This is a genomic window from Vibrio sp. SG41-7 (genome assembly GCF_014164465.1).
Classification (GTDB): Bacteria; Pseudomonadota; Gammaproteobacteria; order Enterobacterales; family Vibrionaceae; genus Vibrio; species Vibrio splendidus.
Window position 1 is genome coordinate 55,938 of the sequence record NZ_JACJFF010000005.1, and the last position, 50,715, is coordinate 106,652.

A 50,715-nucleotide genomic window follows, 5' to 3' on the forward strand; every position below is an offset into this window, starting at 1 on the left:
GCCCGCTTTCACGTCGCCGCCAACGGTACCCGTAATGACCACTTTGCCATCCGCTTCGTCCGCGTTCACGGTGTTGTCCGCTGTGATTGGGTCGATCGTAATGCTCGCTTCGATATCGGTATCGACATCGTAGTCGCCGTCGGTCGCGTCCGCCGTCGCCGTCGCTTCGTTACCCGCGTCGTCTGAGGTCGTCACGCTCGCTTCTACGCGCGTATCTTCATCATCAACCAGGTCGCTGCCGTCAACTTCGATGCTGTACACCAAGTCGCCTTCGTCGTTTGCGAACACATCGCCTGTGTAGGTTTCGCCATTCACCGTTAAGGTCACGGTGTCGCCCGCTTTCACGTCGCCGCCAACGGTACCCGTAATGACCACTTTGCCATCCGCTTCGTCCGCGTTCACGGTGTTGTCCGCTGTGATTGGGTCGATCGTAATGCTCGCTTCGATATCGGTATCGATTGTTATCTCAAGCTCGGTCGACGTCGCGCTGTTGCCCGCACCATCCGTCACTTTCACGCTCAAGTTATAAGTGCCATCCAACAAGTCGGCATTTGGCGTGAACTGCCACGTGCTGCCCACTTTCTCCAGCGTGCCATCAAGGGCTACGCCGTCTTTCACGACCACGATGTCCTCTTGCGCGACATCGCTGTCAATGTCGCCTAGCGTGAACGTCGGCGTCGTATCGTTGGTCAGGTTGTCTGTGTCGCTGTTGCCAGTATCGCTGCCGTCAACCAGATCGATGGTTGGTTTGCTCAACTCGATGTCTACAGCCGGAGTAACGCCAACAATGACTGTTAAAGTATCGGCACCACCTTGACCGTCTGAGACTATAACCGTGAAGCTGTCGCTGCCGTTGTAATCGTCATTTGGCGTGTAAGTCCAATTACCGTTTTCATCGACAGTGACTGTGCCATTAGACGGATCGTTGCCTTTTGAGAAGCTTAACGAGTCGCCATCGTCGTCTGATGCAGATAAAGAACCGCTGACTGGCGTATCTTCATCGGTCGTTACCGTAACGCTATCGCCTAGAGGATCGCCGTTACCGTCGACTAATGTTGGTGCGTCGTTAACTGGAGTAACACCGATATTAACGGTTATTGTGTCCGTGCCACCTTGGCCGTCGGAGACAACAACCGTAAAACTGTCATCGCCGTTGTAGTTTTCATTAGGTGTGAAAGTCCAATCGCCGTTTTCGTCTACTACAACAGTTCCGTTTGAGGGATCAGTGGCTTTGGTGAAAGACAGAGAGTCACCGTCTTCATCTGAAGCAGATAATGTTCCGCTTACTGGGGTATCTTCATTTGTTGAAAAAAAGACAGTGTCACCGATAGGTGAGTTATTGTTATCAATAAAAGTGGGGTCGGTATTAGGTTGGTCAATCGAGCGGAAAGCATCTAGAAGACTCAAGCTTTGAGTACGAGACATTCCCAGCGCTTCAAAACCCGTAGTAACGAACTCTGTACCAGGAATAGTTTCTTCACCATCACGTTCAATAGTTCCGCTAGAAGCCAAACTTGAACCGTTTTGACCAGCTGCCGTTGCGAACTCTTCACCTAGCTCGGTCGGGTCTTGACCTTCTTCTAATGCGGCAAAGATATTCGCAATATCTTGGTCGAGCTCAATTTCGCCTTCTTCTGATGAGAAGCGTTTTGCCGATACCTGAGGTTCATTGGACCCGTTCTGAGATTCAAGAACGACATCCCCTGCTTGTAGTGGTTGGCCTTCTTCTAAGACTTTAATCGTACCATCTACCGAGATAACAATGCGCTGGCCAAGTGCTAATGCACCACCCAAATTCAATGTTGTCATGTCCATATAAACCCCTAAAAAGCATTTCTTGTCATTAACGTCAAAATAGTGACATTATATTTATAATATTAGTTAAAATATAACACTTAAAGTCATATAATTCCTAGTTATGAATCTAGTATTTAACAACTTGAGTGACAAGCTAATGACGGTGATCACATCGCATAACAATCTTAGTGCTCACACCAGTAATATAAGCTATTGTTTTTGCGGAAAATAATAGCTTAAAAAACGTAAGATTGACGTGTATAAAAACACCATAAAACGCACGCTGATCGGTTAACATTCTGACAACTATTTGCGAGCGCCAGCTTAGCGATCGTAATTTTTTTGGCGGTTCATCTAAATTTCATATATAACAGCATGAATTCAAGACTTAGATGCGAGCTAATTTTAGGGAGATGCACATTGAATAGGCTTCAAAAGACAACATTAGTGTTAGCTATAAGTATGAGCTTACCGACGACAGCACAAACCCTAGAGCAAGCCGTTGCGTTCACTTTAGAAAGTAATCCTGAAATCAAAAGTGCTTATAATGAATATGTCAGTAAGCGATATCTTAATGATGCTTCTGGTGGTGCCTATCGTCCAAGTATAGACTTGGATGGAGGTATTGGTTACGAGCATACCGATCTAGCAACTAACTCAAGCACGACCGATCTGACTCGGAAAGAAGCGACAATTACGCTAACTCAGCTTATCTGGGATGGGGCTAATACATCGAATGATATTGACCGTACCGCGGCTGATGCGGAATCAGTGCGTTATCAATTGATATCTAATGCCCAAGATATCGCATTAGAAGTGACCAAGGTTTATCTCGATGCGGTAAAAGCTTATGAAGTGCTTTCACTCTCTGAAAACAACCTCGCAACCCACAAAAAAATATACAGCGATATTCGCAAGCGTGTTGAATCAGGTATTGGCTCAACAGCAGATATGTCACAGGTAGAAGCACGTATTGCTAAAGCGCACGGTAATTTACTTGCGGCGCAAAACAACCTTTTTGACACTCATACGCAATTCAAAAGGCTTGTGGGTCAATCTCCGCTAGGGTTAACCTTCCCTCGCGCAGATGCAGGCGCTATCCCTTACACGGTTGACGGCGCATTAGCAAAAGCGTTTAATCAGCACCCAGTAATTAAGATTGCACAAGCCGATGTAGACTCTGCGAAATTTCAATACAAGCAATCTAAGAGCACCAACTACCCAACGGTTTCTTTTGAAGCCGCTCAAACCTGGCGCGATGATGCCGGAGGCACTCCCGGCAACAGCGACGAGTTTTCTGCGATGGTTCGTTTAAGATACAACCTTTACAACGGCGGTTCAGACCAAGACCGTGCAGAAAGTGCCGCTTATCAACTAAACAAAGCTAAAGACCTTCGTGAAAGTACGTTCCGAAACGTAGAAGAAAGTTTACGCCTTTCTTGGAGTGCCCTTGATTTAACCGTTCAACAAAAAGAGTTCTTGTCAGATCACGTAGACTCGGCATCAGACACCGTTATCTCTTATGAGAAACAATACCGTATCGGTAAACGTACCCTTCTCGATTTGCTTAACACCGAGAACGAACTATTCGAAGCCCGTAAGGGCTATCTGGATGCCAAGTACGACGAACAATACGCGAAGTACCGAGTAATGAATGCAACAGGAAACCTGTTAACTGGGTTACGCGTCGAAACCCCTCAAGAATGGAATGAAAAGGTAGAATACTAATGAAGCTGATAAAGACTGTATTTCCGCTTTGTCTCATGATTGTCTCTGCCAACGTTTTAGCTGAAACAAGCAATGAAGAATTTGAATATCGAGCTCTTCCAAATATCACGCAAATTTATGATCTCGAAGATGATGATAATGACGGCGTAATTAACGCGCGAGATTTATGTCCCGATACGCAAATTGGTGCAGAGATCAATAACGACGGTTGTGGTTCATACTTTGAATCGTCAGAAAAGAAAGAGCTCCACATACTCTTTGCTAATAACTCTACGGAAATTAACCCTGTTTTCCTAGGGCAGATACGCCAGATGGCTGCGTTTTTGAAGCGTTACGAGGGTACATCGATTGAGTTACAAGGTTATGCCAGCAAAGTGGGCAATGCCAAACACAATTTAAAACTGTCAAAAGAACGAGCATCCAACGTAAGGCGTGCCCTTATCAGTAATGGTATTCAACCATCTCGAGTCAACATCGTGGGTCATGGCGATTCTGAATTCAGCAGCGACAACAGCCAAATTAATCACGCACTGAACAGAAAAGTTGTCGCTTCTGTTGCTGGGTTTAAAGGTAATATCAAAGAAGAGTGGCACATCTTCACCAAAATAAAAAAGTAGGCTCTATCCTGCGTTTACCATACTGAAACGTGATCTCAAGTTAACGTTTCAGTATGGTGATAATTCCTTGAATAGCATGTACCTAAGCCGTCTATAATGTTAATCTTGCGTCGTTATCAACATAGAGAATTAATCCATGAGCAAACTAACAGCTGATACTCAAGCAAATCTAGAACTTTTCGTTTCTGAAACACAAGAAACTAAACTGGTATGGGGCCTTCGCAATGAAGAAGGTTGGCTAGCATGTGACTCAAGTGAATTCGAAAGCAGCGAAGTGATGCCTTTTTGGTCTTCAAAAGAAGATGCCCAGACTCACAACGTTGAAGAGTGGGCTGACTTCGAAGTATTAGAAATTCCACTAGATATCTTTGTAGAAGATTGGTTACTGACTCTAGCTGAAGACGGCGTTCTTGTTGGTATTAACTGGAATGCAACATTAGAAGGCAAAGAACTTGAGCCTTCTGACCTAGCGAAATTATACATCTAATTTCCGATATCGGTCGTGCGAACAGTACGACCGATACACGTCTGATAAATATCAACAAATTAGAGACTTACCTCGCATAACCTCCTACCCATACCATTCAAAAATTGAAGCAACATCAAACTAACAATAGAATATCGTTCTTTATCTGATAGATAGTTTCTTGTGACTCACTCTGTTTTTATTGCCCTTCTACTGTTCATTAGCTTTTATTCTCATGGCCAAGTATCAACACAAGATCGTCACCAAGACTCTCCTTTCAACTCATCTAATTTAGATTCAAACACGACTCCAAATGCTGATTGGAATGCACTCTATCTCTCGACTCTAACTCATTCCCCATCGCGTGCGTTAAACATGCTGCAAACCCGTTACATTGGCTCAACCGTCTATGGAGATAAGCTTTACCTTTCATCTCTGTTATATCAATACATGAGCCACCGAGATCAACCGTTCTATGGAATCGCTTCAAACGACAGTGAGTACCAAGCGATTGAAGAAGCGTTTATTTCTGCATTGATGAAAGACGGCCAAGGCCAATATGAAGAAGCGCAACAAGGCTTTTTGACCCTATTAGCGAAAATGCAATCGCGCAGTGATTTAACTGGAAGAGCGCTACTAAAATACCAACTATGTCGATCTTTGAACGAGCAAGCTAAATATCATCAAGCGAACTATTACTGTTCTGCGCTTCAATCAGATTTACATAACATCGCTGACCCTGTGTTACCAAAGTTTGGTACTTATCGAGTCATCGCTAACAATCACCATTTCCGCAGTGACTATCAAGCCGCGCTAGATACCTACCTATCACTGATAAACGTGTTCCCACAAGGACATGACATTTCGGGGATCTATAATGATGTGGGTAACTTGCTTAAAGAATTAAAGCAATATGAAAAATCGGCAGAGTACCTCAAAGAAGCACTCACATTAAGAGAAAGTGCTTCTGATTTGATGAAAGCACAAGTGCATCATAGCCTTGCAGATCTCTACCTTAACCAAGAGCAAAGTGACTTAGCAATTAACCATTTTCAAACAGCAAGAACACTGCTGAGCTCATCGTCACATAGCTACGGTATCGCACTAACAAGTCTTGGCTTAGGAAAAGCTTATACTCAAATTAGAGACTATGATTTGGCAAGAGGTTACTTAGTCAACTCTCTTTCAGCTTCGAGCGAACTGAGTAATGATGTCATTCGTATTAACGCTTACCTAGCGATCAGCGATATGTTCGAAGAGCAAAAGCTGACAACCGAAGCGCTCAATTATGCTCAGCAAGCTCTAGAAGTATCCGAGCAAGTCACAAGACACAAGTACATCGCTCAGTCACTCCTTCAGCTTTCCGACCTTCATCAAGCGCTCAGAAATTACCAACAAGCTTTCTATTTCTACCAGCGATACTCATCTATACAAATTGAAACACGCGATATCGATAACAGGTTGGCTTTTGAAGCACTAGACCTGACCCACGCTAAATATGAGCAAGAATTGGAAAATTCTTTCCTGATAAATCAGACAAAGCTCGACCGCGTTCAAATTGAAAAAATGGAACATCAAAGATGGTTGTACAACGTCATTGTTATTCTATTGCTGTGCGCCGCAAGCTTTACGGTATTAGCAAACAAAACGATTCGCGCAAAAGCTTCCATCGATGCTATGACGAAAGCGTATGGCCGGACCGAGATCATACGAAGAATCAAAAGAGTCAGACGCTGTAAAGGAACGGACAAGCAACATGTCCTCGTTCTGCTCGATCTGGATAGATTCAAGAAGATCAATGATGAACATGGACACCCTACCGGTGATAGAGCGCTCGTCCATATTAGTCAGCAAATACGAAAACACTTAATGAATGACGAATTGTTTGGTCGCTTAGGAGGCGAAGAATTTCTCATCATGCTAACCAATACCAAGCCTGTAGACGTGCGAGAGCGCGTCGAAGAGCTACATTACGCCATATCAAGCACCGTCTTCTTAACAGAAAGCAAAAAGCCACTTAATGTAACCGCGAGTTTTGCTTATCTAGCAACCTCAAACGCATTAAGTGACTTTGATGACTTGTACTCTGTGCTTGACCAAGCACTGTATCAAGCAAAGAGCAACGGCCGATACTGCATCATTGATGCTTACAACGAACCAATTGATTGACCTGAGGTTATTTATTCTCAGTCTGTTTGCGAACCAACTCAGCCATAATACCTTCACGATCACCTAGGTAATCGTTAAGGCCAACTTTACGCAGTTCACACGCTGGGCAATCGCCACAACCATCACCGATGATGCCATTGTAACAAGTCAGTGTTTTATTGCGAACAAGCTCAAGTGCTGAGTACTGGTCGGCCAATGCCCATGTTTCAGCTTTGTTGAGCCACATTAACGGTGTTTTAATATCAAGCGGCTTGTCCATACCTTGTACAAGCGCAGAGTTCATCGCTTTCACAAAGTCATTACGACAATCAGGGTAGCATGAGAAATCAGTTTCACACACGCCCGTGATTACGGTATTTGCACCGATTTGGTAAGCGTAAATACCCGCCAAAGTTAAGAACAGAATATTACGACCAGGAACAAAAGAGTTTGGTAGTCCATTCTCTTGTAGCTCATGAGACACAGGAATATCGTCACGAGTCAGAGAGCTGATAGCCAGTTCATTCAACAGAGTCACATCCATCACTTTGTGCGCTTTCACACCAAGCTCTTTCGACAACGACTCCGCAACTTCAATCTCGAGTCTATGGCGCTGACCATAGTCAAACGTAATCGCATGAACTTCATCATACTCTTTTAAAGCTTGAACAAGACACGTTGTTGAGTCTTGACCACCACTGAATACTACGACTGCTTTTTTCATCTTAAATCCTTACGAGAATCTTCTACTAGCGACTTATCTAGGCCAGTAAACAAATGCAACCTATGCGATGCTCAAATATTTGTGAGTTTGAATAGATAAACGCCAGTTACGTTCAATACAGGTATCAATACACAGTTGCGTTGCACGTTCTTTTTGGCTAATAGGTTGAAGTGCAATGACTGTATTTTCAGGAACATCGGCTCTAGCAATAAGAGCATCTAGTTGCTCGATATCTTTACCTGTACCAACAGGGTGCTTGATTTCATTCGCACGAACGAGTGCGCTATCAAGGATATCCAATTTGGCTTTCATTGCGACTTTTGGTGACACCGTAACCCAAGTATCCAGTGTGGCTTTTACTTCTGATGTTCCGCTGGTCTCAATCTGACAGCGACAACCGTGCTGCTCAAATGCTTCAGTAAGAGGGACAAGATCATAGATGCACGGCTCACCACCAGTAATCACAATGTGCTTCGCGGTGTAACCTTGCTTGATATATTCATTCACGATTCCTTGCGCATCAATTGCAGACCAAGTCGGTGAATCCTCTGTCTTAACCATAATATCACCAAGGCTCGTTTCATCTTCCGGCAACGCTTCCCAAGTCTGTTTGGTATCACACCAAGAACAGCCTACAGGGCAAATTTGCAGTCGAACAAAAACAGCAGGAACGCCGGTAAATACGCCCTCGCCCTGGATGGTTTCAAACATTTCATTAATCTTGTACAACTTACCCTCAGCTCAATCATTTGATGAAATTAATCAACCGCAGACCTTAAAGCACTTGCCCCTTTTGGTCAAACAAATGAGTACTGATAAATGAGTTGATCAAAGCCCTAGCCTGAACTTTCAAGTTCCCTTATCCTTTCGCCCATTAGATTTCGTTAGCTTTTAATTTTTTAGTAAGGAACAACATGTACAAACTGATTGCTCTTGATATGGATGGCACACTGCTCAACAGTGATAAAGTAATTTCTCAAGAGAACAAAGACGCGATTGCCAAAGCACGCGCTGCAGGTGTGAAAGTGGTTCTGGCTTCTGGTCGTCCTTTAGAAGGCATGCAGAGTAAGTTAGACGAGCTTTCAATCAACGGCGAAGATGACTTTGTGCTCTTCTACAACGGCTCTATGGTTCAAAACGTCTCTACAAAAGAACTCATTCATAGTGAGATCAGCAATGGTAAAGCCGCGAAAGAGATCGCAGCCCTCGCTGTACAGCTTGGTGGTTATGTTCATGCATTCAGCAAGATTCATGGCTTAATCACACCTGAGAACAATGAGTACACTGGTATTGAAGCGCGTATTAACGGCTTAGAGATTACCGAGTTCGACTTTTCTCAACTAGAAGATGACCACGAAATCATCAAAACTATGATTGTCGCAGAACCAAGCAAGCTGACTGAAATCATCGGCAAGTTGCCACAAGAGCTTAAGACTCAATTTACTATCGTGCAAAGTGCACCATTCTTCTTAGAGTTCCTAAACCCAAATTCAAACAAGGGTGTCGGTATTGAGGCGATAGCTAAGCACTTGGGTATTACAGCAGAAGAAGTAATCTGCATGGGTGACGCTGAAAACGATCATCATATGCTTGAATACGCTGGCCTTGGCATTGCAATGGAAAACGCAATGGAAGAAACCAAGAAACTGGCGGATCACATCACAGCGAGCAACGACGACCATGGTGTAGCGGTCGCTATTGAGAAATTTATCTTCAACTCATAAACGCTCAGCAGCTATAGTGAGAATTACTTTTTGCTTGTTGCACAAATGACAAAGGCTGTGCACTGCACAGCCTTTTTTGATTTTATATTAGTCGGTTCGCCTACTCTCTTTTCCATGGCAGACGAAACGCCACTACACCAAATAGAATCAAGATTGGGAAACGTAAGGTCTCAACGATAAATGAAGCGATGCCACTGAATGAGACGAAACTTCCTGCCCAGCTAATCAGCAGATTTCCCGCTAACAACATCGCCATCACTCCAAATACAATCTTGAATGAGAACTGGCCGACCAAAGGCTTCGAATCCGTTAACGTTACTAAGCATGCAATCGTCATCAAAATTGCCACCCAGAAAGAGAATGTTGGCAGTGGCCATATCACCGTGAGAACAATCGACAGTAAGCACAATGCCCACCAGACACCTTTAGAGCTTAATAAGGCACTAATATCAACATCAGGTTTCGCATCTAATCTCACGATGTGCCAAGTCGTTAACGCGCCCAATACGCCTCCCATTAAGACATCACTAAAGAGCGCACTGCCTGAATAAGACGTAAATAGCATAATCCACAGTAGGCCCGCGAGCACTATCAAAATCGATTTTTGCTCCAAGAGGCGCTTTAGTTTCCAAAAGACTAACAAGGTTAAACTCACCCACAAGCTAGCCAATAAACTTGGAAAGCTATAGCCACTGCTCATCACTAGCTTCAATGTTGGCAAGTAAGCATGCGGACGTGGAAAACCAAACCCTTGGTGGGCGATTAAAGTGAGCAATGTCACCGAGATCAAAGTGAAGCCAAACTTCAACGCGAAGTTACGGCCAAAATGCCAAGCAATTAGCGGCAATATCACGATGAAAACCCATGGCTTCGCTAACGAGTCAGTTAAAAGTACAGTATTCGCAAACACGCTTGGCATCTTATCGAACGCGTTTTGAAGCGACACAATCCAATTTAATTCAACTTGATGGACTTTCGGTGCCGCGCCCACCAGCTCTGTCACATACGTCACAGGTTGATCTGTCGCGGATAAAAAGAATTCGTTAATCTCAGACCATTGCTCTGGGTAACGGTATTGATTGGCTTGCAACTCCGTAGGTGGCAATAACATCGCGCGACTGACTTCCACACCGTAATGAGGAGCAAACCAGATTGGTAGCTCAAAGCCACCTAACTCATTTCGAGCTTTGTAACTGATCACTTCAGAGTCAGAGACACAATCATACACAACGGCACTGTCGGTATATCCCAACACATCACCGACCGTCACGGACAAACCCGCCTCTTCCCAAGTTTCTCGTTGCGCCGCGACCGATGGCGGCTCTCCAGAAACCACAGTACCTCCCGGTAGAGACAATTGACCTGTGATCAACTCATCAACCAACACGATTTGGTTATCAGCACGTACTACACACAAAGCGCCCGCAATATGATCGGGCAAAGTGTTGCTCGCCCAAGCGGAAGTAGTACTCAAAAGAGACAATATGAAAACTAATAAATATCGAATAACCAACGAGTTTACCTAAAAATAAGAGAAAAAGTTAAAGACTGCTCTAGTGTAATCAAACACGCACAAAATCGCTGTCTACGTTTTGTGCAAAGCCTTCCTCATCCATTGAATGTGAGGTGTGAACCCCATTTTTTGGTAGAAGTCCTTGGCAGGTGAATTAAAGTCCCAAACCTCTACAAAGACTTGTTCAACCCCATAATCATCAAAAGTCGCTTCAACTTTGCTAAACAACTTTTCAGCAATCGATTCTTTTCGATATTCCGGCAACACAAAAAGCTCATCGACACTCCCCATCGGCACCGGTTTACTCACCGTTGAGATAAGCTCACAAAAATGTCCGGAGATAAAGCCAACAATGAGCTCACCTTTTAATGCCACATAAACCAAGCATTCAGGATCATCCAAGTAACGTGCAATGCTTTTTTCCTGCTCAATCTCTTCTGCCGTTTTAAAGTGCTCTGGGCTAGCAAGGTGGTGGTGATGGTGGAGATCGAACATTAACTCATTAAGTTGTTCCAAATCCGTGTGCTTTGCAGCCCTTAAGGTGACATTCATGACTATTGCGCTTCTCAAACCAAATTAATATCTAAACTGAGTCTAGTTTACTTGCCGTGAGTATCTATACAAGTTATTGAATTAATTCATTGTTTGAAGTGCGTATTTTAGATACAAAAACGGCCACATTATGTGGCCATTCTGTTTGAATGATTTTCAATTAAATGAATATCTAGGCTTTAGCTTTAGTTGTAGCTTCAGCTTTATGCGCCGTTGTCCTCTTTCTCTTCTTTGAGATCAGCAAGCTGTTGTTCTAGTTCAATAAGCTTAATTTCAGCCTCTACTTCAGCAACTCGCTTTTCTGCATCGGTTCGATTGTCTTGCGCCAGACCATCAGCAGTGACTTGGGTTCGTTGTGCGTTTCTTGCATCGTCCGTATCTTTCATTGAACCAGCAACACCACCGGTCACACCACCCAATGCAGCACCCTTCGCGGCTAAGCTCGCATCTCCAGTTAGAGCGCCTGCTGTCGCTCCTAATAAAGCCCCCCCCACAGCACCACGATTACGTGCAGCATTCTCATTTTCGTTATCCATTGCTGGTGATGCGCAACCAGAAAGAGTCACAATCAGTGTCGCTAAAAGAAAAGGTTTAGTGAATTTCATAGGAGTCTCGCTTAGTTCTTCGTTTGGAGTAGAGCCATCTTAAGCAGAACCGTTAATGAGATAAATAAAGCCACGTTTAGACGATACATCAAGTTCAGTTATGTATCATTCAACCATCGCATAAGTGCTTATTGATATATATCTTTGAGCTCGCCTTAGCCTGACAAACAAAAAAGGCGACCAATTAGGTCGCCTCATCGCTCTTTCTCTATAATTATTCTCTTTCAGATGTCGCTCTTAGCCTTTGGACCAAAAGTTTTGCATATTTTCTGCACTAGGTGGTGGCCTAACACCGCAATCTCGATAATGATTTTTATCGCCGATCCCCAGTATCTTGCCATTTTCGTCATCAATCATTGCGGCAACTTTAACACCGTCTCCCACATGACGAGTCAACACAACAATTTCACCAGCTCTTTCAGATCTTACCGCGCCTAAGATTTGATATTCGTAGCGACCTTTCCTTGAATTAACGATCATCTTCGAGTTAATCGGGTCGGCTTCATACCCCACGCCCATATCAAAAACCGCTTGATAGAGATCGACGCCAGTCTTGGACACACATTTAAATATCTTGGGATGACTCAATGGCTCTAACAACGCTCTACTCGCTTCATCCTTTGAATTACTGGCACTAGCAGCACCACTGACCAGTAAAGCAATCAACAAAAAGTAAGCTCGCATAAAAAGACCTCAATATGTGGGATTCATAATGAGGTCATAGTAAACGCAATGGATAAGCGGATGAATAAAGTAGAGTTTAGGTAAACTATCACGCTGGGTTATGCATTAATCAACAAGCCAAAGATGATATTACCTAAACTGCGACGTCTATTTACCGAGCTTTTCAGCAATTTCAGTTAAGCTGGTAGGGTCGTCAATCGTCGAAGGCACCACATATTGTTCACCTTCTGCGATCTGTCGTATGGTTCTGCGCAAAATCTTACCGGAGCGCGTCTTAGGTAATCTCTCAACAACCAAGGCTTGCTTAAAACACGCGACCGCGCCAATCTCATTGCGAACCTTGCCAACCAACTCCGCTTGTAACTCAATGCCATCAACTTTTACGCCATCTTTTAACACAACTAGACCTAATGGAAGTTGTCCTTTTAAGTCATCGTGAATACCGACTACCGCGCATTCTGCAATGGCTGGGTGACCACCCACGATTTCTTCCATTTCTCCCGTCGACAGACGGTGTCCCGCTACGTTTATCACATCGTCGATACGGCCCATGATAAATAGATAGCCATCTTCATCAAGATAGCCACCGTCACCAGAAACATAATAGCCCGGGAACTGACTCAAATAGCCGGATTCAAACCGATCATGATTGCGCCATACCGTGGGTAAACAACCAGGCGGCAATGGTCGTTTAAGTGCCACAAACCCTTGTTGATTCGTTTGTGCGATTTCACCCAACTCATTGAGGATCTCCACTTGGTAACCCGGAACAGGTTTAGTGGAAGAACCCGCTTTCACTGGCAAAGATTCCAACCCTGTTGGATTGGCAGAAATAGCCCAACCCGTTTCGGTTTGCCACCAGTGGTCGATAACCGGCTTATTGGTATGAGATTCAACCCAATCCAATGTTGGCGGGTCTAAACGCTCGCCAGCCATGAAAATCGACTTGAGTGATGATAGGTCATACTTAGTCAGTAATTCGCCTTCGGGATCTTCTTTCTTAATGGCTCTAAATGCGGTTGGAGCAGAAAACAATACATCGACTTTGTATTCTTCACACACACGCCAGAATACGCCGGGATCTGGCGTTCTAACTGGCTTGCCTTCAAACAAGATGGTTGTGCAACCATGAATCAATGGCGCATACACAATATAGGAATGCCCCACTACCCAGCCGACATCAGAAGCCGCCCAAAACACACCATCTTGCGGCATATCGTAGATAGTGCTCATCGAGTATTTCATGGCGACCGCGTGACCACCATTGTCACGAACCACACCTTTTGGCTTACCCGTCGTCCCTGATGTATACAAGATATATAGTGGGTCAGTCGCTAGAACAGGCACGCATACGTGAGGCAAAGCATCGTTAACCGCTTGTTGCCAAAGTACATCGCGTTCATTGCTCAACTCGGCTAGAGACTGCTCTCTTTGGAATACCACTACTTTCTCGGGCTTCCAACGGCTGTCCATGATCGCGCGATCGACCATAGGCTTATATGGCAGGACTTTATTTATCTCGACACCGCAGGATGCAGTAATCAACACCTTCGGTTCAGCATCTTCGATACGAACGGCAAGCTCATGAGGAGCAAAACCACCAAACACCACCGAATGCACCGCGCCTAGTCGAGCACAAGCCAGCATTGCCATTGCCGCTTCAGGAATCATTGGCATGTAGATCACCACACGATCGCCTTTGGTAACGCCTTGCGTGGCTAACATACCTGCGACTTTAGCCACTTGTTCACGCAATTGATTGTAAGTGTACGAGGATTGAGTTCCTGTAACTGGAGAATCGTAAATCAGCGCGGTATTGTCACCTCGTCCATTTTCACAATGGTAATCAAGCGCGAGCCAGCAGGTGTTCATCACCCCATCAGGAAACCAACGTTCAATACCGTTATCGTCAGTTTGTAATATCGTTTTTGGTGGTTCAAACCAATCTATCGCTTGTGCTTGCGTTTCCCAGAACGAATTGGGGTCTTCCCTAGCCCATTGATACTCGGTTATGTAATCTGTTTTTCTGTTCATTCGATTCGTAGCAGACATAGTGCCTCCTCCATGATTTATCCATTATTCCAAGCGCCTAGCTTTTGGCAGTAGCACTTGATTGCACTCTTTTCTCAGCGTTGTGTTCGTGAACATTTAACCGTTCACGACAGTCGCTTTACTTGGGAAAAGGCACACGAATGGCACCTTCCATGATCACTCGGGCACTACGACTCATAATCGCCCTTTCAATTTTCCACCCACTTTCCGTCTGAATAGCTTTAGCACCCACTTTTAAGGTTCCTGACGGGTGGCCAAAGGTCACAAAATCTCGGGAACCCTCACCGGCTGCCAAGTTCACTAACGTACCTGACACACTCGCCGCTGAAGCAATGGCGACCGCTGCCGTACCCATCATGGCGTGATGCAGTTGTCCCATAGACAAAGCACGCACCAGAAGGTCAGTATCTTCGACAGCAACCGATTTACCACTGGAGGCTTGGTACGCTTGAGGATTAGCAACAAACGCGACTTTAGGTGTATGTTGACGTGATTCAGCTTGTTCTAAAGAATCAATAAGACCCATCGCTACTGCACCATGTGCTCGTATGGATTCAAACAGAGCCAAGGCTTTGGTATCACTATTGATATCTGATTGAAGTTCAGTGCCTTGGTAACCAACCGATTCAGCATCAACAAAAATGGTGGGTATCCCAGCATTAATGTATGTCGCTTTGATGCAACCCAGATCGGGAACATCTAAAAAATCGACAACATTCCCTGTTGGGAACATAGAGCCACTCGCATCGGCGGGGTCTAGAAAATCTACTTGGATCTCAGCGGCGGGGAAAGTCACACCGTCGAGTTCAAAATCACCTAACTCTTGAACTTCGCGACCAGCGATAGGTACATGAACAATAATGGTTTTCTCTATGTTCACTTGCCATACTCGCACCTCGACCACGCCGTTTTCTGGAATACGATTCGAATCGACTAGGCCACTATGAATTGCAAATGGGCCTACGGCAGCAGACAGATTGCCGCAGTTACCGCTCCAATCAACGAACTGCTTGTCTATTGCTACTTGGCCGAATAGGTAATCAACATCGTGATCGGCTTTACTGCTTTTCGAAACAATAACGGTTTTACTGGTACTGGATGTTGCACCGCCCATGCCGTCGGTTTGTTTGCCATAAGGATCCGGGCTGCCAATCACGCGCAGAAGTAATGCGTCTCGAGCTTCTCCGGCAACTTGCGCAGCTTCAGGTAAGTCACTTAAGTTGAAGAAAACGCCTTTGCTTGTTCCGCCCCGCATGTAGGTGGCAGGTACTTTTATCTGTTTAGTGTTCATCACAAGCTCCTACTGGGCGAGAAAGTCTTTGGCGAAACGTTGCAACACGCCACCAGCGCTATACACGTTCACTTCGTCTGCCGTGTCTAGTCGGCAGGTTACTGGCACATCAAGCTTTTCACCGTTTTTACGAGTGATCACTAAAGCCAAATCAGAACCTGCTTGGATGTCACCATAAACGTCGTAAAGCTCGGTACCGTCCAATTCTAAGGTGTTTCGATTGGTCCCCGCTTTGAATTGCAAAGGCAGCACGCCCATGCCAACCAAGTTGGTTCTGTGAATTCGTTCAAACCCTTCTGCCACAATTACTTCAACACCCGCTAAGCGCACACCTTTGGCTGCCCAGTCACGTGATGAACCTTGGCCATAATCGGCCCCCGCCACGACAATCAAAGGCTGTTTACGGTTCATGTAGGTTTCTATCGCTTCCCACATTCGCGTAACTTGACCTTCGGGTTCAACTTTTGCCAATGAACCTTGCACGACTTCTCCAACGTCCTTCACCATTTCGTTATACAGCTTAGGGTTGGCGAATGTTGCTCGTTGCGCGGTTAAGTGATCACCTCGATGGGTCGCATAAGAGTTAAAGTCCTCTTCCGGCACTTCCATTTTGGTGAGGTATTCCCCCGCCGCGCTCGAAGCGAGAATCGCATTTGAAGGGGATAAGTGATCTGTGGTGATGTTGTCCCCCAGAATAGCTAAAGGTCTCATCCCTGAAAGGCTTCGTTCCCCCGCAAGAGCCCCTTCCCAATAAGGTGGTCTTCGGATATAGGTACTTTGAGGTCGCCAGTCATAAAGCGGTTCAGTCGTCACCTGTTCCTCGTCTGGCTGGAACATTTTCACGTAGATTTGTTGGAATTGCTGAGGCTTAACGTGCTCACCGACAACGGCATCGATCTCGGCATCACTCGGCCATAAATCACTTAAGTAGATTGGCTTACCATTGTTGTCGGTGCCTAAGCTGTCTTTCTCGATATCAAAGCGAATCGTGCCAGCCAAGGCGTAAGCAACCACCAATGGCGGTGAGGCTAAAAACGCTTGTTTGGCATAAGGATGGATTCGACCATCAAAGTTTCGATTCCCCGATAACACAGCGGTAGAGTACAGGTCGCGGTCGATGATCTCTTGTTGGATTGTAGGATCCAACGCCCCACTCATTCCGTTACATGTCGTACACGCATAGCCGACGATACCGAAGCCTAATTGTTCAAGTTCAGGAAGCAAACCTGCCGACTCGAGATAGAGCTTGGCAACTTTAGAACCTGGAGCAAATGACGTTTTCACCCACGGCTTACGAACTAATCCAAGCTGATTGGCTTTCTTAGCTACCAGTGCGGCGGCGACTACGTTTCTTGGGTTGCTGGTGTTGGTACAAGAGGTAATTGCTGCGATGATCACCGCACCATCAGGCATTTGTTCGTCGCTGTACTGCTTAGCATGCTGCTCTTTCCAAGATGCTTGACTGATGCCTTGTTCCGCCAGCTCTCTGGTTGGCAAACGACGATGGGGATTGGATGGCCCTGCAAGATTGCGCTCTACCTTCGATAAATCAAACTCTAATACACGTTCGTATTGAGCAGAGTCTAGATCGTCAGCCCATAGCCCGGTTTGCTTGGCGTAGCGTTCAACTAATTCAACCTGCTCAGGCTCTCGACCGGTGAGCTTCAGGTATTGAATAGTCTGCTCATCGATATAGAACATACCCGCTGTCGCACCATATTCTGGCGTCATGTTAGATATCGTTGCGCGGTCACCAATAGTCAGAGCACGAGCCCCTTCACCGAAGAATTCCAAATAGCTTGAGACCACTCTCTGATTACGAAGAAACTCAGTAATCGCAAGCACAATATCCGTTGCGGTTATCCCTTCTTGTCGTTGACCCGTCAGTTTAACGCCGACAATATCAGGCAAACGCATCATTGACGGACGACCGAGCATCACAGTCTCAGCTTCCAAGCCGCCCACACCAATCGCAATAACGCCCAGAGCATCAACGTGCGGTGTATGGCTATCGGTACCAACACAGGTATCAGGGAAAGCGATACCTTCTTTGGATTGAATAACCGGAGACATTTTCTCCAAGTTAATCTGGTGCATGATCCCGTTCCCCGCAGGAATCACACTCACATTTTTAAACGCGGTTTTACACCATTCGATAAAGTGAAAACGGTCTTCGTTTCTGCGCTCTTCAATCGCGCGGTTTTTATCAAACGCTTGATTATCAAAGCCTGCGTGTTCCACTGCCAGAGAGTGATCAACAATCAGTTGGGTTTCAACAACGGGGTTCACCTTGGCAGGGTCTCCGCCTTGGTCGGCAATCGCGTCTCTTAATCCAGCCAAATCTACTAGGGCTGTTTGACCAAGAATGTCATGACATACAACGCGCGCAGGATACCAAGGAAAATCTAAGTCGCTCTTGCGTTCAATGATCTGTTTTAAGCTGTCTTCAAGGGTTTCAGGATCACAGCGTCTTACTAATTGCTCTGCCAATACTCTCGACGTATAAGGCAAGGTTTTATAACTGCCTGGAGATAGCGCTTCTACCGCTTCGCAAGCATCGAAATACTCTAAATGGGTTCCGGGTAAAAGTTTCCGGTACTGATTTTTATCAAGGTACTGAGCTTGTTCAAGTTTTACATCAGACATACATCCACCATTATCTGTTAAATTCTATTCGTTGGTTCTCGAGGCCTTATCACATGAAGAGAAAAGTCACCTCGAGATATAAGTCGGCTCGATATAGAGAACTAACGTAAATGGATTGGTAGCCAGTCTTGATGCTCTGGCCCGGTGTAGTCTGCACTTGGACGAATAATTCGATTGTTTTCTCTTTGCTCGAATACGTGTGCCGTCCAACCCGTAAGGCGGCTCATCACGAAGATAGGAGTAAACAATTTGGTTGGGATGTCCATGAAGTGATAAGCCGATGCATGGAAGAAGTCAGCATTACAGAACAAGCCTTTCTCGCGCTTCATTACCGCTTCAACACGTTCTGAAACGGCGTAAAGCTGTTGATCTCCCACCTCTTGAGCTAGCTCTTTTGACCAACGCTTGATTAGAGCATTTCGCGGGTCGCTTTCACGATAAATGGCATGACCGAAGCCCATGATTTTGTCTTTGTTAGCAAGCATCTGCATGATGTTAGTTTCTGCTTCATCAGCGGTTTGCCAATCTTGGATCATTTCCATCGCCGCTTCATTCGCACCGCCATGTAAAGGACCTCTCAACGTACCAATCGCTGCGGTGACACAAGAGTGTATATCTGACAGTGTGGATGCACACACACGAGCGGCAAAGGTTGAAGCATTAAACTCATGTTCCGCGTAAAGGGTTAGCGAGCAGTGCATCACCTTCTTATGAAGTTCACTAGGTGTTTTATCCGTTAGCATTTTCAAGAAGTAGCCACCCAGACAGGCTTCACTTTGATCTTCAGTATCAATTCGCACGCCATCATGGCTAAAGCGGTACCAATAACAAATAATGGCAGGGAAAAGCGCGAGCATTCGTTCAGTCGCGGGCAGTTGCTCAGAAAAATCAGACTCTTGCTCTAGATTACCTAGCATTGAACAGCCCGTTCTCATCACATCCATTGGATGAGCGTCTGCTGGGATAAGCTCTAGTGCTGCTTTCAAAGGTTGAGGCAAGCCGCGCAGACCAACCAACAATATTTTGTAATCATCGAGCTCTTTTTCAGTGGGTAAGTGACCTCTTAGTAGCAGATGCGCCACTTCTTCGAACTGAGCATGATTAGCAAGGTCGGTTATATCATAGCCACGGTAGGTCAAACCCGTTCCTGACTGGCCTACCGTACATAGCGCCGTAGTTCCCGCACTTTGGCCACGTAGACCAGCACCACCGATTGCAGGTGCACTTGCTGTTTTTGCGCTTTGTTGTGGGTTTTCTATTGAAGCCTTATCGACAGCTGCTTTATCACTCAAAGATACAGACATGGTGAACTCCTTTTCTGTGTTAGCCGCCTGCACTCTTTGGTGCTGCCTGTTTATGTGTCCGGTGATCTTTATCATCGGTACTGGATATGGCGACTAACCATTTCACGTTATTGGATTAAGTTGATTTTTGATTAATTGAAACTGGGTTATCCTTCGCTTGAAAACAACTGATCAAGCTTGTTCTCGTAGTCGTGGTAATTAAGGTGTTCGTAAAGCTCTTTACGGGTTTGCATTGAATCCAACAAAGCTTCTTGATTGCCTTCAACTAACAAGTGCTTGTAAACATTCTCCGCCGCTTTGTTCATCGCGCGGAATGCACTCAGTGGATAAAGCACCATATCGACACTTGATTGGGCCAACTCGTTACAGTTATAGAGCGGTGTTTGGCCAAACTCAGTGATGTTGGCCAAAATAGGCACGTGTTTACCCGTTGCTGATTTCAGCGCTGCCGAGAACTTCACGTATTGATCGAGTTGATTCATCGCCTCAGGGAAAATCATGTCAGCGCCCGCTTCAACACACGCAATCGCTCGTTCAATCGCACTGTCTATTCCTTCAACCGCCAATGCATCCGTACGAGCCATAATCACAAAGCTTTCGTCGGTTCTAGCATCAGTTGCAGCCTTAACTCTATCGACCATCTCTTGCTGACTTACAATCGCTTTATTTGGTCGATGACCACAGCGTTTCTGAGCGACTTGGTCTTCCATGTGGACTGCTGCTGCGCCTGCCTTCTCCATAGCGCGAATCGTACGTGCAATATTGAATGCGCCACCAAATCCCGTATCGATATCTACCAGCAATGGCAGATCACACGCGTTGGTAATACGTTCAACATCCACCAACACATCGTTCAATGTCGTAATACCTAAATCAGGCAAACCATAAGACGCATTGGCGATGCCTCCACCCGACAAATAGATCGCCTGATGCCCCAAGTTCTTTGCCATCATCGCGCAATACGGATTCACCGTACCCACGATCTGCAATGGGTCGTTGTCTTGCACAGCTTGTCGGAACTTTGCTCCTGCTGATAACTTCATAATGACGCTCCCTGTTAATTGTTTATTTCTAGCTAATCTTTAAGATTTACAGCTTTTGGTTATCGCCAGCACTGATCCGCTGACAGATTCCAATGGTCGCTTAATCAAGATCTTTGGATTGAATTTGTTGTTCTATAAGCAATCGACTACCCGAGATGTGTCGTCGCATTAGCATTTCTGCTAGCTCTTCATCGCGATTACGAATCGCTTGTAGGATGTATTTGTGTTCATCGAGCGCCTCTTTTGGTCGAGACTGAGCCCTAGGCGATTGATAGCGGTACATGCGTAATAGGTGATAAAGCTCATCACACAGCAGCGAAATGAGTTTGCTGTTACGACTCGCTTTGATAATGCGGTAATGGAAATCGAAATCCCCATGTTGATGAAAGTAAGAAGAACCTTCGACTTCATCGATGTGCTTTGAGTGTGTCGACAATAATCCTTCAAGCCCGATAAGCTCTTCTTGTGTGATATGTCGCGCTGCTAGGCGAGCCGCCATGCCTTCCAATGCCTCTCGCACCGCGTAAAGCTCTAGCAGTTTGTCTGCAGAAAAAGTAATAACTCGAGCGCCGACATGAGGAATTCGCTCAATAAGCCCTAGCCCTTCCACACGCATTATAGCTTCACGTAATGGACCTCGACTTACCTCGAAGCGTTTAGCCAGTTCAGGCTCCGAGATCTTACTGCCCGGTGCTAATTCACCGTTAACAATCGCCTCAACGAGGTACTCAGTCAGATTTTCCGACTTGGTGTTTTCTTTGTCGCTCACACGTGTTTTCGTGTTTGCACTTAAGGTGAGATCTTTTATCGCAGTATTCATATTCACGCTGCTCACTTCTGATTGCCGACCCTAACTGTCAACAATTTCATAACATGAACATAAAATACACGATCGAATTGTCGACAATCAAGTAGATTGTCGACAATTTAGACTAAGGTAGTATTTTTTATAGACGAGAAAGTTTGTTAGAAAACACGAAAATAATGACTTAACCAACTGTTAATAAATGAATTAACCTAGGATAGGCTCAACAAACCCTTACTTACCCTACAATTATTAGAAACCGATGTGTCGACAACTTGCCATCCACCTTTTAGAGATAGTATTCATTTCTACTCATCAGCGATTTAAACCCAAAAAAAAGAGAAGCAATGATCGCCTCTCTTTATTATTCACAAGGTTAACACTCTCAAAATAAGTTAATCACGAGACATCAACATGGTGCTTGCCAATAACGACATTCCTATTAGCACAACCCCTAAGTTACCAATCTCACCAGCAAGTCCTAGTCCCCCACCAATTAAACAGTAATACAACAATCCTAGAACCGCCCCTGCCGTGCCTGCTTGCTGTTTATAATTGACCAACGCCGTACTGAATATATTAGGACTTGCCATACCAAACCCTACAACCACAGCAGCCATTCCTAGTAGAAACCAAAGGCTGTCTTGGTAAAAGTACACCTGAACAGCCCCAATAAAGCTGATTAACACCGCGATCTGAATGAGTCGTTGGGAACCCCATTCTTTTACTAGCAATCGTTTATTCATCGAGCTTCCTAAAACAGATGCTGTTGCTAATATCACGCCACTGTAACCAAATTCAATGGAACTTAAGCCAAACTGGCTGAACATAAATGGCGCTAAGGAATAATAGCTAAACATCATGACATTAAAGCAAGCCACAAGAATCGCACTTTTCCAAATATCCCTATCTTTTAGCATTACCGTGAAAATACCAATAAAGCTGACTGTTTTAGTGTCAGCAGGTTTCGTTTCGGGTAAAGAAAAGGCCGATACGATCAGCAATATAAAAGCCATGACAAGCAGTAAACTGAACACCACTAAGTGTCCAAAATATTCAGCAATCAATCCTCCTGACATTAAACCAACAACAGGGCTAATTGATACTGCAACAATTGCTAGCGAAAACACTTTCCCTAGCTCTTTGCCTTCATAGCTATCTCGCAATATTGTTTGACCAATAACTGAGCCTACCGCCGCCCCAAAAGCTGAAACAACCCGCGCAATCATGACCATATCAAATTGAGCTGCCGTGATGGCTAACAGGCAACCAACGCCATAAGTAAACAAACCACACAACATCGCTTTTCTGCGGCCAATAAGATCAGAAACTCGCCCCCAAAAAACAACACCCACAGCAAAAGCAATAAAGTAAATCGACAAGGTTTGACTTGCACTTGCCATTGACACACCAAAATAATCAACTAAGTGCGGCAATACTGGGCTGTATATAGTTTCAACAATTTGGGGGAACATCAGCAGAATGATGATCAGTCCCATATGGGGTTTTTTATTCATATTATTCTCTTCTAAAACTGGAATAGAGAAGTATATGGATTTCATTTGTGTTCAAATATCAACAGTAGAACAACAAACATCAAAATAAGGACAAATCATGTTGATCGATGACAACACACCTTTTTATGTTGATGGAATGCCCTATCCCTTTGTCGGCATTGCCGCCCAAGTCGGCAGGCACGATTCTTGTATGCATACACACAACCGTGCACAATTGTTATTTGCACCACACGGTTGCATCAGTATTACCCTCGACGGAATGCATTGTGTGTTGCCGCCCACCAAAGTAGCCTGGATACCCGCGGGAATTGAGCATTGTGCAACCATGACCAATGTCGTTGCCTACCGCTCGCTTTATTTTGATCCTCTTCACATTAAAAACTTGCCTGAAGAGTTAAGTATTCTTAACGTCACACCACTACTAAAGGAATTGATCGAACGAATGGCTTTTTGGGATTGGGATAAACCTAGTGAAGAGCAACAAAACACTTTGGCGTTGTGTTGCGAGGAACTTTCTTACGCAGAAAAGAATGAGCTAACGCTGCCTTTACCCAAAGATAAACGATTAGCGTTGTGGTTAGAAAAAGTAAAACTAGGAACACAGTTACCTCAACCACTCAATGAAATGGCCAAGCATATTGGAGCAAGCAGCAAGACCGTTAGCCGATTATTCATCAAAGAAACGGGGATGCCTTACCAAGCTTGGCGTCAACAATGGAGGCTGTTAAGTGCCATTGAGCAATTGTCAGAAAAAAAGAGTGTCTCTGTTGTTGCCCACGAATTAGAGTTCTCCAGTGACAATGCGTTTATTCATTTCTTTAAGCAACACACCGGAGAAACCCCCACTCACTACATGAAGTGAGGTCAACAGCCATTCATGCTTTCTGGCAAAGTTAAGCAGCGACGCTTTCAACTACATATTTTGATAGGTCTACATGATCGATCTGTTCCGGTTTTAAATACGTTTCGGCATAACGGATATGTGTCCCGCTAGTTAGAAACAACCTAAACAGTTCTATATCGAGATGCTCGTCCAACGCCATTTTGTACATGATGTCGACAGCAACACTGATTGGCTTCGCTTTCTTGTACGGCCTATCCGCAGCAGTTAGCGCCTCAAAAATATCCGATATCACGAGAATACGTTCTGGAATTGAAAGATCATCGCCAGTTAACCTCCTTGGATACCCAGTGCCTTTGAGTGTTTCATGGTGCGTCGAAGCATAGCGAGGAACACGGCTTAGTTCTTTCGGGAATGGCAGGTTCTCAAGCATCTTAATCGTGCCAAGCATATGCTCATTTATCTTGAATCGGTCTTCAGCAGTTAACGTGCCACGTGCAATGCTCAGATTGTAGACTTCGCCTAAGTTGTATAGGTGCTCCGGCACATCCATTTTGATTTGATATTTCGGGTCGAACTCTAACGGCCTATCTCTTTTCACTATATGTTCAGGCTTATCACTTAACAGCTGCTCTGTCGCTGGCAAGCTTGAACTCGATTCTCGATTCAAGGCTTCTATCGGCGATAGACCAAGTTGGTCATCAAAATTACGCATCCAAGTCGTCTCAGCGATCGAACGAATACGAGCAACTTTGTCGTCACTCATGAACTCACCACCAACGTTCGACGTAGCGATAAAGGCAAAGTCATCTTGTAGCTGCTGCTTCGTTGCCGTAAGTTCATCGGCTATCAGTTGCGTTGATAGCGTACCATCAAGTTGTTTTCTCAAAGCGGTGATTTCCGCATCACGCCAAAGTACTTCAAATCGAGTTCTCACCTCGTGGATTCGGTTGTAGTTCGCTTCTAACTTCGTACCTTTATCGACGATGTGTTCCGGTGTCGTGATCTTGCCACAATCATGAAGCCAAGCCGCAATTCTAAACTCACGGCGTTCGTCATCATTTTTAAACTCAAAGTCTTTGAAGTGCTCAGACTGCGATTGTTCCGCCGCGTCAGCCAGCATCAAGCCGAGTTCTGGTACACGATTACAATGCCCTGCCGTATAAGCGGACTTATCATCGATCGCTTGAGCGATGAGCTTGATAAACGACTCAACAAACGCCTCTTGCATCTGTTCATGTCGTTTAATCTCCATAGCCATATCTTTTACAGCAACAGATAATTCCCACACTTCTTTGATTCGAGTATCAAGAATTGTCACGTTGTCATAATCACGCAGCTTAACCTTATGAGTCTCTTCCTCTAATTGGCGAATTGGATGCACTATCGGCGCACCAAAAACCCAAGCAATAGGCAACGTCAAACTCATCAGTAACACCGTTACACCAACAGAGGTTGCTAGACGTTTATTGACTGTACTGAAGACTTCAGATTCGGGAATCAATACCGCAAAATACTCAGAGTAGTGTTCGCCCGTGTCTATTTTCTTTAAATAGAGATGCTTGATCTCGCCATTCAACTCTACCCTTACCATACTGCCTTCAACCGTTGCTTCCTTAGTCAAATCATAAAGTTCAGTATAAGGAACCGTCGTATTCGTATTAAAGCCGGTATCATGCAGCCACTTTTTCGCTAAGGCATCAAGTTGTTCACCACTTAACTTACTGATAGCTTGATCAATGATTGGGAGCAATTGTTTATGCTTGCTCTGCAGCACCAAATGGAATTGGTTTGAGTAGTTCTGTTTTAGATCTTCTAGAGTCCCATTGACAACAAGGCCTGGCTGGAAAAACCTATCTAATGCAAACGAGAGTACGGGTTCTGCTTCTAAGAAAGCAAAGTTCTCTTCGCTTTCAATTGAATTAAATGCAGACTCTAGGTTTTCAAATTCAACTAAATCAATGTTCGGAAAATCCTCTCTCAACTTAGGAATAATTGACCACCCAGATAAAATGGCAACTTTTTTACCCTCAAGCTCGGCATAATTAGTGACAACCTTCGCGCCGACCCTTGTCACGATAGAAAATGGCAATTCATAAATTGGAGTCGTGTATAGGCCATCTATGCCATTATTTTTATAATGTTGAACCGATTGCAGGCCATCAATACTTCCTTCTTGAAACTTACTGACAAGCTCGCCCCAAGAGAAACCATTAACAAATTCAAACCTGATCCCTGTCATCTCACCAATCATTTTAAGAAGGTCTATCGCATAGCCGTTTGGTTTTCCCGCCACTGAAAAGTCCATCGGCCCCCAATCATTTTGATTAGACACTAACAGCGGAGGGGTATCGTTAATCAAGGCTTGCTGCTCAGACGATAGCATCAATGTTGATACATCAAACTCCGATTCCTGATTGTTAACCTTGAGGTTAGACGCAATAATATTACCCGATTTCGAATATAAGAAAGACTCAACCTTACTGTCTTCTGCTAAGCCAAGCGCCGTACCTGATAGTTTGCTAGCTAAAGAAGACAACACAATATCAATACCAATCACATGTTGAACTTCAGATTCGATTTTCGAATCAAACGCTAAAGAATAAGTTTGCCCGGTAATTTGTAAATGCTGGAAAAGATATGGCTGAGTTTTTTCGACCGACTGAACATTGGCAGAAACATACCAAGGCCTGGTTGTTGGAAGGTAGTTGCTCTGCTCCGTAGTTGAGTTTCTTAGCGTAAACTCTTGGTCAAAATATTTCGTCGTACGGACGCGCTTCTCCCCTATATTATGAATCTCAACCACAACCCAACGGTCCGTTTGTTGTGCACCGATTTTTTCTCTAACGACAGGGGCAGATTCTAGATTAATTATTTGGAAGAAGTTTTCATTAGATGAGCCAATGTAAATACTATAAAAGAGAGGGTTATCTTTAATTGCTTCTGAAAGAATACTACGCGACTCTTCTTTCGATATTTTGTTACTTATAGAACGTTTCACTGAAGAAAGTAAACGCGCGGTATTGGCTGCGTCAGAATCAACCGCGCCGATATAGTTACTCAGCTCTTGGGACACCATCGTCAACTTTGATAGGGTATTCTCAGTCGCCATTTTTTTACTGAAGTAATATTGCAGTGAAACCGCAACAACAGCGGTAAGAAATGTCGCGAGTAAAAACATTCCTCCAACAGTAAATCGTAACGAAATTTTTTTGTCTGTCATTATTCGATCCTTGAATAACCACTAGCTCAGAAATGTAACGTGCCAGCTATAATCATATTATTACAGTAGCACTGCACACCTAGCAACATATTATTCTATATATTAAAGAGCGCCTCTCCATATCACTCTTTGTGTCGCAATAAGTACCCTCTTTAATGATACACAGCAGTATAAAGCGACCAACAGTCAAAAAATTGTTCACATAAACTCAAGAAAAACCTAGTTATTATTGCTAGAAGAATCCTACAGCCACCTCCCCGTGAACTTTATGAACAATATTAATCCAATGTTCTTTATTCTCAATATCGCCGCATTACAGACATTTCGTTAACACACCGTTAACTTTAACGTCATCTACTAAGCAATATCCTACTCATCTGTTTAGTAGCTGGAAATAAAACATAAGTTTCTCTCCATTGAAGAGATCCCCTACATAAGGAACGTGAACCATGTTCAAGGCACTGAAACCTACTCTTGCGGCTTCTATTATCGCAGCAACCTTTTCTTTCAACACTTTTGCTGCTGACGTAGAAAAAATCCACTTCCTAATCCCTGGCGGCGCTGGTGGCGGTTGGGATATGACAGCTCGTGGTACGGGTGATGTATTGGTGAAATCAGACATCGTAGAAAATGTCTCTTTCCAAAACCTTTCTGGTGGTGGTGGCGGTAAAGCGATTGCTCACCTAATCGAAACGGCTCAACGCCAAGAAGACACGCTAATGGTGAACTCAACGCCTATCGTTGTTCGTTCACTAACGGGGATCTTCCCACAATCTTTCCGTGACCTAACTCCTGTAGCAGCAACCATTGCCGATTACGGTGCAATCGTCGCGTCTGCGGATTCTAAGTACAACACTTGGGAAGACGTCGTTAAAGAGTTCGAAAGCAACCCACGTAAAGTGAAAATTGCTGGTGGCTCAGCTCGTGGCAGCATGGACCACCTTGTGGTTGCGGCAGCGTTCAAAGGCGAAGGTTTTGATGCTAAAAAAGTGCGTTACATTGCCTACGATGCTGGCGGTAAAGCGATGGCAGCACTGCTTTCTGGCGAAACACAGCTGCTTTCTACTGGCCTTGGTGAAGTGCTAGAGATGTCTAAATCTGGCCAAGTAAAAGTGCTTGCTGTGACGGCGCCAAAGCGTCTTGACGCTGCACCTAACATCCCAACACTGACTGAGTACGGCAACGAAACCGTATTCGCTAACTGGCGTGGTTTCTTTGCGGCACCTGGCACAAGCCAAGCGAAGATCGACGAGTGGAATGTAGCACTTGGCAAAATGTACAAAACCGATGAGTGGCAAGTGGTTCGTGACCGTAACGGTTGGATCGACAACTACAAAGCTGACAAAGATTTTTACGCCTTCCTAGAAGATCAAGAAAAACAGATGGGCGACCTAATGCGTGAGCTTGGTTTCTTGAAATAACCAACAACCATAGAGGGCCTATGTGCCCTCTTACTCTTTCCTTGTTTCGCCGTGCATGAGTTAACTTCAAACTCCTTTGTTTATTCGTAGACGTATTACTAACGCTTGCCGATTCGTTGTAAACGCAAGTGGCTGATAAACCAGTACCGTAATTCGCTTACCTTTGGTTAGTGATCCCAGACATTTCATTAACTCGCTCATGTACGGCTTTTTTACTTTTTATACCACCCCAAATGGAGTTGGATATGTCGGACTTACCAACCAAATTTCTGAGTAAGGAATCTTTGCTTTCGAAGGATCGCATCGGAGCCATGCTCTTTATGCTTGCGTGTTTATGCTATGGCTACCAAACCACGCTGATTCCTTTGTTCCCCGGTGACGAGTACGAACCCTTCACAGCAAGAACCTTACCTATCCTGCTAACGTTTATCGGCATTGGCCTTTCGTTGATCCTGCTTATAACCGGACAGCCAGATAAAAAAGTCACATGCGACACTACGCCATTGAACTGGAAACTGCTTATTGGCTTCTTGGTGTTAATGGCTCTGTACGGTGTTGGGCTGACTTATCTTGGCTTTGTTTTAGCAACCAGCTTCTTCTTACTTGCAGGCTTTTACCTACTGGGTGAGCGCCGCAAAGCTGTCTTATTTGGCGCGTCGTTTCCTTTCGTTATCGCGTTCTTTCTTTTATTAACTCAAGGCTTAGATATCTACCTAGAGCCTGGTTTAATCTTCACTCTTTGGTAGGGATAACATTATGTTAGACGGAATTTTACAAGGACTTTCGACCGCCGTGATGCCAATGAACATCATGATGGTAATTGTTGGCTGCTTTGTTGGTACCTTTATTGGGATGCTACCGGGACTCGGTCCAATTTCAGCAATCGCGTTGATGATCCCGATTACATACGGCCTAGACCCTTCTTCTGGCCTAATCTTGATGGCTGGTGTGTACTACGGCGCTGTATTTGGTGGCTCGACGTCATCAATATTAATCAACGCTCCAGGTTGTTCTTCAACGGTAGTAACCGCATTCGATGGCTACCCGATGGCACAAAAAGGCCAAGCGGGTAAAGCACTTGCACTCGCGGCTTACTCTTCTTTCACTGGTGGCACACTTTCGGCAATCATGCTTTTGATTGCGGCTCCGGCTTTAGCCAGCGTGTCATTGAGCTTCCAGTCTTCAGACTACTTCGCATTGATGTTGTTAGGTTTATCGGCAGTAGCGGCGTTTGCGGGCCCAGGTCAGGTAATCAAGGCATGGATGATGACCATTCTTGGTTTGATGCTGTCTACTGTTGGCATCGACAAAGGCGTTGGTGTTGAGCGTTTCACGTTTGGTCTAACAGACCTGATGGATGGCTTTAGTTTCCTACTTCTTGCTATGGCAACCTTCGCTTTAGGTGAGACTTTAATGGGTATTTTGAAACCGGAGAAAGACACTAGCGGCGAAGAAAGCCAAAAGATGGCTGATATTGGTAGCATGAAAATTACCAAAGAAGAGTTCAAAGAAGTGGCGCCAGTTTCGATTCGCTCTTCTATTCTCGGTTTCTTTACCGGTGTTCTACCGGGCGCAGGAGCCACTATTGCGGCATTCCTAAGTTACGGTATGGAACGTAGCCTTGCGCCAAAAGACAAACAGAAAGAGTTTGGTAAAGGCAGTATTCGTGGTCTTGTTGCTCCTGAATCTGCAAACAACGCAGCTTCGAGTGGTTCATTCGTTCCGCTACTGACGCTTGGGATTCCCGGCTCTGGTACTACCGCAATCATGCTTGGCGCCCTAATCGCATACGGTATTCAGCCGGGCCCTCGCTTGTTCGTTGAACACCCAGATGTATTTTGGTCAGTAATTATCTCGATGTACTTTGGTAACATCGTACTGGTTATCTTGAATCTGCCTTTAATCCCTTACATCTCTAAACTGCTCGCGGTACCAAGAACGGTACTACTGCCAATGATTATCTTCTTCTCAATCACAGGCGTGTACTTGGTGTCTTTCAACACGATGGATGTTTTTGTAATGCTCATTGTTGCTATGGTTGCGATTGCGCTGAGGTTAGCTAACTTCCCACTTGCCCCATTACTCCTAGGTTTTATCCTTGGTGGATTAATGGAAGAGAACCTACGACGTGCATTGATGATCAGCGATGGCGAGCTGAGCTTCCTATGGGAACGACCAATCACGATGACGTTCACTATTCTGGCTGTGCTGGTACTATCTAGCCCAATCTTAGTCAAACTATTTAGAAGCTTTAAATCGAAACCAGTAGAAGTGTAAAACTCTACCAATTCAACGAAACCTCAACGAAAGGAGCCATTGGCTCCTTTTTTCAATTAGGTGCTCAATTTGAACCAACGGTTAAAGATGGTAGCAAACTCACAAACCTACCTTTACAACACACATGACACTGATATTCGTAACGAAATCAAGTAAGGTAAACGATCATTTAACGCATTGGATTCAAAACTATGGATTGGTTGATTCTATTCTTATCGGGAGTGATTGGCGGTGTACTTAATTCAATTGCGGGTGGCGGTAGCTTCATCACCTTCCCTGCGCTCTTGTTCGCTGGAGTTCCACCAATTGCAGCCAACGCGACCAATACCTTTGCTTCATGCGCTGGCTACATTAGCGGAGCCTACGCGCTACGCCACGAAATTCAATCTGGTACTAAGCAGCTAAAACTGACCATTGGTTTGTGTGTAATTGGTGGTGGCATCGGAGCATTTCTACTGCTGCACACACCAGAAGCCCTGTTCACTCAATCCGTTCCTTGGCTACTGCTATTTGCTGCTTTGCTTTTCACGTTTGGTGGCACTCTCAATAAATGGCTTAAGCAAGCAACAGCAAAACATAAGCACGCCACCAGCGCAGGGGTATTCTTTTCAGCTGTATTGCTTTTGATCGTGTGTATCTATGGTGGTTACTTTAACGCAGGTTTGGGGATAGTAACGTTGAGTTACTTAGCTCTGGCTGGTTACACCAACATCAACGTAATGAATGGCATCAAACTGCTCGTGTCTGCGTGTGCATCACTCGCGGCAATCGTGTTCTTTGTTGTGAATGGTTCGATTGATTGGCCGTCAGGCATGGCCGTTTTGTTTGGGACATTGGTTGGTGGTTATTATTCAGCAAAAATCTCTCGCCGCATCCCTCAACAATATGTTCGTACCACAGTGATCATCGCGAGCTTTTTGATCACCGCTTACTTTTTCTATGCTAATTAGACGTTCGGTTTAATAAGGCTTGCAACTGGAAAGATAAAGCAAAAAGACTCCACCCTTCTCATACCGATTTCGCTATTTTATTGCTTATAAAATAGCCAAAGCAAAATGTGTGAGGCGAGTCCTTCAATTAGCAAATTTGATAACAATTTAGACTGTTTTTTAGCCTTTATTTTGCCAAAGGTGGGATAATTCTCCTGTCGAAAGTGAGACTTCATTAGGAGGCGTTATGAACATTAAACTCGGTCATGTCATGTCATCAAGTCGACTCATTTGCTTTGTCGCTTTTCTTGCTGCCACATTCGCGTGGATTCTAAAAATGCCCGCTCTGTTTTCTGTGTCAGCGCTATTCTTACTGATCAGCGCCATTGTTTATGTCGTTGACCTTTGGAAGAATCAAAGAAAGAACCGCGAAGCTTAAGACGAACGACTAAGCGACACGCATTAAAAAAGGAGCGCTTAGGCTCCTTTTGTATTTTGCAGTCAAGGCTTTGGCTATCTGACGATGTTCAACTTACGCCTTTACATAAAGACGTTAAAACTAACGACGCCCTATTACTAGCGACGTATTTCTATTAACGACGCCCTTTTACTAGCGACGCATTTCTATTAACGACGAAAGTTACGACCGTTGCCGCCGCGGCGCTCTTTAAATGCAGACGCTGCTTTAGCTTGTGATGCTAGAATCGATTCAACCGTCAATTCCATTGGCTCACGAGGCTCTAACCCGTGACGGAATGTACGTGAACGCGGAGGCATTTGGTATTCAATATCAGATGCTTTAGGCATACGCTTGAAACGGTAAAGGTAGAAGTTTTCAACCTTCTCACGAGCCCATTCAGTCTTCTTCAGATATTTAACAGCACTTGCCACCGTTGGCTTAGTGTTAAAGCAGTTCATGCGCATTGCTGCATCCAAAATTTCCCAACCATAATGATCCACTAATTCAGTGATCATAGTATCTAGCTTTAAGCCGTGCAGTGGGTTGTTTTGTTGCAGTTCGATTCTTTCTTCTTCAGTCATATCTTTACCTTTTCCAAGGCAACTAAAAGCCTTGAATATACCCTAGAACACCGTCATCACTGACCATATCTAGCTCAATCATTTGGGCATATCATCCATTGCCCTTATCTATGCCTTTATGATGGCATAAAGCATGCTCGTTATCCTATTTATCTTTCAATTTAATTTTAAAATGGTCACTTACCATCCTGATGTTGCGTGTAATACAGCCGCACCCTACTCAAAAGGGTCTCTCTAGAGATCCACCAAACTCGCTTAAGTTAACAAAAACCATGATAGAAGAATGAAATATCCCTACTTTACCAATGGAATTTAAACTTATTAGAACGCAGTGTTGCTAATTAACAGTAAGGTGCTATGTTAGAAGTGGTATAGAAACCTACTAATAATGATATTAAACAATGATATAACTATAAATAAAGGTTGGCTTTGACCATGTTTGACTACTCCCAAATCAGCAGAGTAGCCGCCCAAGATAAAGACATTATCGCCATCGTTGATGATCTCTTTCGGCTAGCTCGCGAACATTACCCCATTCTGTCTAGGCTCTCGGTTGTGCTATGCAACGAGAATAGAGCGTCGAATTACTTTGTTTCGGACACTCTGTGCCAAGAAGCCGAACATCGCCATGTCGAGCAAGAACTTACGCCAGAATCGGCTTTGTCGCGCATGGCTGAGTCTTTAGATACCCGGATCATCAACGACCTCACCACCATTAGCTCAACTAAACAAATATCTCACCTACTCGATCTCGGTCATCAAAGCAGTTATACAACACCGATTCATCATCAAGAAAGTAATCTTGGGTTTGTGTTTATCAATGCTTCATCGACAGGATTTTTTGCTAACCAAACTATTCAGTGTGATATCGCCTATCTCACTCAAGTCATCTCTAGCCTTTTCGTTCAGTGGTTTGAGCGCCAGCGTCACTTTCAATCTTCTTTAGCGATCGCTTTAAATATGGGTCATGCTCGAGATCCAGAAACCAAAGAACACCTAATTCGCATGGGTAAATACAGTGAACAAATTGCTCGAACTCTGTCGCACACCAAAAGAGAAATTACCCATCAATTCATTCATCGAATTCGGTTGTATGCGCCCTTTCACGACATCGGAAAGTATCGAATTCCAGATAAGGTGCTATTCAGTAGCGCGCGTTTCAATGAAGAAGAAAGAAACATCATGAACAATCACACCTTGTATGGCGAAGAGATGATTGATGACGTGGTTGCCCTTTCCCACCACAGCTCGATGTGCAGCGAAGAGATTCAATTCATAAAGAATATTGTGCGCCACCATCATGAACGGTTTGACGGCTCTGGATTGCCTGATGCTTTGAGTAACACAACGATACCACTAGAGGCTCGAATAGTGACATTAGCCGATGTATTCGATGCGCTGATGAGCAAAAGAGCTTATAAGCACGCGTGGTCACTCGATGAAGTGATGGAATACATAGAAGCGCAGAACGGTTCAATGTTCGACCCAGAGTGTGTCGTGGCTCTTAAACAGAACCTAGACGGCTTTATGGCCATTCGGGAGCAATACAATGACGATGCTCAGCCGCATTTAATGACAGCTTAAACTATGGCACCTTTGTTATTCAGGCCTAAGTAAGAGAACGCGAACCAACAAAAAAGGATGCCAATTGGCATCCTTTTGTTTTCTAGTTTTCAGCTGAAAGAACGAACGTGTTCTTTACTGATTCTAACTAACGATTATACGTCGTAAGTTGTAGAAGCAGTGTCGCCGCCTGTACCAGTCCAGTTTGTGTGGAAGAATTCACCACGTGGACGGTCAGTACGCTCGTAAGTGTGAGCACCGAAGTAGTCACGTTGAGCTTGTAGAAGGTTCGCTGGAAGACGAGCTGTAGTGTAGCCGTCTAGGAACGTCAGTGCAGAAGTCATACATGGCATTGGGATACCAGATTCCATAGACTTAGCTGCAACTTTACGCCAAGCGCCCATGCAGTTGTCTAGGATGCCTTTGAAATATGCATCTGAACCTAGGAAAGCGATCTCTGGGTTCGCTTCGTAAGCATCACGAATGTTGCCTAGGAATGCAGAACGGATGATACAACCGCCACGCCACATAAGAGCAACGTTACCGTAGTTTAGATCCCAGCCGTTTTCGTTCGACGCTTCACGCATTAGCATGAAACCTTGAGCGTAAGAGATGATCTTAGAAGCAAGTAGAGCCTGACGGATTGCATCAACCCACTCTTGCTTGTCGCCTTCAACTGGAGCAACAGTCTTACCGAACAGTTTTTCAGCTTCAACACGTTGGTCTTTAAGTGCAGATAGGCAACGAGAGAATACAGACTCAGTGATTAGAGTCAGTGGGATACCCATGTCTAGTGCGTTGATACCTGTCCATTTGCCTGTACCTTTTTGGCCAGCAGTGTCTAGGATCTTCTCAACTAGCGCTTCACCGTCTTCATCTTTGTAGCCAAGGATGTCAGCAGTGATTTCTACTAGGTAGCTGTCTAGCTCAGTTTTGTTCCAGTCAGCAAATACAGCCTGCATTTCGTCGTGGTTCATACCTAAGCCATCTTTCATGAACTGGTATGCTTCAGTGATAAGCTGCATGTCACCGTATTCGATGCCATTGTGAACCATCTTAACGAAGTGACCAGCACCGTCGTTACCAACCCAATCACAACAAGGCTCACCTGCGTCAGTTTTCGCAGAGATACCTTGGAAGATAGGCTTAACCGCTTCCCAAGCTTCAGGAGAACCGCCTGGCATGATAGAAGGACCGAAACGAGCACCTTCTTCACCACCAGAAACACCCGTACCGATGAAGTGGATGCCTTTCTCGCGAAGAGCAGCAACACGACGGTTTGTGTCTGGGAAGTTAGTGTTACCACCATCAATGATGATGTCGCCTTTGTCTAGAAGTGGTACAAGCTTGTCGATGAACGTATCTACAACATCACCAGCACGAACCATAAGCATCACTTTACGTGGCGCTTCTAGTTTCTCAACTAGCTCTTCTAGAGAGTAAGCACCAACAATGTTAGTACCCTTAGCTGGGCCTTCTAGGAACTCGTCTACCTTAGCAGCAGTACGGTTGTGAGCCACAACTTTGAAGCCGTGGTCGTTCATGTTTAGGATAAGGTTCTGACCCATTACTGCTAGGCCAATTACACCGATATCACCTTTCATTATTTTATCTCCTTGCGGCTATTCGCACTTATGCGATAGCACTTGCTGCATTTGAATCTAGGAACCACTCTGTTTCGCCAGTTTTAGACTGGATTTTCGCTGCCGGGTAAGGCAGTTCTGAAGCAGGAGTTGTATGAATTTCTTTAACGATCTCAACTTTACCTGCACCCAGTACTAGGTAGCTGATTCGTTTTGCTGCTTCTAAAACTCTCGCTGTTTTAGAAACACGGATCTGGCCCGACTCTGGGTGAGAAGCTAATACAGATAGGTTCTCATCTTGGTAGTCAGTTGCACCCGGGAATAGTGAAGCTGTGTGGCCGTCTGCGCCAACACCTAGCAGGATCCAATCGAATACAGGCGTGCCGTTTTCAGTTGGAATCACGTCTGCCATTTCTTTCGCGAAACGTTCTGCTTCTGCTTTAGGCTCATCTTCACCACGGATGCGGTGGATGTTTTCAACAGGAAGATTGACTTGAGTAAACAGCAGTGCGTTTGCTTCACCGTAGTTGCTTTCCGCATCGTCTGGTGCCACGCAACGTTCGTCGCCCCACCAAAAATGAAGGTTATTCCATTGAATGCCTTCTGCGTATGGTGCTTGAGCTAAAAGCTTGAAAAGCATTTTTGGCGTGCTGCCACCCGACAATGAAATGTGAACAGGTTTACCCTGCTCGCTGTATGCTTTCATTTCATTTGCTAGGTTTTCAACGACCAGTTCAGGCGTTGCAAAGATCTTGTGATTGATCATAGTTCGCAGTAATCCGTGTCTGTTAAGTTTTTGCATGGGAAACGCCATGCGCGGCCATCACGCTGCAGAAGCTCATCGGCTTCTTGCGGGCCCCAAGTACCACAAGCATAGCCAAACAGTGCTTGAGGGTCTTGTTTGAGATCTAAGATCGGTTGAACGTACTTCCAACATGCTTCTACTGCATCGGTACGTGCAAACAGAGTCGCATCACCGTTCAGCGCATCAAGAAGAAGACGCTCATAAGCCGTCAGCATTTGAGTTTCAGGCAAGTCAGAGTAAGAGAAGTTCATTTTCACTTCTTTTGCTTTGAAGCCTGCACCCGGCTCTTTCAAACCAAAGCTCATCTGAATACCTTCATCCGGTTGGATACGGATAATCAGTTTGTTCTCTGGTGCATCTTGACCAAATACTGGATGAGGTGTGTTCTTAAAGTGAATCACGATTTCCGTTACGCGCGTTGGTAAGCGTTTACCCGTACGTACGTAGAAAGGAACCCCATTCCAACGCCAGTTGTTGATGTGTGCTTTAAGACCAATGTACGTTTCAGTACGAGAGTCGTCTGCGACACCATGCTCTTCGCGGTAACCAGGCAAGTGCTGACCACGAACATCTGACGCTGTGTATTGACCTAGAACCAAATCTTTACGCAGGTCGTCTTCTTCCAGTGGTTTCAGACACTGAAGTACTTTAACCACTTCGTCACGAATTGAATCCGCATTGATTTGTGCAGGCGGTTCCATGCCAACCATTGCTAATACTTGTAGCAAGTGATTTTGGAACATGTCACGAACTGCACCAGAACCGTCGTAGTATCCGCCACGCTCTTCAACGCCAAGGAACTCAGCACCTGTGATTTCAACGTATTCAATGAAGTTACGGTTCCACAGTGGTTCAAACATCGCGTTTGAGAAACGAAGCACTAGAAGGTTTTGAACCGTCTCTTTACCAAGGTAATGGTCGATACGGTAGATCTGGTGTTCTTGGAAGTGATGATGGATCTCTTCATCTAACGCTTGAGCTGATGCTAAGTCGTAACCAAATGGTTTCTCGATGATCAGACGACGCCAGCCGTTCTTTTCATCGTTCAGACCATGCGCAGCAAGGTTTGCTGGAATCACACCGTATAGGCTTGGCGGGGTTGCCAAGTAAAACAATGTGTTATGGTTTTCGAATTGATAGTCTTGCTCAAGCTTGTCTAGACGTTGTGCTAAACGAGCGTAGTCGTCTACATCTGAAGTGTTGATCGCTTGGTAATGCAGATGTTCAATAAATGCATTCAGCGTCTCTGGCTCAGTTTTTTCCATTTCCTGAAGAGACTTCTTCAGCTTCTCACGGTAAGACTCATCGCTGTACTCAGTACGGCTCACTCCAAGAATCGCAAAGGATTTTGGTAGTTGATTGCTAGCATACAGGTGGTACAAAGCAGGAATTAACTTGCGGTAAGTTAGATCTCCCGATGCACCAAAAATAACGATGCTGCTGTTTTCAGGTATTACCATCATCTTTCCTATAAAAACAAGGTTTTTAGTATTCGCCAAAGGTATCAGCGACATACGAAAATAGATAATAGGCCTTGGCTATTACATCAATAGCGAGTGCCTATTACACTTGAGAATGCGTTTGGTAAACGAGGGTGAAAGCTATCACCTCTATTCGGGACAGTATTGTCTATGAGTATTTGATTTACATCAACCACTGTGAAAGCAATCGATTAAATATTGACTCATTTCGAACAAATTCTAATCGATAGCTCAGTTCGCCGAGCCCGAGAGTGAAGCAAATCGGTATTCTCAAACATTGTAGTCAAGAAAGAACGGTATCTGGTCGGTGGAGTGAATAATAGGAAATGGAGAGAAAGGCAAAACCAGCCTATTCAACTGGCTTTATATTTATTTGATAGCATCGCGTTTGTCTTGGTGACTTGTTGTCGCTAAATCTATCTTCTAGTTTTGTTGTAGCAGCGTTCTGGGCGGCCTACTGACCCGTAATTTAAGTCGGCCACTAACTCGCCAGTCGTGATTAGAAATTCCAAATAGCGTCGAGCGGTGGTTCGGCTTGCTCCAATACGTTCACCTGCTTCATCTGCTGTAATATCAGCAATGTCGGCTTGTTGAAAAATGGCTCTAATTTTATCAAGCGTTACGCCATCAATCCCTTTGGGTAAGGTTGACACTTTTCCTGAGTCCGCTTTCGCGTTGGCTTGCAGCATCTTATCGACCAAACCTTGGTTCAAATCAGACACACTTTCAAACTCTTGCAGCTGCGATTGATATTTTTTCAGCGCCGCTTCTAAGCGAGGAAACATCACAGGTTTCAGCAGATAGTCCACGACTCCACCGCGCATTGCCTGTTGCAAGGTATCGACGTCTCGCGCAGCAGTAATCAAAATCACATCACAACCCTGATTACTACCACGAACGTGGTTCAAAATATCAAGCCCGCATCCATCCGGCAGATACACATCCAATAAAACCAAGTCAGGCTTTAATATGTCTAATTGCATTAACGCTTCAGACTGCGTGGTCGCAATCCCCACCACATCAAAGCCACCCATCTGTTCTAAATAACGATGGTGTAGCTCTGCAATCGCAATATCATCTTCAATGACCATGACTCTCGTGATTGCGCTCATTTATGTTCTTCCTTTAACCATGTTTTTTCCGTCACGATGATCTTCACTCGATCACTTCGCGCTTAATTATTATTGTGCTTCTTTTGGCAGATAAACCGTCATTCGCGTACCAAAATCGTGGTTGTCGACCATTTCAAGCTGTCCTTGATATCGGTCTGCCAATTGCTTTATCAAATACAAACCGACGCCGCGATTCTGTTTCGCTTTGCTTGATACGCCTTTTTCGGTGAGTGCTTTCGTCGCCAAATCTTTAGGCAAACCACACCCTTTGTCTTCTACTTCTACGATAATTTCATTACCAAAATCACTGATTGAAACTTCAATAACTCGACGCGCTGGAGTAATTTGACCCTCTTGCTTAATAGCCGTCATAGTGGCATCAAAGGCGTTATCAATCAGGTTGCCCAGAATTGTGACAACGTCATCCGCGTTCAGCCAGCTAGGCAATGCTTCAAGCCTTGAGCCTTCTTCGACTTTGAGCTCTAAACCTATTTCTCTTGCACGCTCCGTTTTCCCCAAGAGCATGCCTGCAATGAGCGGGTCTTTAACGGTTTCACGCAAGAACTCGATCAAGCTTTGATAGTGCGCTGTTTCTTGGCCAATCAGCTGTTGTACTGAATCCAACTCGCCCATCTGGATCAAGCCACTAATGGTGTTGAGCTTGTTTTGATGCTCATGGGTTTGTGAACGGAGTAGATCTGCATACTCTTTGGTTTGTGAGAGTTGGTCTGTTAAATCGTTGATTTCATCTCGTAATCGGAAACTGGATACCGCCCCGACCACCTCACCTGCCACTATAATCGGGCTGCGGTTGGCAACGATTCGCTTATTGTTCAGGTACAGCTCGACGTCGTGGTCGGTTTCACCAGTGGATAACAGTTGCTCTAAATCACTGCCGGCCAATACATCTGAAAGGCGCTGTTGGTTGAGTGCAGACTCTCTATCGATAGACAAAATATCGCAGGCACTCTTATTAATAGAACGTAAAATTCCGTGCTTATCGATGCTCAGAATACCTTCTTTCACGGTACTCATAGTCACATCTAACTCGACATACAGTCGGCCGATCTCTTCGGGTTCAAAGCCTAAAATAGCGCGTTGAAAGCGACGAGACACATAGCTTGAAATCAAAGCGTTGACCGCAACCACCAGCAATGCCATCACAATCAAAAAGGCTAAGTAAGGTTCAATTCTGTCTTGTAACGAGTCCAACAAGTAGCCAACCGACACCACGCCAATGACAGTGCCTTGCGGGTCTTTAACCGCGGATTTACCACGGACAGAAAAACCAAGTGATCCTTTGGCCGTCGACACATAAGATTCACCCAACACCAATGCTTTTTGGTTATCACCACCGCGCATGGGTTTACCAAGCCGGTCATCATAAGGGTGAATCAGGCGGATACCTTTATCATCTCCCACAACGATAAACGCCGCGCCAATGAGCTGGGTAAGGTTTCGAAATTTAACTTGAGTTTCTTCAGACAGAACGTAGGGAGCGCCATTAGGGTCCATCGTTCCATTTTCTTGAATAATGCTGGTGACAAGTGGCGATTCAGACAGAAATTCAGCAACACCTAACGCTTTCAAACCCATCTCTTGTTCTTGAGATTGTTTGATATAATAAAACCCAGCCGCTGAAAGTATCAAAAGTTCAACAAGACCAGTGACCGTCATGATAATCAGCAGCCTTTTACGGAAGCTGATACTACTCCATTTCATATTCCACCGTCCCTAGTGTTAGACGAGCAATGTTAACACCAAGTTAATTAGATGACCTTTCTACATACGCGAATTTGTGACTGTTACTCAACTAAATAATTGAGCAGATTATTAATTGATAATCCTTTACGTTGTTCACCTCGATTAATCGTTCGCTTTTAGAACGGATTAGCTTAAAAATCAAAATAAACGAATAAATATTGAGCTAGATCACTAAGCTTTTAGGTGTTTTTTAGGTTGTTTAAAATAAATACAATTATAATAGTTGCATATGAAGAAGTTTATTGTTGCCAAGCCATCAGTCATGATTTGCAGACTATGCTTTAAATCGAAATTTCGGTTAACAAAAAGACAACAACTCTTCGCTCACTGGACGTATCTATAACGAAACGTTGCACGCTCGCCGCTAGGATTGTTGAACAAACAGGTTATCAACCTAACCTCATTCATACATCTCTATTTACACTATAGGCCAGCATGACAACTCAGAGGTGCCTGATAAAGCAGCGCCCAATAATAAAACATTGATGAGCAGGAAGTATCGATCAGTGGCAACGTCCAATAGAAACAGGATTAAAAACATAACGTATAAACATTGTTGAAAAGGAAACCAGGCAATGAAACGCGATAATTTTGGAATTTGTCTTACTAAGACCATGCTGTTCAAACACTTGCAATCGACTTTTACTCACGTAAGAGCCTATGAGAAAGACGGTACCTCCCCTCTCGATCTCAAGGTATTGTTAGCGTTCCCGCAAATGTCGGGCAGAGATTTATTACAAACAATGCAAGGTTCAAGACAATTGGTGTGGCGCGCCGATCACCATTGTCCTGGCTTTAAATAAGCCGCTTCATTTTGTAAAAACGCTTCTATACTGAACTTAAAAAGCACGCTTATGCGTGCTTTTTAAGTTTCATTTATCTCTGATATCTTCATCACTCAATCCTATTTACACTTGGTTAACGAGTTATGAGACTTTCTCCAAGTGTGAGAGAATCTAATCAAGACAAATGACTATTGCCCTGTTAATATTAGAGTTAATACTCTAATTGGTATTTAATGCAGATGACCAAACCAAAATTTCGATACCTTGCGATCGCCAGTATGCTTCTCGGCACCATGACTTCGCCAGGCTATGCTGCCCCGCTCACTTTTTCTGAAGCGTGGCAAATATTACAAGAAAACAACAACTCACTTGCGGCTCAACAAGCCAACGTTGAACGTTATCAACACCTTCAGAACTCAACAAGCAGCCTCAATCTTCCTTCTATTACCTTAGGGGCTAACTACACGCACCTTGATAGTGATGTGACGATTAATGGTGAACAGTTCGGCGATAGCTTAAGCGGCGTAGATCCAGCATTTGCTCCCTTATTAGCTCAATTGGGTGGCGTTACCTCAACGATTACCGAGCAAGACATCTTTAGCTCTTCCATTCGCGCGGTTTGGCCTATCTTCACTGGCGGGCGAATTACCGCTGCGCAAAATGCAGCTGAAGGTAAAAGCGAAGAAGCGCAAAGCCAGCTGTTGATGGAAAGACAAGCTCGCTACGAAGACTTAAGTAAATATTACTTCTCGGTGATCTTAGCGGAAGACGTCGTGAAAACGCGTCAAGCCGTTGAAGCTGGCTTAACTCAGCATCGTGATTTCGCCATCAAGCTTGAACAACAAGGGCAAATCGCACGAGTAGAACGCTTGCAAGCGGATGCGTCACTAGACAAAGCGGTTGTCGAGCGAACTAAAGCTCAAAACGATCTTAAGATTGCTCAATTAGCGCTGACTCAGATCCTTGGCCAGAGCCAAAGTGTCGAACCATCAGAGCAACTGTTTATCAATAAGAACCTGCCTCATATGGATGTGTTCATTGACCAAACACTCATGACCTATCCCGGCCTTAAGATTCTTGATGCAAAAGAGAAACAAGCAAGCAGCTTAATTAAGGCAGAGAAAGGTAAATACTATCCAGAGGTATACCTTTACGGTGACTACAGCCTGTATGAAGATGACTCTCTCGCCAGTGAAATGAAACCCGATTGGTTAGTTGGCATTGGTGTGAATGTGCCGCTACTTGATACTTCTGGCCGTTCAGACAAAGTAGCCGCCGCTCACAGTGCTGTCTCACAGGTTCAATTCCTGAAGTCGCAAGCTAAGCAAGACTTAACCGTGTTGGTACAGAAGACTTACCTTGAAGCAAACCAAGCAATTGAAGAGGTTCAAGGCCTGAACTCAAGCTTGGCTTTGGCTCAAGAAAACCTATTACTCCGTAAAAAAGCCTTCACTCAAGGACTTTCGAACTCGCTAGAAGTGGTTGATGCAGAGCTCTACCTTGCGAGCATCAAAACCCAGCAATCTGCTGCGCGATTCAAATACCTAATCTCTCTGAACAAGCTATTAGCGCTAACCAGCGAAATGAATGCTTACTCGAGTTACTTAACCTCTTCTGTTCCGTCTGACTTCGACTCAAAAACAGACACCGATAGCCAGTCAAAAGGATAATTCATGAAACCTATTAAGCCCCTTCTTCTATCTTTAGTTGGTATCGGCGTTATTGGCTGGGTCGGATACAGTTTTTACCAAGCTTATCAACCTCAGCCGGTTAAGCTTCAAGGTCAAATCGATGCGCAGCAATACAGCATCTCATCGAAAGTACCTGGCAGAATTGATGAAATATTCGTGCGTAAAGGTGATTCGGTTGAAAAAGGCGAATTGATCTTTTCTCTTCTTAGCCCTGAGATTGACGCGAAGCTAGAACAAGCAAAAGCAGGTCAAAAAGCGGCTGGCGCATTAGCAAAACAAGCAGAGAATGGTGCCCGTACTCAGCAAATCCAAGCCGCTAAAGACCAGTGGTTGAAAGCAAAAGCGGCAGCCGATCTTATGGAGAAAACCTACCAACGTGTAAACAACCTTTACAACGATGGTGTGGTTGCCGAGCAAAAACGCGATGAAGCCAAAACACAGTGGCAAGCAGCGAAGTACACGGAAAGCGCTGCGTTCCAAATGTATCAATTGGCACGAGAAGGCGCTCGTGACGAAACCAAAGTGGCAGCCGCTCAAAAAGCATTAATGGCGGCAGGTGCGGTGGCGGAAGTTGAAGCTTACGCAAAAGACACGCAGATCCACAGTTGGTTTAATGGCGAAGTGTCTCAGGTTCTATTGAGCAGCGGTGAACTCGCACCACAAGGCTTCCCTGTTGTGACTGTTATCGACACCAAGGATGCATGGGCAGTACTTAATGTGCGTGAAGACATGCTTAAGCATTTCGAGAAAGGCAGCCAGTTTGAAGCGTACCTACCGGCTCTAGATAAATCATTAACTTTCCAAGTGACTCACATCGCCGTAATGGGTGATTTCGCGACTTGGCGTTCAACAGACGCAGCACAAGGCTTCGATTTACGTACTTTTGAAGTAGAAGCGCACCCTGTTAATACTAGCGAAACACTGCGTATGGGCATGAGCCTTGTGGTTGAGCTTTAGGTGACGTATGTCTGCTAACTTTCGATCGATAGGCTCGCGATCTACAGCCTCGCAATCTACAGGCTCACAATCTAGAGGCTCGCAATCAACTGAGCATCATAGAGCGAAGAATACCTTGCTTAGACAGTGGGCGATTGTCCGCAAAGACAAATGGTTGTTGTCTTGCCTAACTTGGATACCTTTGCTTCTTGCTGCCAGTATTTGGCTTATTTTTTCGCAAGGGATTGCTCGTGACTTACCGGTTGCGGTTGTTGACTTGGAACACAGCCAAATTTCGCAGCAGTTCACACGCCTTGTTGATGCGTCACCAACGCTGCAAGTCACTCAGAAGTACAGCTCGGCGAGTGAAGCGGCGAAAGCGATGATTGAACGCGATATATACGGTTATGTTGTGATACCAAGGCATTTTGACCGAGACCTTCTGCTCGGATTGAATCCGCAAGTGTCTGTGTTCTACAACAGCCAATTTATCTTGATAGGTAAGCTAGTGAATTCCGCGTTGTTGCAGGCTCAGGGGACTTTTAACGCGCAACTTGAGGTCGTTAAGCAGTTATCACACGGTGATACCACGGTGCAATCCGCATTAGGTCAAGCAGTAACAGTGCAAAGCCAGATCACGCCACTGTTCAACAAGAACACCAGTTATGCTCAGTTCTTGGTGTCTGCGGTTATTCCTGCACTATGGCAGATCATGATTGTGGTGGGCACGATATTGGTTTTGACGGCGAACGTTAGAGCTCGTGGCCTTGATGCTTGGTTATCCAACGCCCCGATGAAGTCACTAACATCAACATTAACGCCCTACCTTGTCTTATTTTTGATGTTTGGTATCGCCTTTAGCTTTTGGTTCTATGTCCTCTTAGACTGGCCGTTTAACGGCAGTTTTGTGGCACTGACCGTCGCCCAACTGCTTACCGTCATCAGTTGTATCATCATGGGTTGTTTGTTTTTCTTCTTAACGCTTGATCCTGCAAGGGCGATGAGTTTCGCTGGCGCCTTTACAGCACCAAGCTTTGCGTTCATGGGGATTACCTTTCCAGTAACCGACATGAACACAGCAGCGCAAATCTGGAGAAGCTTATTGCCCGTGAGTCACTACATCGAAGTACAAACAGCACAGTCAAGTTATGGCGCAAGTGCGGCACAGTCGCTTATCAGCCTCTACTCAATGTTGTGGTATGCGATTCCTGCTTTTGTGGTGATGTTGTTGATTAAGAAACACTTGGCGCAATCGGCTCTGTCTGCACAAACGGATCTAACAGCCCAAGCTGCTCTATCTGCAAAAGCGACGCCTTCAACACCTTCAACACCTTCAACACCTTCAACACCTTCAACACAGCAAGAGAAATCTGAACAATCAGCACCACAAGGAGTAAAACGATGAGCTTTACTCAATTGCTCAAGCAAGAACTCTTAGCGGTACTGCGTAACCCTGTTGTACTTCTTACGGTATTTGGTGGTGTGGTCTTCTATTCATTCTTGTATCCATTGCCTTACGCGCACCAAGTTCCTCAACAGCTTAAAGCTTCGGTAGTAAACTTGGATAAGAGTCAAAGCAGCTACCAATTAGAACGAATGGTGGATGCCACTTCTCAAATCGAGTTGGTACGTCGAGACTCCAGCATCGCTGATGCAAAACAAGCCGTGCTTAACCAAGAGATCGGTGGGTTCCTCGTCATTCCAGAAGACTTCTATAAAGACTTACTGCTCGGTAAGAGCCCGACGCTTTCTTACGCTGGCGATGCTTCTTACTTCTTAGTGTACGGAACCATAGTTGAAGGGCTTGCCAAGGCAGGTGGCACGTTAGCTGCGCAAGTTAAGGTCAGTCACTTGTTAGTCGAAGGAGTGCCTTTAGAATCGGCAGCCAAAGGCTACAGCGCGTTTAGCTTGAACCTAAAACCAACGTTCAATAGCCGCATGGGATACATCGATTACGTAGTTCCAGCCGTCTTTGTGTTGATCCTGCAACAAACCTTAGCCATGGCTTCTGGTTTAGTTGGGGCAACCCAAAACGCTCAATCTACGTTTGGCTATTGGAGTAAGACCTCTCCGGCGAAACTGATGCTTGCTCGCTGCTGTACCTTAGTTGGCATTTATTACTTGTTGTCGATGTACTACTTCGGCGCGAGCTTTTCGATGTATGGAATAAATTTGCTCGCCTCAACGACACAAATTTTGACCTTACTGCTGCCCTTCTTATTGGCCAGTTGTTTGATCGGGATTTTTATTGGTGAGCTAGTGCCAAGAAGAGAGTTAGTCACGGTTGTGGTGTTAATCAGTTCAATGCCGCTGATCTTCTCTTCAGGTTTTATCTGGCCTGTTGAGATGATGCCTGAATGGTTAGTACTGCTGTCACAGTTATTCCCAAGCACACCAGCTATCCAAGGTTTCTTAGCGCTTAATCAGATGGGTGCATCTTGGCAAGAAGTGGCATCTCAATGGACATTACTATGGGGACAGGTCGCTTTATGGGGTTCGTTATTAGCACTTAAGCTTTACCACAAGTCGAGTAAACGTATCACTGGCTCGGTTTAACTCTAGTCTCTAAACGCTAAGCCTCATGTTCATGTTCATCGTAAATCATTAAAAATGGCTCTGACAAAGGGCCTTTTTAATGCCCTCTGGCCTGATTCTATCTTCAGCCATCGATTGTTTAAACACTTCACAAGCACATATCGAATATTCAAACTCGCCGACTTCCCTGTGATCCCGCACTATACTTCACCTTAGCCCGTCGCTATAACCGCTACTGCATATGCCTTTTGCAACCTAAAAAGCATCGACTTATTCCAAAACAATGACAAAACCCGAACAATTGTAAATTTATTGTAAAAATTTCTTTGAGGGTATTATTTTTATGTATAGGATTATCAGTAGGGCTTGGTAGACCGAATACCATAGTCTTATTGGTTCACCTACCAAAAGGATATCCATACAAAGCAAGATCAGTACTTATATTTATTTCGTTTTTCGACCTAGCTACAGCCGTTTATGTTGCCGTCGAATGAAGTAGATAAATCACTGAAATGTAAAAAATCAAATAAAAAACAAACACAACAGCAGCAAACATAATTTAATAAAAAGACAGGGAAAACCATGAAAAACTTACGTGAATTATTTTTTGGGTTTATATTATTGTTTAGTTCCAGTGCATTTGCAGAAGAAGGATCATTTAGTCAAAGTATCAGTAACTTGAGCCAAAGTGTTGATGGTTTTTTCAATGACTACACAGGTTGGTTCGTTGGATTAATATTTAAAAGTGTTCCACTTGGTGAAGCAAACTTCCCAATCATTGTTGGCTGGCTATTGCTCGCCGCGATTATCTTTACTGTTTATTTTGGCTTTGTTCAATTTAAACGTGTTGGCATGGCCATAGACATTATCAAAGGAAAGTATACCGACCCTAACTCCAAAGAGGATGGCGAAGTTTCTCACTTTCAAGCGTTAACAACTGCGCTTTCTGGTACTGTCGGACTTGGTAATATTGCCGGGGTTGGTGCTGCACTTGCAATTGGTGGCCCTGGTGCGACATTCTGGATGATCTTGTGTGGTCTTCTGGGTATGGCGTCTAAATTCTGTGAGTGTACTTTAGGTGTAAAATACCGAACTATCTTACCTTCAGGTGTCGTTTCGGGTGGTCCAATGTACTACCTAAGCCAAGGTCTGAGCGAAAGAGGACTAGGTGGACTAGGTAAAGCCCTTGCAATTGGTTTTGCGTTAATGTGTATTTTAGGTGCGTTGGGCGGCGGTAACATGTTCCAAGCTAACCAAGCACATGCCATGTTAACTTACGCATTCGATGTACCAAGTGAATACGGTGTCATCACAGGGTTTGTACTCGCTACCTTAGTGTTTTCCGTTATCGTTGGCGGTATGCCTTCTATTGCGTCTGTAACAGAAAAAGTTGTTCCTTGGATGGCTGCTCTGTATATCGGTATGGCTCTGATTGTTATCGGTTCTAATCTTGATCAAGTTGGCCCTGCGTTCAGCGCAATCTTTACAGGTGCATTTACCGGTGAAGGTGTGGTTGGTGGATTCATTGGAGCCCTAATTCAAGGTCTAAAACGTGCAACATTCTCAAACGAAGCAGGTGTAGGTTCAGCAGCAATTGCTCACTCAGCAGTAAAAACAAAAGAACCAATCACTGAAGGTCTTGTATCACTACTAGAACCATTCGTTGATACGGTAATCATTTGTACAATGACGGCATTGGTCATCACTATCGCTGGCTTAAACGTAGGTCCATATGATGGAACAGGTTTAACGGGTGTAACGCTTACTGCTGCATCGTTTACTGAAACGGCAGAAGTATTTAAATACACACTTGCTCTCGCGGTAATCATGTTTGCGTTCTCGACGATGATTTCTTGGTCGTACTACGGTCTTAAGGCTTGGACTTACCTATTTGGTGAAGGCAAAACAACGGAACTGATTTTTAAAGTGATGTTCTGTGTGTTTGTTGTTATTGGTGCGACGATTCAGTTTGGCGCGGTAATCGACTTCTCTGATGCGGCTATCTTTGCGATGTCTATCTTCAACATTCTTGGTTTGTACTTCCTAATGCCTGTTGTGAAGAAAGAACTGCAATCATTTGTTGCTCGTGTGAAATCAGGTGAAATCAAAACTTACGATAAATAACGTTTAGTGGAATGATGTTGATCTAATAACTAATTTAGGTCTCATAACGATACAGTTCTAATAAACGAGACTGTTCTAAAAATTTTTGTAAGACCCTTTGCTTGAGAAAGCGAGAACAGGACTGCAACTTATCCAAATCCCTACTAGCTTTGCTTGTGGGGATTTTTTATGCCTGAATGATTAGGCGAGTTGCTATCCTCAATGCCTTGCTCACTCTTTTCGCCCTTTTCACTCTTTTCACAATCGTGTTCAACGTCAACACGACGAACTAATTCTTCTACTTCGATCATATCTTTTTGCGCTAATGGCGAACAACAATCATCGAAACAATAAGCTATGGTGCAGTTCTCACAAAGATACTCTGGCATCACTTCATCCCTTGTCGTCAAAGCAGCCAAATGCGAGCTAGCAATCGACTGCGTGTTCATCCTGAACAGCACTATTATGCAGCGACTCTGATCTGAAAATATGTATGCAAAGTCATTTAATAGACAACAAGTAACATATCGTTGTGGATATACGTAACTATTCACAAATATCTAAGCAAACAATGAAAACACTCAAATAATCAATAATGAGAAAGCGCCGGATCTATGCTCCCGAGAGAACGCAAAACGCCCACATCACGTGTGTGATGTGGGCGTTTCAATATTTACCGTAAACTATCTTTGGGTTGATTAAAGCCTGTGGCTTATAGACCCATCTCTTCAGTGAGCGTTTTGATCTGCTTAAGATCCATGGTGTGGACTTCAATCATTTGTCTGATATCACTCAGGCGAGAGTTCGCGTTATCCTGCTTCTCACACGCGTCAGATTTAGCATCCCATGATGTGCCATCTAAGAAAACGTCGCACGCTTTCTTTAGAGAACCAAGGTTCTGTTCAAGTTCATTTTTTTCTTTCTCAAGCTTTTCAAGTTCTTGAGAGATCTGTAATTCTTTTCGGAAAACTTCACGCGAACGCTCAAACAAGGTCGATTGCATGTCAGCCTGACGATTAAGTTTCTGGTTGTCTTGCTGAGTTTGCTCTAACGTTTGCTTCTGTTCGTTTAGCTGCTGCTCTAACGAGTAGTTCGCTTTCTCTAAAACCGAAGACTGCTTCGCTAGATCTTGGAGCTCTTTTTGATGTTCTTCTGTTTGTTTTACTAGAGCGGCTTCTACTTTTGCATCGATTTCGGTATCGACTTTTGCCACTTTAGTTTCAACGGATGTCATCAACTGTGTTTTGCTGTCGTGCAGTTCTTGATAACGAGTTTCGAGTACCTAATTCGATGAGCATATTGAATCGGCTCGCGTATGTAAGCTCGTTTCAGCACTCAAAACAGACATCGATTTGGGTTTCAATCTGCAAGATATTCGCTACGAAGCGGTGTCTTAATTCGACGTTACA

Annotated in this window: 40 protein-coding genes and 2 pseudogenes; 19 read left to right on the top strand and 23 right to left on the bottom strand. The window is 44.6% G+C overall.

Features of this window, described 5'->3' with window-relative positions; all coding sequences use genetic code 11:
* Nucleotides 1-1,815, bottom strand: a 1,815-nt coding sequence (locus H5300_RS02310) for an Ig-like domain-containing protein (RefSeq protein WP_182795327.1), incomplete at its 3' end; no start/stop codon positions are given.
* Between the two features lie 402 nt (nucleotides 1,816-2,217).
* Between H5300_RS02310 and H5300_RS02315 the strand changes: the two genes are divergently transcribed.
* The 4 genes from H5300_RS02315 to H5300_RS02330 all read left to right on the top strand — a co-directional run bounded on the left by H5300_RS02315 (nucleotide 2,218) and on the right by H5300_RS02330 (nucleotide 6,777).
* A complete protein-coding gene (locus H5300_RS02315) occupies nucleotides 2,218-3,525 on the top strand; it encodes a TolC family outer membrane protein (protein ID WP_182795328.1) in 1,308 nt (435 codons plus the stop codon).
* Complete coding sequence (locus H5300_RS02320; protein ID WP_182795329.1) at nucleotides 3,525-4,142, top strand: OmpA family protein; 618 nt, start codon at nucleotides 3,525-3,527, stop codon at nucleotides 4,140-4,142. Before H5300_RS02315 ends, H5300_RS02320 begins: the two co-directional genes overlap by 1 nt.
* Nucleotides 4,143-4,278: 136 nt before the next feature.
* Nucleotides 4,279-4,629, top strand: coding sequence for a DUF2750 domain-containing protein (locus tag H5300_RS02325; RefSeq protein ID WP_004733613.1), 351 nt, complete (start codon nucleotides 4,279-4,281; stop codon nucleotides 4,627-4,629).
* A 162-nt stretch (nucleotides 4,630-4,791) separates the two neighbouring features.
* The gene (locus H5300_RS02330) at nucleotides 4,792-6,777 is read left to right on the top strand and encodes a diguanylate cyclase (protein WP_182795330.1); all 1,986 of its coding nucleotides are present in this window, start codon (nucleotides 4,792-4,794) and stop codon (nucleotides 6,775-6,777) included.
* A gap of 7 nt (nucleotides 6,778-6,784) precedes the next feature.
* Here H5300_RS02330 and queC read toward each other — a convergent pair whose 3' ends face one another.
* A complete protein-coding gene (gene queC / locus H5300_RS02335) occupies nucleotides 6,785-7,480 on the bottom strand; it encodes a 7-cyano-7-deazaguanine synthase QueC (protein ID WP_182795331.1) in 696 nt (231 codons plus the stop codon).
* Between the two features lie 60 nt (nucleotides 7,481-7,540).
* Entirely contained in the window at nucleotides 7,541-8,209 is a 669-nt protein-coding gene (queE, locus tag H5300_RS02340; RefSeq protein WP_308822249.1) for a 7-carboxy-7-deazaguanine synthase QueE, read from the bottom strand.
* Between the two features lie 185 nt (nucleotides 8,210-8,394).
* On the opposite strand from queE, the gene H5300_RS02345 reads away from it, so the two are divergent.
* On the top strand, nucleotides 8,395-9,204 hold the full coding sequence (locus H5300_RS02345; protein ID WP_061025504.1) for a Cof-type HAD-IIB family hydrolase: 810 nt from the start codon (nucleotides 8,395-8,397) through the stop codon (nucleotides 9,202-9,204).
* Nucleotides 9,205-9,304: 100 nt separating this feature from the next.
* Here H5300_RS02345 and H5300_RS02350 read toward each other — a convergent pair whose 3' ends face one another.
* From H5300_RS02350 to H5300_RS02400, 11 genes are all read right to left on the bottom strand, one after another.
* Nucleotides 9,305-10,717 (bottom strand): NUDIX domain-containing protein, encoded by a 1,413-nt coding sequence (locus tag H5300_RS02350; RefSeq protein WP_182795332.1) that lies wholly within the window; start codon nucleotides 10,715-10,717, stop codon nucleotides 9,305-9,307.
* A gap of 72 nt (nucleotides 10,718-10,789) precedes the next feature.
* A complete protein-coding gene (locus H5300_RS02355; RefSeq protein ID WP_102497756.1) occupies nucleotides 10,790-11,269 on the bottom strand; it encodes a GNAT family N-acetyltransferase in 480 nt (159 codons plus the stop codon).
* Between the two features lie 203 nt (nucleotides 11,270-11,472).
* Nucleotides 11,473-11,874 carry a glycine zipper domain-containing protein gene (locus tag H5300_RS02360; RefSeq protein ID WP_004733606.1) on the bottom strand — a complete coding sequence of 134 codons (402 nt, stop codon included), beginning with the start codon at nucleotides 11,872-11,874 and terminating at the stop codon, nucleotides 11,473-11,475.
* Nucleotides 11,875-12,111: 237 nt separating this feature from the next.
* A complete protein-coding gene (locus H5300_RS02365; RefSeq protein WP_182795333.1) occupies nucleotides 12,112-12,558 on the bottom strand; it encodes a hypothetical protein in 447 nt (148 codons plus the stop codon).
* Nucleotides 12,559-12,705: 147 nt separating this feature from the next.
* Nucleotides 12,706-14,610 (bottom strand): propionyl-CoA synthetase, encoded by a 1,905-nt coding sequence (locus H5300_RS02370; protein WP_182795334.1) that lies wholly within the window; start codon nucleotides 14,608-14,610, stop codon nucleotides 12,706-12,708.
* A gap of 118 nt (nucleotides 14,611-14,728) precedes the next feature.
* Entirely contained in the window at nucleotides 14,729-15,901 is a 1,173-nt protein-coding gene (prpF, locus tag H5300_RS02375; protein WP_182795335.1) for a 2-methylaconitate cis-trans isomerase PrpF, read from the bottom strand.
* Nucleotides 15,902-15,910: 9 nt separating this feature from the next.
* Entirely contained in the window at nucleotides 15,911-18,547 is a 2,637-nt protein-coding gene (gene acnD / locus H5300_RS02380; protein ID WP_182795336.1) for a Fe/S-dependent 2-methylisocitrate dehydratase AcnD, read from the bottom strand.
* Nucleotides 18,548-18,648: 101 nt separating this feature from the next.
* Complete coding sequence (gene prpC, locus H5300_RS02385; RefSeq protein ID WP_182795337.1) at nucleotides 18,649-19,851, bottom strand: 2-methylcitrate synthase; 1,203 nt, start codon at nucleotides 19,849-19,851, stop codon at nucleotides 18,649-18,651.
* Between the two features lie 146 nt (nucleotides 19,852-19,997).
* Nucleotides 19,998-20,894, bottom strand: coding sequence for a methylisocitrate lyase (gene prpB / locus H5300_RS02390; RefSeq protein ID WP_061025490.1), 897 nt, complete (start codon nucleotides 20,892-20,894; stop codon nucleotides 19,998-20,000).
* A gap of 100 nt (nucleotides 20,895-20,994) precedes the next feature.
* Nucleotides 20,995-21,714 carry a GntR family transcriptional regulator gene (locus tag H5300_RS02395; RefSeq protein ID WP_017071741.1) on the bottom strand — a complete coding sequence of 240 codons (720 nt, stop codon included), beginning with the start codon at nucleotides 21,712-21,714 and terminating at the stop codon, nucleotides 20,995-20,997.
* Between the two features lie 380 nt (nucleotides 21,715-22,094).
* Complete coding sequence (locus tag H5300_RS02400; protein ID WP_182795338.1) at nucleotides 22,095-23,216, bottom strand: multidrug effflux MFS transporter; 1,122 nt, start codon at nucleotides 23,214-23,216, stop codon at nucleotides 22,095-22,097.
* Nucleotides 23,217-23,313: 97 nt separating this feature from the next.
* On the opposite strand from H5300_RS02400, the gene H5300_RS02405 reads away from it, so the two are divergent.
* Nucleotides 23,314-24,078 carry a helix-turn-helix domain-containing protein gene (locus tag H5300_RS02405; RefSeq protein ID WP_182795339.1) on the top strand — a complete coding sequence of 255 codons (765 nt, stop codon included), beginning with the start codon at nucleotides 23,314-23,316 and terminating at the stop codon, nucleotides 24,076-24,078.
* 31 nt (nucleotides 24,079-24,109) lie between these two features.
* On the opposite strand, the gene H5300_RS02410 is transcribed toward H5300_RS02405, so the two are convergent.
* Nucleotides 24,110-27,280 carry an HD domain-containing phosphohydrolase gene (locus H5300_RS02410; protein WP_182795340.1) on the bottom strand — a complete coding sequence of 1,057 codons (3,171 nt, stop codon included), beginning with the start codon at nucleotides 27,278-27,280 and terminating at the stop codon, nucleotides 24,110-24,112.
* A gap of 449 nt (nucleotides 27,281-27,729) precedes the next feature.
* Between H5300_RS02410 and H5300_RS02415 the strand changes: the two genes are divergently transcribed.
* From H5300_RS02415 to H5300_RS02435, 5 genes are all read left to right on the top strand, one after another.
* Entirely contained in the window at nucleotides 27,730-28,701 is a 972-nt protein-coding gene (locus tag H5300_RS02415; protein WP_009846588.1) for a tripartite tricarboxylate transporter substrate binding protein, read from the top strand.
* A 245-nt stretch (nucleotides 28,702-28,946) separates the two neighbouring features.
* Nucleotides 28,947-29,447 carry a tripartite tricarboxylate transporter TctB family protein gene (locus tag H5300_RS02420; protein WP_004733594.1) on the top strand — a complete coding sequence of 167 codons (501 nt, stop codon included), beginning with the start codon at nucleotides 28,947-28,949 and terminating at the stop codon, nucleotides 29,445-29,447.
* 10 nt (nucleotides 29,448-29,457) lie between these two features.
* The gene (locus H5300_RS02425; RefSeq protein ID WP_004733593.1) at nucleotides 29,458-30,978 is read left to right on the top strand and encodes a tripartite tricarboxylate transporter permease; all 1,521 of its coding nucleotides are present in this window, start codon (nucleotides 29,458-29,460) and stop codon (nucleotides 30,976-30,978) included.
* 191 nt (nucleotides 30,979-31,169) lie between these two features.
* Complete coding sequence (locus tag H5300_RS02430; RefSeq protein ID WP_102442482.1) at nucleotides 31,170-31,928, top strand: sulfite exporter TauE/SafE family protein; 759 nt, start codon at nucleotides 31,170-31,172, stop codon at nucleotides 31,926-31,928.
* A gap of 226 nt (nucleotides 31,929-32,154) precedes the next feature.
* Nucleotides 32,155-32,346, top strand: coding sequence for a hypothetical protein (locus H5300_RS02435; protein WP_004733590.1), 192 nt, complete (start codon nucleotides 32,155-32,157; stop codon nucleotides 32,344-32,346).
* Nucleotides 32,347-32,534: 188 nt separating this feature from the next.
* On the opposite strand, the gene H5300_RS02440 is transcribed toward H5300_RS02435, so the two are convergent.
* Nucleotides 32,535-32,948: a VF530 family DNA-binding protein gene (locus H5300_RS02440; RefSeq protein WP_004733589.1), complete on the bottom strand. Its 414-nt coding sequence runs from the start codon at nucleotides 32,946-32,948 to the stop codon at nucleotides 32,535-32,537.
* A gap of 423 nt (nucleotides 32,949-33,371) precedes the next feature.
* Here H5300_RS02440 and H5300_RS02445 point away from each other — a divergent pair, with 423 nt between their 5' ends.
* Entirely contained in the window at nucleotides 33,372-34,532 is a 1,161-nt protein-coding gene (locus H5300_RS02445) for an HD-GYP domain-containing protein (RefSeq protein ID WP_102442481.1), read from the top strand.
* 134 nt (nucleotides 34,533-34,666) lie between these two features.
* On the opposite strand, the gene gnd is transcribed toward H5300_RS02445, so the two are convergent.
* The 5 genes from gnd to H5300_RS02470 all read right to left on the bottom strand — a co-directional run bounded on the left by gnd (nucleotide 34,667) and on the right by H5300_RS02470 (nucleotide 41,169).
* On the bottom strand, nucleotides 34,667-36,115 hold the full coding sequence (gnd, locus tag H5300_RS02450; protein ID WP_004733587.1) for a decarboxylating NADP(+)-dependent phosphogluconate dehydrogenase: 1,449 nt from the start codon (nucleotides 36,113-36,115) through the stop codon (nucleotides 34,667-34,669).
* A gap of 28 nt (nucleotides 36,116-36,143) precedes the next feature.
* On the bottom strand, nucleotides 36,144-36,860 hold the full coding sequence (gene pgl, locus H5300_RS02455) for a 6-phosphogluconolactonase (RefSeq protein ID WP_182795345.1): 717 nt from the start codon (nucleotides 36,858-36,860) through the stop codon (nucleotides 36,144-36,146).
* A complete protein-coding gene (zwf, locus tag H5300_RS02460) occupies nucleotides 36,857-38,359 on the bottom strand; it encodes a glucose-6-phosphate dehydrogenase (protein ID WP_004733585.1) in 1,503 nt (500 codons plus the stop codon). Before zwf ends, pgl begins: the two co-directional genes overlap by 4 nt.
* A gap of 437 nt (nucleotides 38,360-38,796) precedes the next feature.
* Nucleotides 38,797-39,492, bottom strand: a complete 696-nt coding sequence (locus H5300_RS02465) for a response regulator (RefSeq protein ID WP_182795341.1) — start codon at nucleotides 39,490-39,492, stop codon at nucleotides 38,797-38,799.
* A gap of 69 nt (nucleotides 39,493-39,561) precedes the next feature.
* Nucleotides 39,562-41,169, bottom strand: coding sequence for a sensor histidine kinase (locus tag H5300_RS02470; protein WP_181257525.1), 1,608 nt, complete (start codon nucleotides 41,167-41,169; stop codon nucleotides 39,562-39,564).
* A 662-nt stretch (nucleotides 41,170-41,831) separates the two neighbouring features.
* Here H5300_RS02470 and H5300_RS02475 point away from each other — a divergent pair.
* The 6 genes from H5300_RS02475 to H5300_RS02500 all read left to right on the top strand — a co-directional run bounded on the left by H5300_RS02475 (nucleotide 41,832) and on the right by H5300_RS02500 (nucleotide 49,327).
* The gene (locus H5300_RS02475; protein ID WP_004733582.1) at nucleotides 41,832-42,059 is read left to right on the top strand and encodes a hypothetical protein; all 228 of its coding nucleotides are present in this window, start codon (nucleotides 41,832-41,834) and stop codon (nucleotides 42,057-42,059) included.
* Nucleotides 42,060-42,274: 215 nt separating this feature from the next.
* Nucleotides 42,275-43,711, top strand: coding sequence for a TolC family protein (locus H5300_RS02480; protein ID WP_151418036.1), 1,437 nt, complete (start codon nucleotides 42,275-42,277; stop codon nucleotides 43,709-43,711).
* 3 nt (nucleotides 43,712-43,714) lie between these two features.
* Entirely contained in the window at nucleotides 43,715-44,689 is a 975-nt protein-coding gene (locus H5300_RS02485; RefSeq protein WP_182795342.1) for an HlyD family secretion protein, read from the top strand.
* Between the two features lie 7 nt (nucleotides 44,690-44,696).
* Nucleotides 44,697-46,073 (top strand): ABC transporter permease, encoded by a 1,377-nt coding sequence (locus tag H5300_RS02490; protein WP_182795343.1) that lies wholly within the window; start codon nucleotides 44,697-44,699, stop codon nucleotides 46,071-46,073.
* A complete protein-coding gene (locus H5300_RS02495) occupies nucleotides 46,070-47,224 on the top strand; it encodes an ABC transporter permease (protein ID WP_004733578.1) in 1,155 nt (384 codons plus the stop codon). Before H5300_RS02490 ends, H5300_RS02495 begins: the two co-directional genes overlap by 4 nt.
* Before the next feature lie 561 nt (nucleotides 47,225-47,785).
* Entirely contained in the window at nucleotides 47,786-49,327 is a 1,542-nt protein-coding gene (locus tag H5300_RS02500) for a sodium:alanine symporter family protein (RefSeq protein WP_182795344.1), read from the top strand.
* A gap of 143 nt (nucleotides 49,328-49,470) precedes the next feature.
* Here H5300_RS02500 and H5300_RS02505 read toward each other — a convergent pair whose 3' ends face one another.
* The gene (locus tag H5300_RS02505; protein WP_004733575.1) at nucleotides 49,471-49,695 is read right to left on the bottom strand and encodes a hypothetical protein; all 225 of its coding nucleotides are present in this window, start codon (nucleotides 49,693-49,695) and stop codon (nucleotides 49,471-49,473) included.
* A gap of 323 nt (nucleotides 49,696-50,018) precedes the next feature.
* Nucleotides 50,019-50,588, bottom strand: a pseudogene (locus tag H5300_RS02510) (chromosome partitioning protein ParA); the annotation flags it as partial.
* A gap of 4 nt (nucleotides 50,589-50,592) precedes the next feature.
* On the opposite strand from H5300_RS02510, the pseudogene H5300_RS02515 reads away from it, so the two are divergent.
* Nucleotides 50,593-50,703, top strand: a pseudogene (locus H5300_RS02515) (flap endonuclease Xni); the annotation flags it as partial.
* Nucleotides 50,704-50,715 lie beyond the last annotated feature (12 nt).

Bases quoted from the DNA above. Each gene is read 5' to 3' on its own strand.
- H5300_RS02320 (WP_182795329.1), top strand. From the start codon at position 3,525: ATGAAGCTGATAAAGACTGTATTTCCGCTTTGTCTCATGATTGTCTCT.
- H5300_RS02325 (WP_004733613.1), top strand. From the start codon at position 4,279: ATGAGCAAACTAACAGCTGATACTCAAGCAAATCTAGAACTTTTCGTT.
- queC (WP_182795331.1), bottom strand. From the start codon at position 7,480: ATGAAAAAAGCAGTCGTAGTATTCAGTGGTGGTCAAGACTCAACAACG.
- H5300_RS02345 (WP_061025504.1), top strand. From the start codon at position 8,395: ATGTACAAACTGATTGCTCTTGATATGGATGGCACACTGCTCAACAGT.
- H5300_RS02355 (WP_102497756.1), bottom strand. From the start codon at position 11,269: ATGAATGTCACCTTAAGGGCTGCAAAGCACACGGATTTGGAACAACTT.
- H5300_RS02360 (WP_004733606.1), bottom strand. From the start codon at position 11,874: ATGAAATTCACTAAACCTTTTCTTTTAGCGACACTGATTGTGACTCTT.
- H5300_RS02365 (WP_182795333.1), bottom strand. From the start codon at position 12,558: ATGCGAGCTTACTTTTTGTTGATTGCTTTACTGGTCAGTGGTGCTGCT.
- H5300_RS02370 (WP_182795334.1), bottom strand. From the start codon at position 14,610: ATGTCTGCTACGAATCGAATGAACAGAAAAACAGATTACATAACCGAG.
- prpF (WP_182795335.1), bottom strand. From the start codon at position 15,901: ATGAACACTAAACAGATAAAAGTACCTGCCACCTACATGCGGGGCGGA.
- acnD (WP_182795336.1), bottom strand. From the start codon at position 18,547: ATGTCTGATGTAAAACTTGAACAAGCTCAGTACCTTGATAAAAATCAG.
- prpC (WP_182795337.1), bottom strand. From the start codon at position 19,851: ATGTCTGTATCTTTGAGTGATAAAGCAGCTGTCGATAAGGCTTCAATA.
- prpB (WP_061025490.1), bottom strand. From the start codon at position 20,894: ATGAAGTTATCAGCAGGAGCAAAGTTCCGACAAGCTGTGCAAGACAAC.
- H5300_RS02395 (WP_017071741.1), bottom strand. From the start codon at position 21,714: ATGAATACTGCGATAAAAGATCTCACCTTAAGTGCAAACACGAAAACA.
- H5300_RS02400 (WP_182795338.1), bottom strand. From the start codon at position 23,216: ATGAATAAAAAACCCCATATGGGACTGATCATCATTCTGCTGATGTTC.
- H5300_RS02405 (WP_182795339.1), top strand. From the start codon at position 23,314: ATGTTGATCGATGACAACACACCTTTTTATGTTGATGGAATGCCCTAT.
- H5300_RS02410 (WP_182795340.1), bottom strand. From the start codon at position 27,280: ATGACAGACAAAAAAATTTCGTTACGATTTACTGTTGGAGGAATGTTT.
- H5300_RS02415 (WP_009846588.1), top strand. From the start codon at position 27,730: ATGTTCAAGGCACTGAAACCTACTCTTGCGGCTTCTATTATCGCAGCA.
- H5300_RS02420 (WP_004733594.1), top strand. From the start codon at position 28,947: ATGTCGGACTTACCAACCAAATTTCTGAGTAAGGAATCTTTGCTTTCG.
- H5300_RS02425 (WP_004733593.1), top strand. From the start codon at position 29,458: ATGTTAGACGGAATTTTACAAGGACTTTCGACCGCCGTGATGCCAATG.
- H5300_RS02430 (WP_102442482.1), top strand. From the start codon at position 31,170: ATGGATTGGTTGATTCTATTCTTATCGGGAGTGATTGGCGGTGTACTT.
- H5300_RS02435 (WP_004733590.1), top strand. From the start codon at position 32,155: ATGAACATTAAACTCGGTCATGTCATGTCATCAAGTCGACTCATTTGC.
- H5300_RS02440 (WP_004733589.1), bottom strand. From the start codon at position 32,948: ATGACTGAAGAAGAAAGAATCGAACTGCAACAAAACAACCCACTGCAC.
- gnd (WP_004733587.1), bottom strand. From the start codon at position 36,115: ATGAAAGGTGATATCGGTGTAATTGGCCTAGCAGTAATGGGTCAGAAC.
- pgl (WP_182795345.1), bottom strand. From the start codon at position 36,860: ATGATCAATCACAAGATCTTTGCAACGCCTGAACTGGTCGTTGAAAAC.
- zwf (WP_004733585.1), bottom strand. From the start codon at position 38,359: ATGGTAATACCTGAAAACAGCAGCATCGTTATTTTTGGTGCATCGGGA.
- H5300_RS02465 (WP_182795341.1), bottom strand. From the start codon at position 39,492: ATGAGCGCAATCACGAGAGTCATGGTCATTGAAGATGATATTGCGATT.
- H5300_RS02470 (WP_181257525.1), bottom strand. From the start codon at position 41,169: ATGACGGTCACTGGTCTTGTTGAACTTTTGATACTTTCAGCGGCTGGG.
- H5300_RS02475 (WP_004733582.1), top strand. From the start codon at position 41,832: ATGAAACGCGATAATTTTGGAATTTGTCTTACTAAGACCATGCTGTTC.
- H5300_RS02480 (WP_151418036.1), top strand. From the start codon at position 42,275: ATGCAGATGACCAAACCAAAATTTCGATACCTTGCGATCGCCAGTATG.
- H5300_RS02485 (WP_182795342.1), top strand. From the start codon at position 43,715: ATGAAACCTATTAAGCCCCTTCTTCTATCTTTAGTTGGTATCGGCGTT.
- H5300_RS02490 (WP_182795343.1), top strand. From the start codon at position 44,697: ATGTCTGCTAACTTTCGATCGATAGGCTCGCGATCTACAGCCTCGCAA.
- H5300_RS02495 (WP_004733578.1), top strand. From the start codon at position 46,070: ATGAGCTTTACTCAATTGCTCAAGCAAGAACTCTTAGCGGTACTGCGT.
- H5300_RS02500 (WP_182795344.1), top strand. From the start codon at position 47,786: ATGAAAAACTTACGTGAATTATTTTTTGGGTTTATATTATTGTTTAGT.
- H5300_RS02505 (WP_004733575.1), bottom strand. From the start codon at position 49,695: ATGCCAGAGTATCTTTGTGAGAACTGCACCATAGCTTATTGTTTCGAT.